Annotated in this window: 47 protein-coding genes, 1 tRNA gene and 3 rRNA genes (1 of these 51 running past the window's edge); 2 read left to right on the top strand and 49 right to left on the bottom strand. The window is 45.5% G+C overall.

What is annotated here, in order from left to right; all coding sequences use genetic code 11:
- The 28 genes from WCT25_03800 to WCT25_03665 form a co-directional block, all read right to left on the bottom strand.
- On the bottom strand, nucleotides 1-926 hold the 5' portion of the coding sequence (locus WCT25_03800) for a lysylphosphatidylglycerol synthase transmembrane domain-containing protein (GenBank protein ID MFA6536520.1). Its footprint begins 70 nt before the window's first position; 926 of the gene's 996 nt are visible here — the first part of the coding sequence; the start codon lies at nucleotides 924-926; the stop codon falls past the left edge of the window.
- Nucleotides 923-1,837, bottom strand: a complete 915-nt coding sequence (locus WCT25_03795) for a class I SAM-dependent methyltransferase (protein MFA6536519.1) — start codon at nucleotides 1,835-1,837, stop codon at nucleotides 923-925. Before WCT25_03795 ends, WCT25_03800 begins: the two co-directional genes overlap by 4 nt.
- A complete protein-coding gene (locus tag WCT25_03790) occupies nucleotides 1,818-3,008 on the bottom strand; it encodes a glycosyltransferase (GenBank protein MFA6536518.1) in 1,191 nt (396 codons plus the stop codon). The genes WCT25_03795 and WCT25_03790 overlap by 20 nt, the downstream gene beginning before the upstream one ends.
- A 16-nt stretch (nucleotides 3,009-3,024) precedes the next feature.
- Nucleotides 3,025-3,966, bottom strand: a complete 942-nt coding sequence (locus tag WCT25_03785; GenBank protein MFA6536517.1) for a glycosyltransferase family 2 protein — start codon at nucleotides 3,964-3,966, stop codon at nucleotides 3,025-3,027.
- Entirely contained in the window at nucleotides 3,963-5,552 is a 1,590-nt protein-coding gene (locus tag WCT25_03780; GenBank protein MFA6536516.1) for a glycosyltransferase family 39 protein, read from the bottom strand. Before WCT25_03780 ends, WCT25_03785 begins: the two co-directional genes overlap by 4 nt.
- 11 nt (nucleotides 5,553-5,563) lie before the next feature.
- Nucleotides 5,564-6,199 (bottom strand): methyltransferase domain-containing protein, encoded by a 636-nt coding sequence (locus tag WCT25_03775; GenBank protein MFA6536515.1) that lies wholly within the window; start codon nucleotides 6,197-6,199, stop codon nucleotides 5,564-5,566.
- Between the two features lie 146 nt (nucleotides 6,200-6,345).
- Nucleotides 6,346-7,752, bottom strand: a complete 1,407-nt coding sequence (locus tag WCT25_03770) for a CDP-glycerol glycerophosphotransferase family protein (GenBank protein MFA6536514.1) — start codon at nucleotides 7,750-7,752, stop codon at nucleotides 6,346-6,348.
- 5 nt (nucleotides 7,753-7,757) lie between these two features.
- The gene (locus WCT25_03765; protein MFA6536513.1) at nucleotides 7,758-9,173 is read right to left on the bottom strand and encodes a CDP-glycerol glycerophosphotransferase family protein; all 1,416 of its coding nucleotides are present in this window, start codon (nucleotides 9,171-9,173) and stop codon (nucleotides 7,758-7,760) included.
- Nucleotides 9,170-10,522 carry a hypothetical protein gene (locus WCT25_03760; GenBank protein ID MFA6536512.1) on the bottom strand — a complete coding sequence of 451 codons (1,353 nt, stop codon included), beginning with the start codon at nucleotides 10,520-10,522 and terminating at the stop codon, nucleotides 9,170-9,172. The genes WCT25_03765 and WCT25_03760 overlap by 4 nt, the downstream gene beginning before the upstream one ends.
- 19 nt (nucleotides 10,523-10,541) lie before the next feature.
- Nucleotides 10,542-11,732 (bottom strand): glycosyltransferase family 4 protein, encoded by a 1,191-nt coding sequence (locus WCT25_03755; GenBank protein MFA6536511.1) that lies wholly within the window; start codon nucleotides 11,730-11,732, stop codon nucleotides 10,542-10,544.
- Entirely contained in the window at nucleotides 11,729-12,280 is a 552-nt protein-coding gene (locus tag WCT25_03750) for a methyltransferase domain-containing protein (protein MFA6536510.1), read from the bottom strand. The genes WCT25_03755 and WCT25_03750 overlap by 4 nt, the downstream gene beginning before the upstream one ends.
- Complete coding sequence (locus tag WCT25_03745; protein MFA6536509.1) at nucleotides 12,264-13,361, bottom strand: glycosyltransferase family 4 protein; 1,098 nt, start codon at nucleotides 13,359-13,361, stop codon at nucleotides 12,264-12,266. Before WCT25_03745 ends, WCT25_03750 begins: the two co-directional genes overlap by 17 nt.
- Nucleotides 13,358-14,431 (bottom strand): glycosyltransferase family 1 protein, encoded by a 1,074-nt coding sequence (locus WCT25_03740; protein ID MFA6536508.1) that lies wholly within the window; start codon nucleotides 14,429-14,431, stop codon nucleotides 13,358-13,360. The genes WCT25_03745 and WCT25_03740 overlap by 4 nt, the downstream gene beginning before the upstream one ends.
- Nucleotides 14,428-15,573, bottom strand: a complete 1,146-nt coding sequence (locus WCT25_03735; GenBank protein ID MFA6536507.1) for a glycosyltransferase — start codon at nucleotides 15,571-15,573, stop codon at nucleotides 14,428-14,430. Before WCT25_03735 ends, WCT25_03740 begins: the two co-directional genes overlap by 4 nt.
- Nucleotides 15,566-16,597 carry a glycosyltransferase family 4 protein gene (locus WCT25_03730; protein ID MFA6536506.1) on the bottom strand — a complete coding sequence of 344 codons (1,032 nt, stop codon included), beginning with the start codon at nucleotides 16,595-16,597 and terminating at the stop codon, nucleotides 15,566-15,568. Before WCT25_03730 ends, WCT25_03735 begins: the two co-directional genes overlap by 8 nt.
- 34 nt (nucleotides 16,598-16,631) lie before the next feature.
- Nucleotides 16,632-17,780, bottom strand: coding sequence for a glycosyltransferase (locus WCT25_03725; GenBank protein ID MFA6536505.1), 1,149 nt, complete (start codon nucleotides 17,778-17,780; stop codon nucleotides 16,632-16,634).
- Nucleotides 17,777-18,784: a glycosyltransferase family 4 protein gene (locus WCT25_03720; protein ID MFA6536504.1), complete on the bottom strand. Its 1,008-nt coding sequence runs from the start codon at nucleotides 18,782-18,784 to the stop codon at nucleotides 17,777-17,779. The genes WCT25_03725 and WCT25_03720 overlap by 4 nt, the downstream gene beginning before the upstream one ends.
- A 91-nt stretch (nucleotides 18,785-18,875) precedes the next feature.
- Nucleotides 18,876-19,757: a hypothetical protein gene (locus WCT25_03715; GenBank protein MFA6536503.1), complete on the bottom strand. Its 882-nt coding sequence runs from the start codon at nucleotides 19,755-19,757 to the stop codon at nucleotides 18,876-18,878.
- An 82-nt stretch (nucleotides 19,758-19,839) separates the two neighbouring features.
- Nucleotides 19,840-20,988 carry a glycosyltransferase family 4 protein gene (locus tag WCT25_03710; protein MFA6536502.1) on the bottom strand — a complete coding sequence of 383 codons (1,149 nt, stop codon included), beginning with the start codon at nucleotides 20,986-20,988 and terminating at the stop codon, nucleotides 19,840-19,842.
- A gap of 33 nt (nucleotides 20,989-21,021) precedes the next feature.
- A complete protein-coding gene (locus WCT25_03705) occupies nucleotides 21,022-22,455 on the bottom strand; it encodes a lamin tail domain-containing protein (protein ID MFA6536501.1) in 1,434 nt (477 codons plus the stop codon).
- Nucleotides 22,452-24,548, bottom strand: a complete 2,097-nt coding sequence (locus WCT25_03700; GenBank protein ID MFA6536500.1) for a type IV secretion system DNA-binding domain-containing protein — start codon at nucleotides 24,546-24,548, stop codon at nucleotides 22,452-22,454. The genes WCT25_03705 and WCT25_03700 overlap by 4 nt, the downstream gene beginning before the upstream one ends.
- Nucleotides 24,549-24,634: 86 nt before the next feature.
- Complete coding sequence (locus tag WCT25_03695) at nucleotides 24,635-24,832, bottom strand: hypothetical protein (GenBank protein ID MFA6536499.1); 198 nt, start codon at nucleotides 24,830-24,832, stop codon at nucleotides 24,635-24,637.
- A gap of 212 nt (nucleotides 24,833-25,044) precedes the next feature.
- A complete protein-coding gene (locus tag WCT25_03690; protein ID MFA6536498.1) occupies nucleotides 25,045-26,283 on the bottom strand; it encodes a putative glycoside hydrolase in 1,239 nt (412 codons plus the stop codon).
- Nucleotides 26,284-26,285: 2 nt separating this feature from the next.
- On the bottom strand, nucleotides 26,286-26,519 hold the full coding sequence (locus WCT25_03685) for a hypothetical protein (protein ID MFA6536497.1): 234 nt from the start codon (nucleotides 26,517-26,519) through the stop codon (nucleotides 26,286-26,288).
- A gap of 239 nt (nucleotides 26,520-26,758) precedes the next feature.
- Nucleotides 26,759-27,127: a hypothetical protein gene (locus tag WCT25_03680; GenBank protein ID MFA6536496.1), complete on the bottom strand. Its 369-nt coding sequence runs from the start codon at nucleotides 27,125-27,127 to the stop codon at nucleotides 26,759-26,761.
- Between the two features lie 146 nt (nucleotides 27,128-27,273).
- The gene (locus WCT25_03675) at nucleotides 27,274-27,975 is read right to left on the bottom strand and encodes a hypothetical protein (protein ID MFA6536495.1); all 702 of its coding nucleotides are present in this window, start codon (nucleotides 27,973-27,975) and stop codon (nucleotides 27,274-27,276) included.
- A 183-nt stretch (nucleotides 27,976-28,158) separates the two neighbouring features.
- Nucleotides 28,159-28,833 (bottom strand): 16S rRNA (cytidine(1402)-2'-O)-methyltransferase, encoded by a 675-nt coding sequence (gene rsmI, locus WCT25_03670; GenBank protein ID MFA6536494.1) that lies wholly within the window; start codon nucleotides 28,831-28,833, stop codon nucleotides 28,159-28,161.
- A 381-nt stretch (nucleotides 28,834-29,214) separates the two neighbouring features.
- Nucleotides 29,215-30,543 carry a Mur ligase family protein gene (locus WCT25_03665; GenBank protein ID MFA6536493.1) on the bottom strand — a complete coding sequence of 443 codons (1,329 nt, stop codon included), beginning with the start codon at nucleotides 30,541-30,543 and terminating at the stop codon, nucleotides 29,215-29,217.
- Between the two features lie 103 nt (nucleotides 30,544-30,646).
- Between WCT25_03665 and WCT25_03660 the strand changes: the two genes are divergently transcribed.
- A complete protein-coding gene (locus WCT25_03660) occupies nucleotides 30,647-31,543 on the top strand; it encodes a hypothetical protein (protein ID MFA6536492.1) in 897 nt (298 codons plus the stop codon).
- Nucleotides 31,544-31,575: 32 nt separating this feature from the next.
- Here the strand turns inward: WCT25_03660 and murD are convergent, their stop codons facing one another.
- The 15 genes from murD to WCT25_03585 all read right to left on the bottom strand — a co-directional run bounded on the left by murD (nucleotide 31,576) and on the right by WCT25_03585 (nucleotide 48,656).
- Nucleotides 31,576-32,919 (bottom strand): UDP-N-acetylmuramoyl-L-alanine--D-glutamate ligase, encoded by a 1,344-nt coding sequence (gene murD / locus WCT25_03655; GenBank protein MFA6536491.1) that lies wholly within the window; start codon nucleotides 32,917-32,919, stop codon nucleotides 31,576-31,578.
- Nucleotides 32,920-33,030: 111 nt separating this feature from the next.
- The gene (locus tag WCT25_03650; protein MFA6536490.1) at nucleotides 33,031-33,657 is read right to left on the bottom strand and encodes a hypothetical protein; all 627 of its coding nucleotides are present in this window, start codon (nucleotides 33,655-33,657) and stop codon (nucleotides 33,031-33,033) included.
- Between the two features lie 214 nt (nucleotides 33,658-33,871).
- A complete protein-coding gene (locus tag WCT25_03645) occupies nucleotides 33,872-34,459 on the bottom strand; it encodes a hypothetical protein (GenBank protein MFA6536489.1) in 588 nt (195 codons plus the stop codon).
- A gap of 155 nt (nucleotides 34,460-34,614) precedes the next feature.
- Nucleotides 34,615-35,625 carry a hypothetical protein gene (locus WCT25_03640; protein MFA6536488.1) on the bottom strand — a complete coding sequence of 337 codons (1,011 nt, stop codon included), beginning with the start codon at nucleotides 35,623-35,625 and terminating at the stop codon, nucleotides 34,615-34,617.
- A 316-nt stretch (nucleotides 35,626-35,941) separates the two neighbouring features.
- Nucleotides 35,942-37,378, bottom strand: coding sequence for a hypothetical protein (locus WCT25_03635; protein ID MFA6536487.1), 1,437 nt, complete (start codon nucleotides 37,376-37,378; stop codon nucleotides 35,942-35,944).
- Nucleotides 37,379-37,626: 248 nt separating this feature from the next.
- Entirely contained in the window at nucleotides 37,627-39,054 is a 1,428-nt protein-coding gene (gene pyk, locus WCT25_03630; protein MFA6536486.1) for a pyruvate kinase, read from the bottom strand.
- Between the two features lie 140 nt (nucleotides 39,055-39,194).
- A tRNA-Ile gene (locus tag WCT25_03625) sits at nucleotides 39,195-39,268 on the bottom strand.
- A gap of 260 nt (nucleotides 39,269-39,528) precedes the next feature.
- Nucleotides 39,529-39,687, bottom strand: coding sequence for a hypothetical protein (locus WCT25_03620; protein ID MFA6536485.1), 159 nt, complete (start codon nucleotides 39,685-39,687; stop codon nucleotides 39,529-39,531).
- Between the two features lie 104 nt (nucleotides 39,688-39,791).
- Complete coding sequence (locus WCT25_03615; protein MFA6536484.1) at nucleotides 39,792-40,451, bottom strand: hypothetical protein; 660 nt, start codon at nucleotides 40,449-40,451, stop codon at nucleotides 39,792-39,794.
- 545 nt (nucleotides 40,452-40,996) lie between these two features.
- Nucleotides 40,997-41,575: an LAGLIDADG family homing endonuclease gene (locus WCT25_03610; GenBank protein ID MFA6536483.1), complete on the bottom strand. Its 579-nt coding sequence runs from the start codon at nucleotides 41,573-41,575 to the stop codon at nucleotides 40,997-40,999.
- 597 nt (nucleotides 41,576-42,172) lie between these two features.
- Nucleotides 42,173-44,400: ribosomal RNA gene (locus WCT25_03605) — 16S ribosomal RNA — on the bottom strand.
- Nucleotides 44,401-44,682: 282 nt separating this feature from the next.
- Nucleotides 44,683-45,588, bottom strand: coding sequence for a protein translocase subunit SecF (gene secF / locus WCT25_03600; protein MFA6536482.1), 906 nt, complete (start codon nucleotides 45,586-45,588; stop codon nucleotides 44,683-44,685).
- Nucleotides 45,589-45,606: 18 nt separating this feature from the next.
- Nucleotides 45,607-46,932, bottom strand: coding sequence for a protein translocase subunit SecD (gene secD / locus WCT25_03595; protein ID MFA6536481.1), 1,326 nt, complete (start codon nucleotides 46,930-46,932; stop codon nucleotides 45,607-45,609).
- 83 nt (nucleotides 46,933-47,015) lie between these two features.
- Nucleotides 47,016-47,228 (bottom strand): hypothetical protein, encoded by a 213-nt coding sequence (locus WCT25_03590; GenBank protein ID MFA6536480.1) that lies wholly within the window; start codon nucleotides 47,226-47,228, stop codon nucleotides 47,016-47,018.
- 78 nt (nucleotides 47,229-47,306) lie between these two features.
- Nucleotides 47,307-48,656: an exopolysaccharide biosynthesis polyprenyl glycosylphosphotransferase gene (locus WCT25_03585; GenBank protein MFA6536479.1), complete on the bottom strand. Its 1,350-nt coding sequence runs from the start codon at nucleotides 48,654-48,656 to the stop codon at nucleotides 47,307-47,309.
- Nucleotides 48,657-48,781: 125 nt separating this feature from the next.
- Between WCT25_03585 and WCT25_03580 the strand changes: the two genes are divergently transcribed.
- The gene (locus WCT25_03580; GenBank protein MFA6536478.1) at nucleotides 48,782-49,969 is read left to right on the top strand and encodes a glycosyltransferase; all 1,188 of its coding nucleotides are present in this window, start codon (nucleotides 48,782-48,784) and stop codon (nucleotides 49,967-49,969) included.
- An 8-nt stretch (nucleotides 49,970-49,977) separates the two neighbouring features.
- Here the strand turns inward: WCT25_03580 and rodA are convergent, their stop codons facing one another.
- From rodA to WCT25_03550, 6 genes are all read right to left on the bottom strand, one after another.
- Complete coding sequence (gene rodA / locus WCT25_03575; protein ID MFA6536477.1) at nucleotides 49,978-51,141, bottom strand: rod shape-determining protein RodA; 1,164 nt, start codon at nucleotides 51,139-51,141, stop codon at nucleotides 49,978-49,980.
- A gap of 5 nt (nucleotides 51,142-51,146) precedes the next feature.
- Nucleotides 51,147-51,905, bottom strand: coding sequence for a hypothetical protein (locus WCT25_03570; GenBank protein MFA6536476.1), 759 nt, complete (start codon nucleotides 51,903-51,905; stop codon nucleotides 51,147-51,149).
- A gap of 86 nt (nucleotides 51,906-51,991) precedes the next feature.
- Nucleotides 51,992-52,210 (bottom strand): hypothetical protein, encoded by a 219-nt coding sequence (locus tag WCT25_03565; protein MFA6536475.1) that lies wholly within the window; start codon nucleotides 52,208-52,210, stop codon nucleotides 51,992-51,994.
- 19 nt (nucleotides 52,211-52,229) lie between these two features.
- Nucleotides 52,230-52,460 (bottom strand): hypothetical protein, encoded by a 231-nt coding sequence (locus WCT25_03560; protein MFA6536474.1) that lies wholly within the window; start codon nucleotides 52,458-52,460, stop codon nucleotides 52,230-52,232.
- 211 nt (nucleotides 52,461-52,671) lie between these two features.
- Nucleotides 52,672-52,781, bottom strand: a 5S ribosomal RNA gene (gene rrf / locus WCT25_03555).
- A gap of 84 nt (nucleotides 52,782-52,865) precedes the next feature.
- A 23S ribosomal RNA gene (locus WCT25_03550) occupies nucleotides 52,866-57,028 on the bottom strand.
- Nucleotides 57,029-57,671 lie beyond the last annotated feature (643 nt).

Here is a 57,671-nt window from a genome sequence, read left to right as displayed (position 1 = left end):
CCAACTAACGCACCGGCCAAGATACTCACAAAAACACCAAGTGACAAGCTGACCGCGTGCGTCTCAGAAACACCGATAAGCCCTAGCAGATAGACGAAGCTGATTTCCCTTTGACCAAGCCCCATAATACTAATCGGGATAAACAAGATGACACTGACTAGAGCATAGACCCAAATAATATTAGTGAGACCAATCGGCAGGTTTAAAGCCAAGGAAACAAAATAAAGTGATAGAAAGTTTACAAATTGAAAGACAACGCCGACCATGATCGACTTCCCGATGAGCCTATAGTCGCCAAGATAAAGATTAAAACCACTGACCAAATTTTTGAAAATCCGGTCAGGCCAACCTTGAGCCGGAATCAAAAGCGAGCCGACCTTAACCATTAGGCTGAAAAATTTCTTGTTAAAAAGCAGGACTGAGACTACCGAGATCAAAAACAAGATAGCAAAAGACCATTCGATTGCGTTGGGTCGCGCTAAATTTGGACCGGCAACCAGAAATACCACCGCGCCAAGAATTGAGAGTGCGATAAAACCGGTGACTCGATCAAAGAAAACCGAAAAGACAATTTTGTATTTTTCCGATAACAAAGGCAAAACCCGGTAAGTCTTAACCACTTCCCCGGTCAATTGTCCACCCGGCAAGAAATTACCGTAAAATAGTCCAATGAGGTTGAGCTCGAATAATTTTATAACCGACACGGTGCTAATGATTGGCGTAAGCAAAATCCGCCATTTGTAGGCATTGATAAAGAGCGCCACAAATGAAATCAGGACCGCAACTGCAAAGTAACCCCATTTAAGTTCGCCAAGAACCGCCAGAACCGACTGGTAATCGATTTTGGTCAGTAGAAAATTGATCAACAAAATACTAGCAGCAAATTTTGCCAGAAAGATTAAATTTTGTTTTAGTTTTTGTTTCATCGGCTCTTTTTTTTAGCCAAAATAACCATGCGACCGGTTTTAGAAAATAGCCCAGACAAAAGTGCAATCGGCTGGAACAGGCAAAGCAGAAAGAGATTATTGATGTCAAAAAACTTGGTCAGTTTTAGTGGCCACTTTTTGAGTTGACCGAAATTTTTTATCGAGAGAATAATATCGTTGGGTGTTTTTTCAAACCAGACTTTTATCACCTCAAAGCCCTCCTTTTCCAAAAGTCGACTCAGGGTCTCGCGATTAAACAAGATCAGATGGCGTGGAAATTCATAAGCCAACCAAGCTCGGCCAAAAAAATGCCTTTCGGGAGTATCTTCATTTGGCGTTCTTAGCAACGCCAGACCGCCCGGCCTCAAGATTCTAAAAATTTCTCTGACTTCTTTTCTCGGGCTGGAAAGGTGTTCAATTACGTGATTCATCACCAAAATATCAAACGACTGATCGGGAAATTTTTGAGCCAGCAGTTCACCTGCTCGCAGATCCAATCCCCGGCGCTTCCCCTCGGCACACATGGCCGAATTAGGTTCAACTCCAACCACCTTAAAATTGAGGCGGTCGCGCATCGCCTTAATGTATTTGCCCCAAGAGGCTCCAACATCGAGCAAGTCTTTGGCCGACGGACAATATTTTAGAAGCATCTTCCCCTCTTTTTTGGTTCGCCAACCGACAAAAGCCTCGGCAATCGGATGGTAAGTGTTTTGATACGGCTCATAATCGTCTCGGTAATATCTCGCCATTTCAGAGGCCGGCGGTCGCACCGCCAGAAACATCACACCACAATTAAGACAGCGTCTGAAAGTAAAAACTTCCGGTCCAGAACCGCCGATTTCAGGCAAACTAATAACCTCCCGATAATTCACACTGTTGCAAAGCGGACAGTTAGATATTGTCTCCGTCATAAATCGATTCTAATTTTTTAATAATGCTTTCCCAAGCATAACAGGCCTTGATCTTTTTTTCTAATTGCCGAGCCGTTTCCTCGTGCGTCGATTTCGGCAAATCCAGATACTTTGATAACTTACTTGACCAGGCCTCATAGTCACCGTCCCCTCCCAGATAACAGGCCGAATCGCCAATTAAAGATCGATTGGACTGATGATCTAGAGCAATTATCGGCAACCTGGCCAAAGCATAACTTAGTAACTTGCCATTACTTTCGGTGGTGCGGAGTTTCAAAGTAATAGCAAAGTCACCCAAAGCCAAGTAGCTTTGTGAATCCAAATAAGGAATCACGTCACCTAAGTACACCCGGTCGGACAATTTTAGCGTTTGAACCAAATTTTGATAATGGGCCACATCGCCATTACCTCGCAAGACCCAAAAAATATCTTGTCGTTTACTTTTCATAACTTCCGCCAGTTTCAAAACCGCTTCAACATTTTGTACTTCGGTATAACTGCCGAGATAGACGATAACTTTTCGATCAGACGGGATTTTCATTTCCTTCCTTAAGGTTTCGGTCACTTTTGGATCTGTCTTGATATCGAAACTAATGGCGTCAGGCACCAGTCTTAATTTGGTCTCCGGAACCTTGAACAAATCACGCAACATCGCATAGTTACTCTCATTACTCGCCACGATAGTTGGCACGAGGCGGTAAATCGCTTTTTCGATCAATAGAAAAATGCCATAAAGGAGGGAACCTTTTTCAATCATCTTGAATCTCGACAATTCGTCAGTCAAACCGCCCTGGCTATCAAAAATCACTTTGGCTCCCAATAAAGGACCGACGAGAAGGCCGATTAGCGCGCCTTCATGCAGGTGACAATGCAGGACCGCCGGACGAAATTTGATCGCCACGACAAAGGTCTTAAGCAAAAGAAAAAAATCTAAATAAATTTTATGCCAAGTCGGCTGGTTAGCCTTAAGACCGACCCGACTCCAAAAAAACCAGTCGGGAATCCGCTCAACATCAAAACCTTCCGGATTGTCGCCAACCTGGTAAGTGACAATTTTGACCAAATAATGATCCTTTGATAACCACCTGGCCTCTTCAAAAATTCTCATGTGACAGCCCCGATTGGAATAAAACGGAGTTGGCGCAATCATTAGTATCTTTTTTTTAATCATACTTGGCCGAGACAACTTAAAAATTGATTCGATTTTTAACTTTGTACGGCGTCTTGTGTTGAGACTCGTAGTAAGTTCTCATGATCATTTCCGCCAAAATACCCATCACCAAAAGCTGAATTCCCACAATTACAAAGATTGCCGAGAAGATTGGCAAAGGCGTCGCAACCAGATTTCTGAGGCCCATAATTTTTAAAATTATCGCCGCCAAACCGGAAACAAGCCCCAGAAGCAAAGAGAACATGCCAATCCCGCCAAAAAATCTGATCGGCTTATTCATATAATTCATCATATACCTGATAAATAGAAGATCCAAAATAACTTTGGAAACCCTTCCCAAACCATACTTACTGACCCCAAATCGCCTCGGCCGATAATTAACCTCAACTTCGGCGATATTGGCGCCATTATATTTAACATAAGCCGGGATAAAACGGTGCATCTCACCATAAAGCGAGACATCTTTGATCACTTCACGCCGATACACTTTAAGCATGCAGCCATAGTCGTGGAGCTTGACCCCGCTAATGGCGGAAATCAACTTATTGGCGCAAAGTGAAGGCAATCTGCGGGTAAACAGTTGACCTTGCCAACGGTTCTTGCGCCAGCCGGAAACCAGATCAACTCCGCTTTCAATCATTCGGAGCATCTTAGGGATGTCGTTGGGGTCATTCTCGAGATCGCCGTCAATTGTGATAATGATGTCCCCCTTCGACGCCTCGATGCCGGCCGCAAAAGCGGAGGTTTGACCGAAGTTGCGGCTAAATTTTATAACCTTCAAATGCTTCTCGGTCTCCGCCAGCTTTTTTAACTCATTGTAAGTGCTGTCAGCTGAACCATCATCGACAATGATGATGTCAAAATCCTTTGTTTCTTTACCGACAACTGAAACCAGCTCTTTAACCAGAGGTCCGACATTATCCTTCTCGTTGTAGACCGGCACAATAACTGAGATCATTTGATTCTCTTATATAGTAAGAGGGTGCCACCATCGTTACCCTCGGTATACTTTCGAGGATACACATTTTTTTCGGTTCCGACAAGCGTGAATCGATCCTTCAGCAACTTTTCGATTTCCAGCCGACCATCCACTTTCACATTGTCCTTCCAGAAGGCTCGCCTAAACATTACCGGCCAACTTTCTTCATGAAGAACCAGGTAGTCACTATTTTTGATCCAATCAGTCAGCATGTCAAAATTGTACATCAATAACGATGAGGCGACTTCCTTAGATTCCCCTCCCAGATAATAAAAGTCGCGGTTAATCAATTGCGGGTAAGTCTTCCGTCCTGCCAGATAAACTTGAAAAATAGAGTTGTCAAACGCAACAACGGTATCAGTCGGTTGGGTGTTAGCTTTGACAAAAGCTGCCCCCCTTTCGACTCTGGTGAGATCGGACTCTGAATTTGGGCTGGAGACCACATCAGTCCTCAAAATATTAGCGCCAAAGTTCAGAATTATCCCGACAATTAAAACTAAAACCCAAGGTGACTTATCGTCCGTAAATTTGAAAGTCCCGATTATCGCCGACAACACCAAGATTGGGATAAAATAGTTAGCGTAGTACAAGTTGCCGGCAATCCGCCAATAAAAATAATGTGTCGCTATCAGGGCGACGCCCAAAACCGTCACGAAAACATAAATCTTTTCTTGAATTAAAAACTGCCGAATCGCCACTTCTTTAGAAAGTCCTTTGACGAAAGCAAAGGCCACAGCCAAAAATAAGGCCAGGTAGATAAGATACTCTTTGATAAATTCGGCCAAAACCAGAAGCATGCTACTTAGACCAGGACTCGAAACACCGTTAGTCGGCAAGGCCTTAAGGGGTCCTAAGACATGGAAAGGAGACAGGATGTAGCTAATCGCCAGAGTTGGATTACTGAGAACGATTGGCAGATAGCCGAGAATTACAACGGCCGCGAAAACCCCCACAAATAAGGATACCTGCTTCAGAGAAGTCTTCTGCCAGATCAGATAAGCCAGATAGACGATTACGACCGGCACCAAATTAATCCTGATCAGGATCAGCAGCGCCCCGCAAATGCCCGCAATTATTATTTTAGATCGAGACTTGATTGACAAGGTTTCCGTATAAACCATTACCAGCATTACAAGCAAACTCGGAGCGTAGAGAGAGACCGAAATATAATTGCCGATCAGTAGAACATTGCTGAGAAGAAAAATTACCGAACCGAGAGCCAACCATCGGCTACTGAGTTTTTCAGCTAATTTAAAAAACAATATTAGACAGATGACCAAAACAAGAACGGCGGTCAGCCTGCCGACATAGAAACCGGCACCAAAGATTAGCTGGGGCAATCCGTAAATCAAGATAAAAGCCGGCGGGTATTCAACCAAAATATCGCCAAAGGGAACAAAATCGCCCCTTAATATTACCAGGCTTTTGAAAAGATAAATTTGCTCATCAACCCAAGTCTCCCTGTACATTAAAAGCAAAGCGATCTCGGCAATCGCCAGCAAAATTGTTGTCACGAGTGAGACCCTAAACCAAGCTTCTTTATTTTTTATTAACTTAGCAAACATGAATCATCAAATTACTTCTCCAGCCAAAAATAGTGATTTTTGGGAGTATCGTAGTAAACCTTATCTTCAAGAATTTTGAAGCCAGCTTTTTCAATATCGGCTTTGACTCTTGAGACGGAAAAATCGCGTTTACCAATTTCCCAAAAATGACCGTCCATGATTTCATTTTGGCGAGTCGAAAGTTTGAGGATAAATTCAACCGCTTTCAAAAAAGGCAATTTCAGGTAAAGACCCGAAAAGGTCCTCCTGGTATCCGGGGCCGAGAAAAACACAGTTTTCTTGGTCACTCGGTAAAGCTCCTTGAGGGCAACCGGAAACTGTTCGTATGGCATATGCTCCAACACCTCACAGATCAAAATCATATCGAACGAATTATCTGGAAAAGGCATCTCGTAAACCGAACCCAGGACATCCGGACTATACTCTTTTTTATTATCAATCGTGGTGGTATCAACGCCAAATTTTTTCAAATAAGAGGTCACCTGGCCGTGCGATGGACCAACCTCGAGAACACGGAAAGACTTGAGATCTTTACCGCGAAATTTGATCTCATTCGCCACTGCCCTAATCTGGTTATAGTAATGGATCCACCTAGCTTTGTGGTCATAAAAATCCTTTGACCAGAAAGGTATATCGTAAACACTCATTGAATATTAATTAATGTGATCTGGTAATTATAGACAACCTGAAACTCAATCCCTCTCCTCCACTTTATTGAGGACTAGCCGGATAATTATATCATTCTAGCTTGTAAATTCGAGTCAAGAAATTTAAGCGAAACCGACTCGGCTTTTCACTTAGACAGAGCCCTAAAAACCCTTTCAGATGAATGACCATCAAGCGGGCCGCAGACGTTTTCTCTCAAAAGTCGGCGCTTATCGGAATCGGCTGCAGGGTCGCGCAAATATTTATCCAGATCGGCAAATAATTCTTTAAAGCTCTTCGGGGTTCTTAAGGCGCCGGTCTCAAGAACACTCTTAAAGTGATCGAATTTGGCAAAACGAGTAATCGAACGCCTGAAAGGACGAATTTGATAGCCGTCAAAAAGCGGGGCCACAATCGGGCGATCGAGCACGGCCGCCTCAAGCACGGCGGTGCTGTAAACCGAAATCACGGCATCGGCAGAATTGATGATGTTCAAAAAATGCTCGGTTTTTGGGATATCTCCCCAAAACTCTCGCCGGTAAAAATAAACCCTCGGATTATTCTCAAAACGATTAAACTTTTCTTCATCGAACTCTCGATCTTTGCTGCGACCGCCAAGGTAAGGGCGGATCACAAAACGCACATCAGTGCCAAATTTATTTTCGTCGGCCCACTTGATCATGGTCTCAATTATTTCCGGCTCATCAGGACAATAGGCACTGCCCGAGATATACAGAATAAACTTGGCGTTGGTCGGAAAATTAAGAGTTTCCAAAATTTTCTCCCTCGGCTGCAAAAATTCTCGCTTCCAAATAAAATCAAAGTGCGGATAGCCGACAATTTCAATCGACTCAGGATTATAACCTTGGTAATCGACGGCCATATCTTTAATTTGCTGACTCTGCACAACCAGTCGATCAACTTTGAGCGGCAAGAAATATTTATCCAAATGATCCCAACCGGCCGGCATGCCGACTGTCTTGATATTTCGCCGCTTCGCCTCAGAAATCAAAATCATGTCGAACCAACCATAAATGTGGGTGGCAAAAATTTTGACCGGTTGGTACTTATCGAAAACTGGGGCAAAAGATCGAATGTTTTTGAAAATAGACTGAAACAGAGCCGGTACCAGTTTTTGCTTCACATAAGCTGATTTCCCAAGACTCAAACTGATGAATCCTTTAATCGGCGAAAGGTATCCTCGCCCGCCAGCCGGCGGTTCATCCGGCCGGGTACCAATCGTGGCCATAATCATCGTGGTGCCGGTAAAGATCAGGTACGAGTAACAGAAATAGAAAAATCTTTGGAGAAATCCTCTAGGGGTCGGCACTTTAATGACTTCGATCGTCCAGTAATCTTTGACTTCAGCCAACGCCTGATTTAAAAATTCGCGATATTTAGCGTCATATTGCTTTGTCACAACGAAGACGACAGATAAATCACCCGACCGCATCGCTTGTTTCAAATAATCAAGGAAACTCCCTGGAAATAAAAACAGGTTTCGAAAGGCGGCTGAAGAAGCGATGCTAATTAAAATTGTTTCAGTTTTTTTCATTAAGGTTAAATATTAGCATGAATGGTTTTGTCGGTCTCCTGGCTTAACAATTTACTGATCGCGGAAGCCAGCCGCCAACTCGCTTTACCGTCGGTAAACTCGCATTGCATCTTAACAATACTTTCTCGACCCAACTGAAGTTGCCCCGGATTTTTAATGGCCAGGTTAAGTGACTCCTTCAATTCATTCTCGGTCCTCACCAAATCAATGCCATTGGTAGTTTTAATATCTCTTAAATGATCCCAATCAAAAAATCGTTTGGCCGAATTCCAATAATCACGCTTTAAGTCACCATCGAAAGCTATACCGATAAGCGGCTTGTCAAAAATCGCCCCCTCGATAAAGAAAGTTGAATACATGGTAATGACGATGTCAGTGCACTGGAGTTGCATTTCGAGCAAATTTAAAGATTGTTCATCAAACTCCCAATCATCTCGTTCGGCAAAATGGGCCACTGATGACTGGCCAACAAAGCCGAGTTCGGCTTGCAGTCTTTCCAGCTTTTCTACGGAAAAATCAACCTTGGGATACGGCCTAATCAAAACATTGGCTTTCCTTTCTAGTTGTCCGCTATCGATAATTTTTCTGATCAGTTTAAGAATAACAAAGTCTATATCAAGACCGGCCTTTCCCGACAAGGCGTACAAGATCATCGCTTCATCTTTTTTAAAGCCGACCGATTCTCGAAAAGCTTGGCAGTCGGTTTTAGTCTGATCCCGATTGAAATACCGATCATACTGCAAGACTCCGGTGACCAAGATATGCGAAGCCGGATAATCACCAAGACTCGCGGCTTGTTGTTTTAACACCTCGGTGTGCACAAAAAGTTGATCCGGATGAACACGCAACAATGATTTACTGTAAAGATTATCCCAGCTTAGGATTATGCCGGCAGTTTTAATCCCCCTCTGCTTGGCCTCTTTTAGAATCCGATAATCGTCATAAAGCATGGTCGGAGAGAAAACCAAATCCGGCTGATACTCATTGAGTATTTCGGCAAAAGTCCGGCTCGGGATTACTCCATAGCTCCACCTTATAAAAACTCGCCAGAACCTAAATTTACCTAAGGCGAAAAAACCAAGCCGAGTGAACAAGATCGACCATCTCACCAAGAAATTATGTTTGGCCTGGAGTCGGAAAAATTCCGACATCATCTGCATGTATCGAGTGTGAGTACTGATACTTGAAGTCTCAATAAACTTAAAAATCTTATCGGCCAGTCGATGACCATTATGTGGAAATTCAACCAACCGGATATTATCGAGTTCGGCGAAAATTTTTTCATAATCAGACCTCAAGCGTCCCGGTACCACAAGAACAATCTGCACTTCCGGCGTCTTAGCGATCTTGCTGATAAAGCCGGAATGAAGATAATTCCTGGTAAAAAAATTGGTGGTAACCGGAATAATTATCGTCTTCATGATTTGAGAGCTAATTCATCTATGACAACTTTGGCTAGCCTCTGGCCCGCCAGGCCGTCAGCTTTTGAAAACCATTTCTGCTTAATCTTAAGCCTTCCAGCTCGATCTTTGGCCGGATCTTTGAGATAAGCCGCAATCGCCTGAAAAAAATCTTCGACACTGTCACTGTAATGCACGCCGCCGGTTTCCAGAACTTTTTGAATGTGATCACACTTATATGAGTAAACTGTCTCAAAGAAATTTCTGGGTGTGGGATAAAAATTCACGGCGATTGTCGGCCGATCCATAAATGGCGCATCGACAGCGATACTCGTCGGTCCAGTAATCACCAGATCGGCATAAAATAGCTCGTTGATCAGACTCTCATCGTCGGCCGGCGTAATCTCTCGATCGCCTTGCTCCCTATCGTTAAAGGACTTGCCCGTCCGATGGAAAACCATATTGTCAGGTTTTACAAAGTTATCCAGACGTACACCTTTTTCCGCCGGAAACCGCACAATCACGGAAGCCTCGACTTTACCCAGTAAAGACATCACGTACTGATCGATATCGTTAAATTTTATCAGGGCGTCGCTCACCGGCGCATAAACAATTAATTTACGATCTGGTGATATTCCAAAAGACTTGAAGAAATCGCCTCTCGATTGTGTCGGGCCCACAAGATACCGATCGTAGTGAGGATTACCTATAACGCTGATTAGTTTGGCCGGATACTTATATAACTCCAAAATTTCAGAAAATAACTCCTGGGAGCCGACCACCAGCCGATCCGGCAAAATCCGAAAAATCCTTTGAGTTGGGTTGTCCCAAGACCTGACCATGCCGACAATCCTGACCTTCCGATGTTTAGCATCTTGCAACAAGCTAACATCATTCTCATTCTGCAAGTCGGTCGAGAAAACCAAATCCGGCTGATACTTCTCAAACAAGTCGAGAAAATAGCCTTGTGGACAAAAACTTAAGTCCAAGACGCGAACAATTGCCCTTACAAAAGCAAAACGGCCAATTGAGCCCAGGACCATTGAAGCCGAGTACAGGCCGTACTTTTTGTGATAAAGGTATTCATATCTTTTTCGATTCCGTGCCGTTCTTGTGTTAAAAAGCATCACCCCTAATTTCTTAAACAACAGACCGAGAAAAGTCCGCGAAGCTTGATAGGGGCCAACCCCTTCAATGATCACATTGGTCGAGCCAAACATTTGCTTAAAATATTCGGCCTTATATCTTGGAACCAGAATGACAATCCTTATATTTTTTTGAGCTTTCAGGTATGAAAAAAAATCAGTCGCCAAAATATTGCGTGAAATCATCGGATGGAAGCTGCTGATAAAAATTGTTTTGGGCCTCATATTAAAACATTATAACCATTTAACGCTTAAGCTCACTACGAAAAATCTCGAGCATTTTGGCCGTGTACTTTTCCCAAGAAATATTCTGTTCGACAAATTGCCGGCCATTAGACGCCAAGTCGTGATAAAGCTTCGGATCGCCGACTAAAAGCTCAATCGCCCCGGCAATCGCTTTTGGTGACTTTGGCGGCACGAAAAGCGCCCGCTTTTTATCGATCAAGACTTCAGCCGCCCCGGTAGTTTCGGAAACGATAATGGGCAAACCCGTAGCCATCGCTTCAAAAACCGCCAAACCCCAGCTTTGCATGTGACTCACAAAAGCAAACAGGTGGGCGCTCTGGTACAAGAACCTAAGCTCTTCATCACTGACTCGGCCCATAATTTCAACCTCGTGCTCAAGGCCGAGTTCCACGATTCGTCGTCTGGTAAAGTCAGCGTAAACTTTATCAGAATCAAAATCACCGACAATCTGAAATTTTAAATTAAAACCTTTAGACTTCAAAATCGAAATTGCCTCAATCGTGTCTTCAAAGCGACGATGAGGAAAAAAGATACTGGTCGTCAGAATTTTAATCTGTTCGCCACGAACGACCGTTCGAGCTTTGAAAATAAAGCCGCTAATATCCAAACCACTCCTCACCACTTCCGCCGTTTGGCCAAAAAATTGGCGGACCCAATCTCGATCGCGATTGTCGAGCACTACAATCCTATTCTGGGCTTTGATAAATTTGTGCGTATCATAATAGTCAAAAAGTTTGTAGGCCAGGTGTTTAAGTAAACCGATTTTCAAATTCGGATTTACCTCCCTCTCCCTAAGAAATGACGGCCACTTGGTCGGCATATCATTCATCATCCAGATTGAGGGAATATTTTTGACTTGCTTCTTAAAGTAATAGGCCACTTTATAACTCAACTGATCGTGCGGATTCAAAATTTCGGTATCTTGATCAATCAACTTGGCCAATTCTTTGGCCTTTTTCTGTTCCAAGCAGAGATTTTTTAAATAACCAGCCGGCTGACGGCTTTCAGTTTTAAGTTCAATCACCTTGAGATTGTGAAGAGCGCTCACAAAACAAATTTTCGGCTCATATTTAAAAGTGTACAGAGTCACTGAATTGCCGGAACTTTGCAGGCGCAGAGCCAACTCAATGGCCTGCCGTTGAGTGCCACCTCGCACATTTAATCGCCTGACAATAATCGCAATTTTCATTTTAGCAGTGTGACAATGATGTTTTGGGCCGGAAAAAGTCTGGAGAAGCCGGTAGCTTCATACCAGTCCTGAGCTTTCCGACTGTGATTGACCAAGAAACTTACCAAGTGATTGAAAGCAAACCACTTCAAGCTATGTTCGAAAATAATTTTAGCTTCGACAACTTTAGTAAAATGAAAATCGAAATAGTAGGCTCGATTTTTGAAAGAAGTTTTGGTAAAAAAATCAAAAGTTCTGATCGAAAACATTTTCTTGTGAGTCGGATCCATAAAATTGACCCGAGAAGTGAAGTGCGGAACTCGAATCTTAATTTGGCCGCCCACATCTAAAATCCGATGAATCTCCTTCAAGACCGGAATATACTCCAAATGCTCCAAAACATCCTGACAAAGGATCTCTTCAAATTGATTGTTTTTAAAAGGCAGTGGCAGTTGGTTTAAATCATGAACGATATCAACGCCTGGCAAATTTATCGAGTCAACGTTGATCCAACCCGATTTAATGTCGTGGCCACAACCAAGATTAAGTCTTTTAAATGATTGATTCATAAATCTTCAAATAGGCCTTAATTTTATCATCCCAACCTTGACTCTTTGCAAACTCGACCGACTTCTCTGACATCGCCCGCCTTAAATTCGGACTAGCGATTATCTTTCCAACCGCGAAGACAAACCCGTCGACATCTGTGGAGTCTACCAAATATCCATTCTGACCGCTAAGTGAGGCCTCCTCAACCCCGCAATCCTTACTGCCCACAATCGGCAAACCTAGCGCCGCCGCCTCCAAAAATACCATGCCAAAACCTTCAACATCGTGACCAATATTCTGAGAAAGCAGGCCGAACACCTCGGCTCCGGCATACAAAGCTTTGAGCACTTCCAAATCGTCGACATCGGTAAGCAATACTACCCTATTCTCCAGATTCAATTCTCGGATCAAATCGACGATCTTATTGTATTGCTTGTCGCTGTACTTCTTCCCGACTATCACATACTTCAAGGTCGGCAACTGCTTAGCCAACTTAGCGAAGCCCGAGATGGTGTACTTGTACCCCTTGCGCCAGCGTAATGATCCTACACCGATGAGATAGGGTGAATAGAGACCGGAAAATTTCGCCACCAGTTCCGGCTTAGGATTTTGAAATTTGGCAAAATCGATTCCCGGTGTAATCACGGAGACATCGAGTTTGGCGGGTAATTTTTTCAAAACTTCCTTGGCCACAAAACTGCTGATCGCCGTTAAGTGCCGAGCCTTTTTAATTACCAGCTGCGCCGGCCACTTTTGCCAAAAATTATAAAGCGGGATAATCGAGCCACTGCCAACCAAAGTCAGAACCATCTTCTTATGCAAACCCAGTGAGCAGAAAAAAGCGACAAAACCATATGGAAAGAGATCGAGTGCGTGAATCAGGTCACAATCCTCGAGCTCACATCGAATTTTTAAAAAATTTCTAAGCAGTTGGAAACGGTTCGGAGAAATCAGAGCCTTCTCGTAAGTTTTGCCGGAAGCAATCGAGGTTAAAACCACAACCTCAAAACCGGCTTTTTTAACCCCTTCGACAATGCGATTGGCAAAAACTCCGGCACCATTGTCATGACCTAAATTGTGAGCCAAAAAGCCAATTTTCATTTTAAATCATTAATAAGCTTGATAAATTGTTCCGCGCATTTTCGCCAAGAAAATTCTTGTGACCGCTTTTGGCCATTTTCAACCAGTAGCCGGCGAAAATCCTGATTGGAAGCAATTTTAACCATCGCCCCGCTAATTTCCTTCGAATTTTTAGGATCGACGAGGCAAGCCGAGCCCGCTTCCCCAATTTCTTTGGTCGAAGTTTGATTGGAAGTAATGACCGGCAGACCGCAAGCCATGGCCTCCAAAACCGGAAAACCGAAACCTTCAGCCAGACTGGGAAAGACCAGAGCCTCAGCTTTTTGATAAAGAGATGATAATTCCTGATCTGAGACATAGCCGACAAATTTAACTTGTTCAGAAATCCCGCTTTTTATGATCAGGCTTTTAACCCGGTCGTAATACCTCCCTTGTCCCTTCCCAACTATCAGCAGTTGATACTTCGGAAAGTCTTTCAAAAAAAGTGCAAAGGCCTCAACAACCCTCAAAAGATTTTTTCGGGCCTTGATCACACCGACATAAAGAAAATATTTTTCCGGCGTCGCTACCGCTTGGGACGGCAAATTACAGATTGGGTTAAAACCCGGATAAATGACCTCGATTTTATTCCGGTCAATTCCAAAACGAGTCATCACCTCTTGTTTGGTAGTTTCAGAAATCGCTATAATTTTGGTCGCCCGCCTCAGAGAGAAACGATGATACAGTTTTAAAGGCCACATCTTTGGCCACTGCCAAAACGAAGCAAAATCAAGATAAGCAAAGTCGAGAGCGATCACCAGAGACCGCTTCGGCCGGAAGAAAAAAGGCATAATCGGAGTATTAAAAATATAAAGATCGGCCTTCGGGGTTCCGGCTAAGCCTTCGAGCCAGAAATAACCGTCGCCAAGAACCACCGTTTGCCAATTATTGCTTCCAATATTCAATTTTTCCTTCGGCGTTTGTTTTAGATAAATAATAAATTGACTTTCCGGATCTCTCTCGATAATTTCCTTGGTCAGCTCAAAAATATACCGGCCAAGTCCGGCAGGCCTCTTCTCATCAAATGGATGGAGGACTATGCCAATTTTCATAACTTATTCTTCACAAAATTAAGCACCAGCAAAACTCGGCTTGACCAAGACAATTTACCGGCCAAATTTAAAGCCTCGGCCGATCTTAAACCGGCAGTTTTTTGATCACTGATAATTTTTCGAATCGACGAGACGAAACTTTCGGAATTATCAGCCTGATAGAAAAAGACTTCCTTTTCGCTCACCATATCTTTGATGGCCGGGGTATCGGCAACCAAAATCGGCACTCCGGTCGCCAAATACTCGAACAATTTCATTGGCGAAGTGTGATAGTAAGAATACTCATTCTTCTTGGTGCCGATAACAAGCAGAATGTCCGCACTCCTCATCCAATCAACCATCTCGGTATACGGCCGCTGACTGAAAAATAAAACGTTCGGCAAATCATATTTCTGGCCGGTCATCTTTTCAACCTCGCCTTTACTACAACCAACGAAACCAAAATTAATTTCCGGCAAAGCCTTCAGGGCCTGATCGAATATTTCCAAACCCTTCCAGTCATAACATTTGCCGACATAAAGTACGAATGGCCGATTAAGAAGAATACTCCACTTCCCCCGCCAAGCCGCCTTATCGGCCGGTTTGGAAAACATTTGGAGGTCGATACCGTTCGGTTGAACCAAAACCTTCTCAGACGACAGAGAAAAAGTTTTCACAATCTCGTTTTTAATCAAATTATTAATCGTCAAAATAGCGGTGGCTCTTTTAAACATTCGATTAAAAATCCAGCTGTATTTTTTGGCATCGTGGACCTCAACCACAAAAGGCGTGTGCAAAAAACTGACACCGATGAGCGAGAACTGATCCATGTCGATAGTGTAGAGCAAGAACTTTTCTCCGGCCTTTTGCCTTTCCTTAATAAATCGACGGTAGGCCAGAATAAATGACAGGCCACTTAACCGATAACCAAGTTTGCCGAAACGATAGAGATCACAAATTTTCAGATACTTAACCAAAATATCGGTCTGGAGACCGTAGAAATTCTTCGGGCTTTGCGAAATGGCATTCTCCCGATCCGGCACAATCAGCTCAACTTCAAAACCATTAAGGCTCATGGCTTCAATCATTTTCGCAACTTGGATCGCATGAGCCCTTTCAGACGGGAAACGGCAGTGGGCAATGTAATAAATTTTTTTATTCATAGAGTTTTGTAATGGCAGATACTAATTTATCCAAACCATGATTGGCAACAGCATATTTTCGTAAATCCACGGCGAGAGAATTTTTCTTATCCTGATCGAAAAATAAAACTCGTTTGAGTGTCTCAGCCAAGGAAACCGGATCCTTTTCTTTGAAAAAGAATTCCGTTGGCAGGGCATCTTTAAAAGCCGGCGAAGAAACCAGTGGCAGAGATCCGCAAGCCATGGTCTCCAATACCGTTTTATCATAATTGCCGGCGGGAGTCAGGTTGACCGAAACCTCATGACTAGAAAAAATTTCCGGGGTTTTGAAATTGGCAACAGAACCAAAAAAATCGATTTTGCCCGCTCGGATTAAACTCTCAAATTTTTGTTGTAGTTGCTTCAAATAGCCAAGATCCCCCACCAAGGCCTCGCCGTAAACATCCAAAACAAAAGGGAAACTGTTTTGATCCAAAATCTTCACAGCTTCAAGCAAAGTGCCGAGATCTTTAATTGGCGAGATCCGGCCCAAATATAAAATTGAGTTTTTCTTTTTATCTACACCAGTCGGCTGGAAAATTCCCGTATCAATCCCTGCCGGCATCCGAACTGATTTTTTAGTCTTGGCCGTAAAGGCGTAGGGTGAAGTGTGACAAAGAATATTGGCCAAAAACATGGCTAATTTGGCCCGCCAATCGCCGTAGGTGTGGTTGTACCACATAACCACCTTTTTACCCTTAAAACGCCAGAATAAGCCGCCCAGAATGACATACTCGGGGTTCATATGGACAAAAACAGCCTCATAATCGGCCTGGCGGCCGAAAGCTGTTCGATAAAAATTAGAGATGTACTTGAGCCGTGATCGGCCACTCTCCTTGCCCAGAGAGAAAATTTTTACGTTCGCCGGCAAATTGACTTCACCCCTCTCAAGACAAATCACTTGGAGCTCGGCAAACTGTTTCGACAAAGCCAAAAGCCAACCGTGGATAAACCCGAGCACGGCGTCATTCTTATCAACCTTTTGAGTTATAAATAAAATTTTCATTTTTCAAATCCGGGAAAACCGCGGATGATTTTAATTAACGTGCGCGAGCAATAATCTCGATAGCTTGCTGGTACTTGCGAAGATAATCGGCCTTGTCAGTGGTCATAATCTGGGAAAAATTGATATCACCGCTCCCCGGCTCAAACCGACCTTCGGCCAAAAAGTGCCAGAGTCGATGGACAAAACAATCGATGTCCGGATACTCGCAAACCGAACCATTCACACTGGTTAAGGCTTGCGAAGCGATGCCAACATTGGAAGAGACAACCGGCAAGCCGAGAGCAATTGCTTCGACAATGGTTAAGCCAAAGCCTTCGTAAAACGAAGTGCTCAGAAAAGTATCGGCAGTCTTGTAATAAGAGACCAAATTATCTTGCCAACCCTCAAACTTAACTCGGTCGGCGATTCCCCAACTCTTGGCCTTCTTTTCCAATTTCAATCTCTTTGGCCCATCACCGACAATCACCAAACCCGCCTCCGGTGTTTCTTTCAAAAGCCTTCTGAAAACCTTGAGAGCAAAAAACAAATTTTTTTCTTTGGTCAGACGAGAAGCGATTAAGACAATTTTGCCGAATTGTGGATACTTTTTGTGCAAATCTACCGAGACCGGCAGACTTCTGATTTTCTCCAAATCAATAAAAATCGGCAAAACCGAAATTTTCTCGGCCGGAATGGCAAAGCGATAATCATTGACCAAAGACCGCTTGATTCTCTCTGAAACCACCCTGAGACTGTCGGCCGATTTCAAAACTTGCCGAGCAACAATAAAACGGAGATTGTTCAGCGGATCGTGAGCAAAGTGAATATTTAAAAGGTCGGTATGAACCTGAATTTGTAATGGCAATTTAAAAACTCTTTTAAGCTTGCGGCCAACGAGACCAGTCTCAAAAGGATCTTGAGTGGTAATCACCCAAAAATTTAAATCGGTGGCAGAATCGAGAATTTGCATCCCAACTTTAAAAGCATCCTTGATGGCCGAGAGCCTACCGGCCGATTCGGTGGCGAAAACTCTGACTTTGGGTGAGAGGTGAACCGGCAACTGCCCAATCGCCTCACCCCTCTTGGTCAAAACCACAATATTTAATTCATCAAAAATCGAGCCATACTCAATCATCCTCTCGCGCACCAGAGAATTGTTATCAAATATTTTTCGGTCGGTTGAAATCATCAAGACTCTGGTCATTGGGCAAGATTTAAAAACTCCTCAGCAATTTCCTCCCAAGTATGAATAAAATCGAAAGCTTGGAGCCGAGAAATGGCCGCCTCGTAATTTACCTTTTGGGACAGAAAAATTATCTGCTCGGCAATTTCGTTTTCATTCTGCGGATTAACAAAAAGGCCGATATCCTTAATTTTATCATAAAGACCGGTTTCTTTCGTGCAGATAAAAGGCTTATTGAGACGAATCGCGTCCATAATCAAGTTGGGACCGATATCGCCCAAAGAGACCAGAATCACAGCGTACGAATGACGAATTTTGTCCTGGAAGGCATCATAATCGGCAGTCATAAGATCAAGCTCTAAATCCGGCAGGCGCGCTTTCGCCAGAGCAAAAGCGCGCCTCAAAACCGCCAGATTTTTCCATTTCAATTGCCTCGTACCACCAACCAAAACCTTCCGGGCCGGAAAATTTTCATAATTTGACTCCTCTTTTGGGCCATAAAAATTTTCGACAACCGTCGTCTTGTCCAAATCCAAACCATAAGGCGCGGCCCAAATGACTCTCTGCCAATAAGTATTGAAAGCGATTTTGTCGGCCTTGGCTAAAATATCTTTAGTAATTCTAAAAATCTGCCTTTCCTTAAAAGATAGCTTGCCCATTCGAGTTTGATAAAACTCACGGAGCAAAACCAAATCCCCTGTTCTTTCCACATAACCTTCCCAGAGAAAATCACCGCCGGTCCGGATAATAATTTTTTTATTCAAGTGCTTGGCGGCACAAACCGATGGCCAACCAACGCTAAAAGTATCGAGAGTAATAATCAAATCCACTCCGGCAAAACCAAATAGACACCTCAAATAAAACCAGAAGTGCCTAACCCCAGTCGGCAGATATTTTTCAAGCCGGTAAGTCAAAACCTTAACTGCATGACCTTTGGCACGAAAAGTCTCCGCCAAATTCTTGGCATATTGCGCCGGCCCTCCGATAGCTGGTGGATAGATTCCGGTGGTAATGACTATTTTCACAGCTTATTTATAACACATTTAGGCCTAAATATAGAACATAAAAAACCGGAGGCACACTTCTGTACCTCCGGCTGAACGAACATTGATCAATTCACTCAAGCAAAGCTTTTCTTAGATCCAGAGCCCGGGCATTGATCACTTCCTCTTCTCTGGCCGCATTTGCCTTCGCTGCCACCTTTATTCTTTCCCTCGCTTCATTGACAGCGGCGTTGAACTCATTGAATTGTTTAAGGTAACCGTAGTATGTTGCAACTTTTTCGTTTGCTGAGGCATGTGGCAAGACAACCAAAACCCTGGAGCCCTCCAGTTGCCAGTAAATCGCATCACTCACAACAATAGGCGACTGATCATTGGGATCAAAATGAAATCCTAATTCATCATCCAGAATGGTATACTCTTCATCAAATGGCAAACCGTCTTTGAGCACCCTTTCACCCAGCCTAAGCCAAGCTCGACCGATTGGAGCAACATAATAGCCATCTTCCGAAATGCGGGCGTAATAACCACCTCGAATCTGCCGTACCTCCGGACGCCCAAAGAAGACTTTCCATCCCTCCACCCGGACAATGATAGGCCTCAGATATCCAGGCAGTTCGTCTTTTTTCAGCTTAGCTCCGATTTCCGTACGACGATAAATTTCAGACGGCCGTCCGCGTTCTTCAGACAAAAGCAACATGGCCATGACCTTTTCGGCAAACTCAGAACAGTTTTTGTATTGAGCTCTCAGTCTGGGATCATCCGCCCTACAGTACGACTTGATCACTATCCCAGTTTCCTCCATAAGCCAGACAAGCACCAGATCGCTTTGTACCAAACTATGCCGACTGTAACAGTTGACGTACAGCACAAAAACCTTGTCGATTGGCGGCATCTCCTCACTTCTGTGGACAAGGATGAACGGTATTTCGCCCAAAACTCCTCCGATCGGCTCTATAAATCCGAACCGATAATCGCGTGTCGATAGATCTCTCATTGGTTGCCTTTCTCATTTGAATGTAAAAGACTCATTTCTATCCAAGATCCTACTCTTAAATGATCGGAAGTCAAACCCTTGATTATTTAATTAAACGATTAAACACTTCTGATCGCATTTCTGTGGCAACAATATGCCAATCGTATTTATCTGTGACCATTTTTGAAGCATTCTCAATGATTTTATTCTTTAATGCCGGATCGTTAACGAGTCTCAATACTGCTTCAGAAATACTCTTCGAATCATTAACTTTGCAAAATAAGCCGGTCTCTCCATCTTTAAGAAAATCGACAATACCACCAACTGGCGTAGCGATCACTGGCAGGCCAGCGGCCATGGCTTCAATAAATGAATTGCCGAAGCCTTCGGAAAGAGAGGGGCGGATGAAAATGTCTGATGCCCACAAATATTCGCGAATTTTGTCTGGCACTACATGACCGACGAATTTAATGCGAGTTTGTAGTGAGTAGTGAGTAGTGAGTAGTTGAAGAGATTTAAAAAGAGGACCGGAACCCACAACAAGCAACTTCACATTCTCGGGCAAAAATCTGAGCGATTCAATAATATCCCCAACTGCATTTTTTTTAACTAGTCTGGAAGTCGTCACCAAGACCACATCTTCCTCTTTAAATCCGAGCTCATGTCTTTTTTCTGCAACTTGAAACTTGAAACTTGAAACTTGAAACTTCTTCACCTCGACACCGTTGGACACAACGGCGACAGGTGAAGTCGCCCCCATCTCTCTTGCCCAGTTCGCTAAATAGTTTGAAATCGCGGTAATTTTATCAGCTTTTCTGAAAAGTGATTTAAAAAGCGGGTAAAGCAAGAGCATTCGCTTTTTGACGTGTGGCAAAGGGTCGCCTTCCTGCAAAGTCAGGACGAGAGGAATCTTAGGGAATTTATATTTAAAAAATAGTCCCGCCAAGCCGGCGTAGTTAGCCATAATCGCCCAGGTCGCATCGTAAGAATTCTTTTTTTGCAAAGACCAAGCTTTTAAAAAGCCGCTAATTGGAAAAGTGTATTTGCAGATTTTACTGATTCCAACTCGATGAACATTTACCCGGCCGATTGTTTCCAACTTTTTTTGTCGACCATCCAAATTGACCGTGACCAAATCGAAATAACAATCGGTCAGCCGATCCGTAAGTTCTTTAACCGCTACTTCCGCCCCGCCAACAAAAGGCAAATAAGCGACAGAAAATATTAAAATTCTTTTTTTCTCTTTCTCCATACTTATATCTATACTTATACTTTATACTGCCCCTCATTCTTCAATTAAATCAAATTCACCCGGCGCAACTCCGCCGGTATCAATGCCAGCCGAGTCACTATTCGCTCTATTAACATACCACACTCCCGAAACCGCCAAAACGGCTAAACCCAAGACTCCCCAGAGCCACGGCCAAGAAAATTTATCTCCCCGGTTTTGGCCCAAATCTTTGGTGACTAAACCAACTGCAGCGGCCTGTTCAAAACCCTGAGTTTCAATTACCGGCTCGGCTATCTGCATTTTGGGAACAGTCACCGGAGGAGACTTTTTAGCCACCGACACGACCGGAGTGGGATTTATGACAGCCGACTTAGAAACACCGGCCTCATAACTAAAACGGCTGGCCAGTTCACCATTAGGATAAAACAAGGAAACTCCCTGATTAATGTCAGAGAGACTGGTTATCGAGACCGGAAAAGTGACCGTCGCTTTGGGCAAAACAATCGTATTTTTAGGAAAAACAAATTTGTTAGAACCGGAAACCAACTGCCACCATGATAAATCCAGCTCATAGATGCTTTCGTTTTTAAGAGTGATACCGCCTTGCGGGCCACCGGAAACACTTAAAATCGAAAGCGTAGCCGGCACAACTGTCACCTTCACTCTTGCACTGGCTACATATGCACCCGAAGTGATTTCAAGCATAGCGAGATAAGTACCAGGCGAGGCATAAGCGTGAAAAATTTTTTTACCTTCAGCGAAAGAGCCATCACCAAAAGTCCAGAAATATCTTTCGGCCTCCAAGGGCTCATTTTTTAAACCCGAAGCAAGAGCGGTAAAAAGTCCAACCGAACCGGCGGCGACTGTGCGATCATCACCCGCATCTGCATAAATTGAGGGCTCAATTCGGTGCGAGCCAACTGAATTATTGGCCAGGGTGGCGACTGTCGTGCTCCCACTATTGTTATCTGCCAGTGGAGTCGGGGCGGACAGGGCCGAAGCTAAGCCGGGAGTCGGTAGCGCAGCTGACCAATCGTCATTAGTCCTCTGGAGTGATTTACCGTCGCCGGCTCCCCCATTATTATTCGTGTAGGAAACCGTATCAACATCGACCAAATCAGGCGACCTTAAGATTAAGGTCTCTCCGGTATTCGAAAGTGAAAAAGTGCTGTCAAAAAGTGTCCCGGAAAAATTTGGCCAATCCGCCAAAAATTTTTGCGGATCGTCAGCCACGATTGCATAACCACCAGCAGGAACGCTCTCACTGCCCCGCACAAAAGTCAGCTTGTGATTGGTACTGGCTTCAAAAAGTTTCCAGTCCGACAAATTGATGGCGGTGCTACTGTTGTTTGATACCTCCATCCATTCCCTGCCGGTATCGGTACCTTCAACATCATACATAATTTCCGAAATGACTGGCGCCGCCAAAACAAAAGCCGGCCAACAAATGGCCATCGCGACTAAACAAATTAGAAACGGCTTTTTCATTGACCCGGCTTATCAACCTGGAGAACTTTTTTCAAAAGCTCGTCCGGCACGCCTTTTGGTTTGGGCGGAAAATTATTTGGCTGATTTTGATGAGCCGAGTGAGGTAGGGCGGCCGACTGCAACGGCCGAGCCGGCTGTATCGGTTTTGTTTGATTAGATTGGTGTGTTGGAGCAGTTTGAGGTGCCGGTTTAGGTGAATTTTGATAAGCCTTTTCATGAATTCGAGGACTGGAATTTTGAGCGGGCTTAATTTCTACTTTCGGCACGGGCACAACTTTTGGTTTTTCACTTTGGGTCGCGATCGGAACGGCCGAGGTCGGAGTTGGAGTTGCAGTCGGTCCAGCTGAAGTCTTAATCAGATCGGCCAAAGCCTTTTTCAAATCTGAGGCCTCTCCTTCTCCAAGTTTATGTTCGGTCTTTGGCAGTCCACTTACCGGCTCTTTTTTAAGCTGATTGAGGCTGATTGGTTTTGGGGTTTCGACAGGTTTAACCGATTCGGCCTGAATTTTAGCCAAATGCGGAGTGAGAGCTTCTTTGAAGCTTTTGGCGCCTTCAAGAGGCGGTCTTTCATTTTTCGGTTCAGCCGGTCGGCTTTCGAACGGACGGCTCTCGGCTCTAGCTTCCGGCGGTCTTGGCGCCGACTGACTTCTAAAATCACTTCTTGGAGCTGACGGAGTTGCTGACGCCGACGGGCCGGCTGGTCGAGAAAAATCTCGAGATGACTGACTTGGTACTCGTGGTGGATAGGCCGAAGGAGTGCTGGAAGAAGCGCTCGGGGCAGTGGCAATTTTCCCGCCCATACCACCAACATCTTGGACCTTGGCAATTTCCTCCTCCACCGTCACGCGGGGCTTAGCGAATTGCTCACGAGAAGACTTAATAATTTCATTGGTAAACTTAACTCCGGCCGGAGCAATTGGTGGCAAAGTTAGAGCCGAAAATGGCGAGGAGCTGACACCGTCAATCATCAGTTTCAGATAAATTTGCGCGAAGCCAAGGTTCACCATATCTTCCGCAGTAAACTGCGGCGCGTACTCCTTTTCCAAAAGCTCGGCATCGAAAGCGCCGACTCGGAAAGAAATCATGGTACCGACGTTGCCGAAAACCGCCGCCCGGACTTCTTCGGACATTTGTTCGACGTACTGGTGCGCAATTGTCAGGTTTAATTGATACTTTCTGGCCTCCGAGAGAATGTTGGCAAACGACTCGTTGGCAAAAGATTGAAATTCATCGACATAGAGATAAAAGTTCGGCAAAGTTTTCAAAACTTTTTCCGGCACATCGGCACGACTCATGGCGCCAAGATAAATCTTGGTAATCATCATACTACCCAACAAGTTGGCATTGGTCTCGCCAACCTTGCCTTTGGAGAGGTTGATAATCAGAATTTTTTTGGTATCCATCATTTGCCGGATATCAAAAGTCGATTTCGGCTGACCGATGATGTTACGAATCAGTGGGTTCGAAGTAAACTGACCAACTTTGTTTTGAATCGCCGGTGTCGCTTCGGCCGCAAACTTGTCGGTGTATTTGGCAAATTCGTCAACCCAAAATGATTTGACCGAGACATCTTTAATATTCTCGACGACTTTCTTGCGAAAGTCTTTCTGCGCCAGCATTCGGTTCACATCGAGCAGGGTCGCACCCGGATATTCCAAAAGTGCCAAAATTGTATTATTCAAAATGTATTCCATTCTCGCCGACCAAGCATCCACCCAAATCTTTTTGAAGGTACTCATGAGACCAGACGCCACCAAGTGTCGCTTATCTGCCCCGACATCTTCCATCACGTTAAAAGCCACTGGGTAATCCATATCGAAGGGCGCAAAATATAAAACGTCTTTAATCCGATTCTCCGGCACATAATCAAGCAGAAGTTCCGCCGTTTTGCCGTGTGGGTCAATAAAAGCAAAACCTTCGCCATTCTTGATATCCTGAATGGCCATGTTTTCGAGAAGTGTGGACTTGCCCATACCAGTCTTACCGATCACATAGACATGGCGGGTTCGATCTTTGGCTTTGATGCCAAAAGGTGTGCGTTTATTGCGATAATCAGTCTGCGCAAAATATGTGACTTGTTCAGGAGTAGCCATTACCGAATAATTATAGTTTAAAAAACGGGCAAACGAAAGCCCCGCGGAGAAAAATCTCCGCGGGGTGTTGATTTGAGCAAAACTGATTACCTGGCGGCAACCGGAACACCGAGCATTTCCATGCTCACCGCCACTCCCAAACGACTGGTCATCCGAACCGCCGGTGGCTCCTTGGACAAGGGACGTCCGAGAATATCCGCCGATGTGGCGCGAGACCGACAGGTAGATGACTGACCGTTGGGTTTGCCAGACGCTACAGGAGCGCCATTCACTTGTTTTGCCATAACTTTACTTTCCACGACTGACTTTGTTCCTATGGTAAACGACGTTGGTACGCACGGGGCGTCCTCACACCCCACGTCTACCGTTTAACTATCCATTTTCAAGTCTACGCCTCGTTTTTTCGGCTGTCAATGAGTTATACACAGTTAGGAGCCTTGAGGCAATAACCAATAATCAAGAAACAATAACCGAGGCACATGAATATAAGATGAGGTCAGTCTTTCGGAGTGGTTGAAGCGATTGGCCCAAGTGCTTTGATTGTGTAGCGATTAGACGGCGACCACAAAAGCCACGAGTCAAGACCGGAATCGTAAGTCGCCGACATTTGAGCCTGAACTTCCGGCACGCCGTAAGTTCCGCCGTAATTAAAATCTTGAAGCCAAGGTCGCAAAACATCGACACTGGTCGAGGCCACCGTATCATTGAAAAGTTTTACCCGCACCACCGCTTTGTCCATCGAATATTTAACCACACCATAAGGATGCTTGTTCGGATCAAGCCAGCCATTAAAATCCTTCGGGTAATGCGACGGGTAAACCATCGGGCTCACATAATCGAAATACGGCAAAGTATACTCCAGCAGTTGGCCGATATTTAAATCATCCGGATTGGTAGTCGTCATGCCAAAAAGGTCGGCAGAAATTTTGGCTTTGGTTTTGGACCGAACTTCACCCGAAAGAAAAGCAAAAAAAGATTTTAGCACCTTGGCCATCCCGAGTTCCGGATCTGCTTTGACAGTTTCCTCGCTGAAAGGATAATAAATATCTTTCATGTTACCGTCCGAGGGAAAGCGGATATAGTCGTAGTTCAACTCATCAAAACCAATTTTGTATGATTCAACCGAAAGCTCGGCAATATAACTCCAAAAATCTTTGGCTCCGGCCTCGATAAAACTTAAACCCTTAAAATCTTTCCAAACCGCTTCATGGTCACTGGATTTTTTTATCGCCAAATCAGGCCGGATGGCCGTATAATAAGGATCTTGAAAAACCGTGATTCGGCCGATGACATAAATCCCTGCTTGATGCAATTCACCGACAAATTCCTTCATGTCGCGCGCCAGACATCGTTCCGAAATCGCTCCTTTCAATTTTGGGTTATCAGTCTCAAAAGAAATTTTTCCTGAAAAATCTTTGATGTCGATAACTATTGAATTGACATCGGTCTCATTGGCAATTTTTTTAAGACCTTCACGCAAAGATTTCGAGCCAACCACACAGGAGGTCATATAAATACCCTTGACCGGCACCGGGGTTGCCACGTGTGTCACCACAAATGGCGTGCTGGTGGCCAAAATCTTCAAAGCTTGGTTCACACTACCGCTTGAGTAAGTCTGCAACAAAAAGCTGGGAATCAGAAAATAGCCGACCGCCACAATTATTGCCACCAAAATACCGCCAAAAATAACGGCTCGGCCAGTGTTAGTTTTAATTGTGGACCGAAGCCAAGGCATAATCAATTATTTTGAATCGAGTGATTATTTTCCACAAAAGAACTGCTCACGGCTGGTGCTTGGAAATCTTTTGGCAAAGCCTTGGCGCGATTTTCTTTTCGACAGAGCGAACCGATAACCGCGATTAAAAATCCGGCCACTACATAGAAAACAGTTTTCCAAGCCGAAGGAAAAGCGGTGAATGGTGCGAGAAAAACTAGAACACCCAAAAAAATAATGTAGGAAATTTTTGACATGAAATTTAAAAATTAACTGCTTTAGCTATTGTACTCTAGATTGGAAGGAGTGTAAAAATTGTTGGGAACCCTTACGAATAGGGCACACGAATATAAAGGGTTTGGAACCGGCAAAAATAACCGATGGCCAAAAAACAATAACCAACGGTTCCTAATTGAATCCTTATTCGCATGCCCTATTCGTAAGGGTTCTCAACTTAAAAGGCCCAAGTTTTGCCGAGCAAAACTTGGGCCATCGTCTACTCTTCCGAAATCTGATCAGCTCCCCGAGAAGCTTCCTGCATATTAGCGACTGTTTGCTTGAGAAGCGCTTCGGCCTCCCCTCGTCTCTTGTTGGATATAGACATCATCGCAATCACCTCCTCGGCCTTGGTAAGTTCGCCCAACTCGAGAAACTTGGCAGCCAGCGCGTGCAAATTAGTTTCCACCCACTCTTTCCAATTGCCAGTCCGCTCGTAGGTTTTGACTTTGGCCAAGACCTTAAGCAACTGGGCAACTCTTTCGGGTTTAGGAAAACCATCAATTGCCTTCAGGGCCTTGTGGATCTCTCCATTTTTCAAGTGCCCATCGATTTCCAGATGAGCACGGAACGTCGTCGGTGTGCTCATAGGAATCCTTTCTGGCGCGACTATACCACAAAAGAGACACGAGTGGAACAGGGAGATAGTGTAGGTATGAAGTATAGGTATAAGTATAAGAACAGAAGAAAAGCATAAAAAGAGGCCGGAAACGCAAAGCGTTTCCGGCCGGATAACTAACCTGCTAAACCAAGAGCCCAATTACTAGCGACAAAATCACGACCACTAATCAGGCTATGGTTCCAGATCCACAAACCACTGAATTTGCGGCGGAGGAGGAGGACGCCGCGACTGCCATACGGATAATTGCGCAGAACTGTGCCCATAAACTCCAACCAGGTAACACCGAAGGTGTCGTAGAGGTGGCGGAGGGTTTTTTGACCCTCCTCCCGGTAGAGCACCTCGGCAATCTTGGCATCGGCTTGGATCATTTGGGTGGTGAGCCGAACCAATTTGACCTCACCGGTGATTACCGTCTCACCAGGGTAAAAACCGGTTTGGAAGTTGGCGGCGGTGATCTTGGACGCATCAAATACCGTAAGAGCGAGAGAGCGTTTGTCCTGCTCTTCCTCGCCGATGAGACCGTCACCATCTTTGGGCCCACGCCAGATGGTCGAACCCTGGCCAATAAAAGCTACAGGGTTGAATGGAGTGGTGCGGTCGATGATAAGAGGGGCTGGTATTTTTGGGAGTGCGGGTTGGGATTTCGGCTTAGGGACGATTTCGGCTTGATTGCGAATAACTCTTAGAACTTGCACCAAGGTATTCCCCGCCGACAATTTCTTCACATCCTCCGAGGTCCAACCGTTTCTCCCGAACGCATGGTCCAACTCGGCCGCCTGCCGAGTCGTCATGATTGCAGACTTGTTATCACACATAACTTGTCCTTCTCTGGCCGAGCACTTGGTGCTTTAGGCCCTTGTTTGAGACGTGTTCGCCAAAGACCAACTTGTCTCGTTTTAGCTCTTTTGGGTCTAAAACCCGTTTAACTCAAAGAACCTTCCACTTCTAACTATACATAAATTACAACTTCTGTCAATACATAGGTCTGGCCTATGTATTTAGTTTACAATTACAACAAACTCCCCTCTTACTTTGTCCTTATTTTTAGCAAAAAATTCTAGGGCTTCGGAAGCGGTGCCAGAAATGACTTCTTCGTGGATTTTGGTCAATTCTTTAACAATCGTAATTTTTTTCTCCGGAGAAAATTTCTGAAGTGATTCCAAGGTTTTCAAAATCCGATGTGGCGATTCGTAGAAAATGGCCGCTCTTTCCATGCCAGCGATTTCTTTGAACAAAGTCTCTCTCCCCTTCTTGTGCGGAAGAAATCCGAGAAAAACAAAATCATTGATCAAAAGACCTGAGATTGATAACGCCGAGGTAAGCGCGCTCGGTCCCGGCACCGACTCAATTTTTACTTCCGGCATTTTTTCCCTGACAGCTTTGACCAGCATTGAGCCAGGATCGGAAATTCCCGGTGTCCCGGCATCCGTCACCAAAGCCAGATTCATCCCCTCCTCAAGCCATGCAATCGCCTTCTCGGCCGAAATGCCACTCTTCTGGTCGTTGTAAGCCGAAAGCCTCTTGTCGATAATCTGATAATGCTTGAGCAAATTTTGAGTCGTGCGAGTATCCTCACACAAAATCACATCAACCTCTTTGAAAATTCTCAAAGCCCGTAAAGTGATATCCTCCAGATTACCAATTGGTGTCCCTATAACAAAAAGTGTCCCCATAATTTTTTATTATTCTAATGTTCTCAAGAACTTCAGAACATGGTTAGCACGCGAAGTCAGTTTGTGTCTAATCGAAACTGAATCCGATCTCTTCAATAATAGCCCGGCAATTGTCAGGCGTCGCAGGTGATCCGCGGTAGTTTTATAATTAATATTCAATTTTCTAGAAATTTCCTCAACAGATAGCTCCGGATTATTTTCTACAAGATTAAGCATTTCAATTCGTCGGTGATTAGAAAACCCGCGCACCAATCGCTCTAGAGCCCGATAAGTTTTATGATCCAATTTTGCCATTTACCCAAGTTAAAGAATCGACTGACTATTCTGATGTTCTCAAGAATATCAGAATATACTTTTAATTACCAGCGACTTAGTTAAAAGTCATTTCAGAATCTGTCGGGTTAGATTATTTATATCCCCTGCTCCAATAATCATGACAATATCACCTTTTTGGGAGTGAGTTTTTAAATAGTTTGCAGCAGAATTAAAATCATGGAAATTTCTTACTGTCTGCCCATTTGATTTTATTTTCTCACCCAGCATTTCAGAATTAATAGAAGCATCAAAGACCTCGCGGGCGGGATAGATCGGCAAAAGCAAAACTTCATTGGCATCCTCGAAACTCTGACCAAATTCTGAAAGTAGGGTTTTAGTCCGACTAAAAAGATGTGGCTGAAAGACAGCAAAAATTTTGGATTTTGGATACAACTCTCGTGCACCCTGAAGCGCCGCCCGTATTTTGTGCGGGTTATGGGCATAATCGTCATAAACCAAAGCCCCAGACTTGGTCTCCCCTTTGTATTCAAAACGGCGCCAAGTACCAGAGAAATTTTCGAGAGATTTTCGGGCCACTTTTTGATCAATTCCCAGAACTCCGGCGAGAGTTAGCGCCGCCTGTGCGTTCTCGCGATTGTGACGACCTGGCACTTTAAGTTTGAGCTCGGAAATATCAGTCGAGCTGTAGTCCAAAATCGCGCAGGCGGCGCAATCCAAAACCGGCGCCAAATTTGGCAAATTGGGATTACAAATCAAAATGCCATCTTTGGGCACTTTGGCGACCAACTCGACAAAAGCATTTTGAACATCTTCCAAATCTTTATAATAGTCCAAATGATCAGCATCAATATTGGTAATCACTAAAATCTTCGGGTAAAGATTGAGAAAGGCCCGCCGATATTCATCAGCCTCAATCACAAAGTAATCGCTTTTGCCGCTTACAAAATTCGTAGCAAAGGTCCGACCTTCTTCCCGATCCAAGGTCGGACCTTGAATCAAAGAGCCGACAATCAGGGTGGGATCACACTTTCCGTCCATCATAATTTTCCCGATCATCGCGGTCGTCGTGGTCTTACCGTGTGTCCCGGCAATCGCGATAGTAAATTTACCTTTCGAAATCAAAGACAAAGTTTCCGGATAAGACAAAACGGGAATGTTCAAAGATTTAACTTGCTTCAAAAAATCCGGAGCTGAAACCTCAAGGGCTTTGGTATATATGATCAGATCTGAATCCTTGGGAATCAAATTCAAATCTTGGCCAAAAATAATTTTTGCTCCAAGCCTAACCAGCTCTTTAGTTATCTCGCTTTCGCCGATATCGGAACCGGACACCTTGACACCTCGAGCCAAAAACATCCGGGCAATCGCCGAAATACCGATCCCACCAATGCCTAGAAAATAAACTTTCCGGACCTCATTCAAATTTAAAGCCATAGGGTCATCTTAGCAAAAAAATACCAAAACAAAAGCAATCAATTGACACTTTTGGCCAAGCGGGTAGAATCACCCAAGAATAGCTCATCAAAAGAAAGGACAAATGAAACCCGCCCCTTTATGGTCGAAAGCCCTGCATGATCGCTTGGTTGTCTCTGTCTTCGGCCGAAAAATCCAAGATCAGATAATTGATTGGAATCTGGAACAATTGAGAAAGCCGATTGCAAGCAATTTCCGTCCGATGATTGCCCGAGTCTGTTCAAGTTTTGCCGTCCGAACTTTCTATGCGCCCAACGCCTCAAAGTTCAACCGGCGAATCGCCCGCCTCAACGAATTCGACACCTGTTTTCATGTCGATTCCTCAAATATTCTGCGCGGGACGGAAGTCAGCGGCCCAGTCGAAAAAACACCCATGGTAAACGGCGAAGCTGACGGAATTGAGTTGCCGGCTTGGCACAGTTTCATGATCTCCTCGGCCGATTGCCCGACGGTAATCCTCTGGAGCACTGAAACCGACAAAACCGTTGTCTTTCACGCTGGCCGAGAATCAGTTATCGACCGTGTGGCCATCGGCCAAGGTTTTGGGACTCATTTGTACCAATCAGTGGTCCGAAATGCTCTCAAGAGTTTCCAAGGTGAGCGTCCGAAAAACTTACGCTTCTTCATCACCTGCGGAATTGCCGGCCGTAATTTCTGCCACAGTGTCCACGAGGTGACATACGGCGAACGTAACCGGTCAATGATTCGCTACCTGACCAAACATTTTGGTCATGAGGTATTTTTAGGAAGCCCCGACCTGGGCTGTCTCGACTTGGAGCTACTGATTGCAAGACAGTTCAGGTCCTTCGGTAAAGTCGAACCGACTGTCCCGTTTCATGACGGTCTCGACACCTTTGGCGACAAGGATTCAAGCGGTGACTTTGCTCTCTGGTCTTGCAGGCGGGCTGGCAACGGACCCGACAGCAAAAAACGGAATCTGGTCGTGGTAAACCGATTCTAGTTTCTGATTAAACTTCACCGATGACCGCAAGGTTATCGGTTTTTTAATTTCTCAACCAATTCCAAAAACTGATCATTGCGGTCATACTCATTTTTGAACAAACCGAATGAGGCAAAAGCAGGACTGAAAATAATAATGTCTCCTTTAGCGGCCAACCTGAGTGATGCGTCCAGTGCTTGGCCTAAATTTGCGACCTCTTTCATTTCCACTTTAGTTGGTAGTGAGTAGTGAGTAGTGAGTAGTGAAAGAGAACCAGAGCCGGAAAGCAAAACGATCGCTTTACAATGTTTAGGAATTTCCGTAACTAAGGCCGTCATATCTAAACCCTTGTCCGACCCGCCACAAATTAAAATTATATTTTTATTCAAAGCTTTTAGGGCGGCGACTGTCGCGTCGGGTGTAGTGGCATTATTGTCATTATAAATCCTCACCCCGTCGAAAATTCCGAGATCTTGCAGGCGTCCCTCGACTCCTTTAAACTCCTCGACCGCCTCCTTGATTGTTGCCAAGGGCACCCCGAGCACCTTCACCGCCTCAAAAGCGCAGGCGATATTTGAAAGATTGTGCTCGCCGGGAATTTGTATCTTCCAATCTTTTGGCACCTCTTCCTTCTTTGCTATTTTCATTCTTGAATCATGAATCCTGAATCTTGCATCTTCCGTGACCATCTCGCTAACCACCAAAACGTCGCCTTTTTTCTGGTATTTAAAAATATTGGCTTTGTCTTCAAAATACATATCTCTATCGCCTTTATAATAATTCAGATGGTCATCGAGAAAAGTCGTAAATACTGCCACTTGAGGTGAAAATTCGGCCTCGCCAAAACCTTGGAGTTGCCAGGAATCCAATTCCAAAACTGCAATATCTCCAGGCTTAGCCTCGTTAAGAAATGCCAGAGTCGAAACCCCTCGAATATTACCACCCAGAAAAACTTGCCGGCCGGCCTTTTTGAGAATTTCGTAAATTAAAACTGTGGTGGTTGATTTCCCGCGCGTGCCGGTCACTCCGACAATTTTTACTCCTTCGGCCAATTCCGCAAACCAGGAGGCACTCATCTTTATTGGAATCCAGCATTTTTTTGCTTCAGTAATATAAACTGAATCCAACGGAACACCGGCCGCTTTCAGAATAAAATCTCGATTTCTAAAATCTTCTAGACGGTGCTCGCCCAGGACAAAGTTTATTGGTTTTGAAGTTCTAAGATTTTGAAGTTGTTTCAAAGATGGACTAAGAACATCCTCAGATTTCAAATCAGTCACAATCAAATCAGCCCCGGCTTCGGCCAGAAATTTGATATCCCCCACCCCCCGACCCAAAAGACCCAGTCCCATTACCGTTATTTTTTTACCCTTGAAATAGCCATCTGGAATTTTCATGACGCCATCATAGCACGACCATAGCATTAAAAAACGGCTGAGAACCCCTACAAATAGGGCACACGAATATGAAAACCGCCCCAGAAAGGTTGGGGCGGCGGAAGTGAAAAATCAGTCCAAATGCCGATCGCGCTTATAGCCATAGCCAGCCACACACATAGGAAGACTGGCAGGGTCATCATAATATAAAACTTGATCGAAGAATACGGTCTGGATTCCGGCCGGATGAACATTCACGGCGTCGCCGAGATTCATAATCAAGAGCTCGTCGGTCCAGACACCACTGTTTAGATCATTGAAGACATTATGACCAAAACCGAGCGCGATCGGCTGTCGAGTAGGGTCTTTAAGAAAGCTCACTTTACCATCAGCGCTCGAACGATACCTGTTGAGCAACGACCTCGAGACAACCCTGACCAGAATTCTGGAGTCGTTATCACGAGGAGCTGATAAGATAAAGTGGTGCGAACGGTAAGCCGGCCGACGGTCCTTTTTCCTGGTAGAAACTGCCGTAATCGAGCACTCCAGGACCCGAGCGCAACTGGCATCAACAATCGGCGGTTGAGATCGATCGAACAGGATTTTTTCGTTGCCGTTGCGGCCAAGATGCCGACAACCTTCCTGTCCCAGCGACAAGCCGTGACAAGTCTTGTCGCGAAATTTGAAAACCTCGCGACCGATACCAATAGTCCAGACAGCCTTACCATTCGGACCGAATCGGAATTCAAAAGCTTTCATAAAAACCTTGGGAAGAACTTTCTGCTCAAGAATAGCAGGATAACTGGGAAAAGAAAACAGTTGAGAACCCTTACAAATAGGGCACACGAATATGAAGATAGTTAAGAACCCTCGAACAATAATCAATAACCAAGAAACAATAACCAAAAGAAGGAGTCGGAAAACTTTACACAAATAAGAAAAGCCCCTCGCGCGACGCGAGGGGCGGAAGATTTCACGGAGGCAGAGACAAATAGTCCTGCATCGTCAAATAATTGATTCCGGTGCCCGTGTAGCGGATAACGAAATCTTTGGGTGGATGGACCGCCGCCGGCCTAACCTGAATAACGCCACCCTGTTCCAAAAGAACCAAAACATCCTGGTAAAAAGCCCCTTGATGACTGCCAACCTTAGCAACCCCCCCAACCGCAAGAACAGTTGAAGCTGGTTCTGCCAAGACTCGAAAGAAACCGTCGATCTTGGAATCACCCGAACAAAACAACCGAACGCAAAGTAAAATCGGCACAGCTTTTTCGGTCACATGTCTCGGCGGGGTTGTTGCTGAAAGCGCAAGCACCTGCTCGCCATCTTCATCAATTAGATCACCGGAAAAGATGTGGCCATCACTCACCTCGGGTGGACGAGACTTGCTCAAAGGCAAGCCAACTCGATCACCAGGGACCTGCCCCAGAATGATCGCGTCATTCTCACCCTCAACCTTAATACCGTCAACCAGCTTTAGGTCACCCAATTTGAAGTCAGCATCCTTGAGATTATCAGGGAGCTCCTCGGGCCTTGGGAAATAGGCTGTATAACAACGCACTTTTTATCACCACCTTTCCTTTAGAACTGTATCACGGCATAGAAAATTTGTAAAGCATTCTGCTTATTCGTGTGCCCTATTCGTAAGGGTTCTTAACAAAAAGCCCCCGCAGACACTTGCGTGTTGCGGGGGTTGCGAGTCCGTGAGGACTCAAGCTACTTGCCAGCCGGAGCCGGGGCGATGGACAGGGCGTCGAGGCCCTTGACCGTCTGCACCGACTTCGCCTTCTTGGCCGGGGCGACCGACACGCCAGTGGGGGCGGTCTGGCCGGAACCCTTGACGGGTTGAGCCGGCTTGGCGGCCTTTTGGCGGGCCGGAGTCGGCACGCTCGGAGCGACCTTCGCGCGCGGGTCAGCGATCTCGGTCCAGGCGACTTCGCCATTGACCGTGCCGTCGACCTTCTCGACGGTGTAGCCAGCCCCGGTGAACTCCGTGGACTTGCTCAACTCGACGATGGGACCGGCCCAGACCTGCGTGCCGCCACCGGCACCGACCTTGAGCACCCGAACCATCAGAGGCGCTGGAGTCCCGGTCGGCTTCGCAATCGGCTGGAGCATGACCGCCGGAACCTTCGGCTCCGGAGCTTGCGCCCAACGCCGAGGATCGGTGCTTTGCACCTTCCAGCTCCCGTCGGCCTGGCGCCGATCCCAGCGAACCGCCGGAACCGTCACCACCGCCGTCTTATAGCCCTTCGCCAACGGATCGTTCGGCGTGCCGATCGGAAACTCCCGTTCCAGCTGGGCCAGTGTGCCTTCAGCGTACTGCACCTCGCGCGCGCCCGCGGTCATCTTCTGACCGTTGAAACGCGTGTCCAGATGCATGACCCGGAAGTACGGCCGCTTCGCGATTTCGCGCTCGGCGTCGACGTAATCCATGAGCCGTCCGACCCCATCGGTCGCCAGACTCCCCCTGCCGTCGAACGGCGCGAGAATCATGACCACGGTTCCCGGGAAGAGCTGCACACGGTTGTCGCGCAGGATCCTGGGATGGTTATCGCCAGCGATGATGTTGCCGATGTCGTCAATCGGGAACCAGACATCCTGGCCACCCACGCCTTCGACGCCGGTGACGAAACCGTATCCCTTGGTGCGGGACACAAACTTCACCACGCCGCGACGCGCCTTGATGGTTTGGTTGCCAGCTTCCAGCATTTTGTTTGTTTTCATATCGCTTCTTTCGTTTCTGCATCTCAACTTTGGTGGGACAGGTGCCCCTTATCCGGCGAAGTGCCGAGACCCAGTCGAGATCTTTCTTTCAGGTTTTCTGTGCATATTATAGCAAATTTGAAGTCGTTTGTCAAGCATTTTTGACAAATCATTGATATTTCCCAAAAAATGGCTTATTTTAGCCACCTCCACCGTTTACACAGGGGAGTCCTGTGTACATTGGAGCACAAGGCCGCTATTTGTAAATATTTGTAATAAAAAGGCCCGGAAACGCGCTGCGCGTTCCCGGGCCACTGTCCTGCTTGCAAGTCCCTGCCTACTTCCCTTCACCTTCGTCGACCACCGCAGCCTTCGCGAAGGCAGCCTCCACATCCGTCACCGGACCTTTCGGCTCACTCGATGCCACTACCGGCGCCTGGGGAGCTACCGCTTCCACTGCCGGCTGAGGCTTCGGGGTCGTCGCCTTCGGCACCACCACCTTCACCCGCTTCTCCATCCGGACCGCCCGACCCCGCATCCACTGCGCCACACCGTCCACAGTGAAGGCGTGTTGGATACAGTTCACCAACATGTCGAGCGCGACTCGCGTCGGCGGGACATTCGGGTGAGTGGTCGTTCCATTGTAGGCGTTCTCGACCGACGCCTCCTGCGAACCGCGATGGTAGTAGACCGTATCTACCCCTTCGTGATTCCCGGCGACACCCAACTGCTGCCAGGTGTAGGTCTCCTTATCCTGAACCGGCAACTCGAGCCACCGCCACATGCGGACAAAGTTGCCGAGATTCACCCCATGGCGTTCCCGAGCCGACTTCGCGGTGCAGACTTGCACCTGACCCTTGCCGTTCTTGATAATCACGATGTCGTACTTGAAGTACAACATCACCTGCAAGGCCGACTCGAGGTCGGTCTGGACCACACCGAGGCGGAGGTGCCGACCGTTTTGCATTACCACACGGTGTTCAACCGCGTTGGCTTTGCAGAAGTCCCTCGCTGTGCGAAAGGCCACTTGGTCGGCGTAGAGAATACCACTCACAAACCACACCCAGTCCGAGATGTCCTTGATCGGGTCATCCCGCCGGAACATCGCCTTCACGATGAAGGAGAGCTCGGTGACGAACTCTTCACCCGCGCGGTCGCTCTCGGCGTAGAGGCGCTTGATGTGCTCAATCGCCTTCTCGTCGGTGAAGTGCTCCGCCCGTTCCTTGAGCACCTCCTCAAAGAGTGAGGTCAGGGTCGGCTCGTTCGCTTTGGGGGCGAACTGGCACATCTCCGCCTTGATGATGGCCGCGACGACACACTGCGATTTCCTGAAGATGAAGGCCGGGTCATTCGGAAAAGCCCGATAGGCGGCTTTCATAATCTGCGGGAACCGAGTCGCTGAGACATTCCGCTCGTCGCACTCCAGGGTCTCTTTAAAGAGGCGTCGGAGATACGGGGCATCCGCCAACTCAATGTAATCCGCGACCAGGATGGTCGAGCACTTGCCCGGAATCCGGCCACTGCCACCGTTGCGGTGCTCATCGAAACGCCCGCCACACGCAATCCGAAGAATCTTCCGCTGGTCGAACATCGCGTCCGTCCCTTCAGTCGTGGCTCCGGCGAAGAAAAGCTTCGCCTTACTGATTCCGGGGAAAAACTTCTCCCCGTACCATATCAACAGTTTCCACGCCACCAACTCGTCCCAGTGGGCGCGAGCGTGAGTGAGAATCTCGTCAACGGGGATCGGAGTCTTCGCAACTGTTTCAGTTTTCACTGTCTTCCTTTCTTTCTGTGGGGCTATAACCCCGTGGTTTTACCCGACCGCAACAAGCGGTTTAGGGCGTGTCTTCTGCAGGATTTCCTTGCAATTACAAGGTACCGTTCTGTTATGAATTATAGCATATCTTGAGAAAAAAAGCAAGCCCGCCAAGGGGCCTCACCTTATAGGCAAAATCCGCCCTCTTCGGCGGATTTGGCCTTCCCATTCGTATCATTCGCGCTAATTCGTGTATTCGTGTCGTGTTAGATTGTCTCCACCAACATCATATTCGTCTCAATCACTTTGCCAAAAGGCATACCGCAAGCTACCACCACTTTGTCCCCTTTTTGCGCCAAATTGTTTTCCAGACAGAATTTTCTAATCACCACCAAGACTTCACTCAAAGTTTTGAATTGCTTGATTAAAACCGGGTAGGCGGCAAAATAAAGTAGAGCTTTGTTAAAAGTTTTCTGATGCGGAGTCATTACCAAAATTGGATGAGTCGGCTTGTGACGAGAAATCATTCGGGCGCTGTAACCGGAGTGCGTCAAGGAGACAATCAATCTAGCCTTGACTCTTTCCGCAGTTCGGACCGCCGAAGCGTTGATGGCTTCACCGACAGTGCGCGGTTCGACTGCATCACCAGTACCCAAAAGTTGTTTATGCAAGAAATCGGTCTCCACCCGATGCGCCACTCGACTCATCACGGAAACCGCTTCAACTGGGTATTTGCCCAAGGTGGTCTCTTCAGAAAGCATAATCGCATCAGTGCCGTCGATAATCGCATTCGCAATATCGGAAACTTCGGCGCGAGTCGGGATTGAAGTCTTGATCATTGATTCGAGCATTTGCGTGGCAGTAATCACCGGCTTGCCGGCCTCATTGCATTTTTTGATGATCGCTTTTTGAACCATCGGCACATGCTCGGCCGGGATTTCAATTGCCAAGTCACCTCGCGCCACCATGATGCCATCCGAAAGTTTGATGATTTCATCGATATTGGCCACCGCTTGCGGAGTCTCGATTTTGGCAATAATGCCGGCTTGAGATTTTTTCTTATCCAAAATTTTTCGGAGCTCGGTAATGTCGGACGGTTTGCGGACAAAAGATAGGGCAACATAATCAACATTGTGCTCAAAACCGAATGCCAAATCTTTTTTGTCTTTCGGTGTGAGCGAGCTGATGGAGATGTTGCTGTGAGGCAAATTGACTCCCCGCTTGCCCTTGATCTCTCCGCCAACCAAGACTTTGCAGGTAATATCGGCATCCTTGATTTTCAACACCTCCAGTTTTAATCGGCCATCGAAAAGAAAAATGTGGTGACCCTTTTCAACCTCTTTCGGTAAAAGCGGATAATTGACATGAACAATATTTTCGTCGCCGACAATCTCTCGGGTAGTCAAAGTAAAGGTCTGCCCTTCTTTAAGAGTGACGACTTCGGTCGTAAAGGTACCGATGCGAATTTTCGGCCCGCCCAGGTCTTGGAGGACGGCGGCTGGGATACCGGTCTCAATCATTGCGGCTCGTAGGTTATGGATTCTACGACCATGTTCCTCGAAATCGCCGTGAGAAAAGTTTAGTCGCATGACATTCATGCCGGCTTTTAAAAGCTTCTCCAGAGACTCCTGTGATTCAGTCGCCGGACCAACAGTACAAACAATCTTCGTCTTCTTTGGGGGTAAAGTGTGCATTTATGAAATAAATTTTAAAAATTAAAACTGGGCGCGTACCACGAGTTGAACGTGGGACCTCGTCATTATCAGGTAAAACCATCTGGGAGATGATTTTACCGCTCTACATTCAAGAAGCAAAATCCCTCATCCGGACAATGTGCGCGTACCACGAGTTGAACGTGGGACCTCGTCATTATCAGTGACGCGCTCTAACCACCTGAGCTATACGCGCACATTGTCAACATGATTGGTTTGTTTTTGAATGTACGCCCACCTGAGCCCCGACGTTCGCCCGGCGAAGTCGGGATCCCGACCTTACCAAGGCAGGCGTCGGGGCTATACGCGCACTCTGTTAACTATATCATTAATTTTTGGTGAACAGCCACCTGATCGATTCGGACTCCCTAAATACCTAGAGAATTTAGCAGAAAAAAGTCATTCTGGCAAACAATTAGCGCCGGCAACTCCTCGGAGGAGTTGCCGGCGCTGAAACTACGGGGCCTGGCTAAGAATCATACCGGCCAAGGTCCAAAGCCCGGTCGCAATGAACGGCGCGGCCAAGGCGAACATGACGATCTTTTTCCACCCGGCCCCAATGAGGACTTCTTGCATGGTCGGCGGGGCGATTCTGTAGAGGTTTTTCGCTCTCATGGTCTTTTTCCTTTATTCAGTTGACTTTTCTGTTCTGTGTTGTATTATACCAAACCCTAGAAAAAAGTCAACCCCCATACAAAGTACGGGGGTGATTGAAAGAACTACCAGTAGGCCAGCCAGATGACTGTTGTGACTAGCCAGGTTGACTCGTTGCCAGCCTCGCTGATGAACAGACCTTGGTTTTTCCGGCTCCAGCCATCCTGTCTAGCGGCCAAACAGATCTCGAAGATCCGGATGAGCACCGTGACATGGCCGATCAGGAGAGTCGTCCCAACCAATCCGGAATTGTTGCCGTCCCTCACGATGCAATACCCGATGTAGAGCTGCGGGACACTTTTAACGATCAGCGAAACAATTCCGCGAGTGATCGGCTCAGTGATGGTTGCAAACAACGATTCCCTCTTGCGAGCCAACAAGAGAATCGCGACGCCAATCACAATGATTATGCTAAGTAAGCTGTCGGTTGTAGTCCAGACTCCTTTGAGACTGGCGACGACAAACATGACCGACCAAAGCAGGAGCCAGTTGGCATAAACGAACACCACCTGCCCGGCCTTGCGACTTCGAGAATCTCGATAGGCGCCGAGCGCCAAAAAGAGATTGACTAGGACGAATAGCGCACAAAACATTGACCAAGTGATGGTCATACCCTTCGTGCTGTAGAACGACCGAATAACTTGGGGTACAGTGAAGACCCAAGCCATCGCAAACTGAAGCCAGAACAGGAAATCCCCGAACAGCTTCTTGTCTTCTTTTGACATAAGTCTCCTTTTTTGATTGTTCGGGAACTTTTTTAAATCTCGGGCTATTATATCATATTTTGATTAAAAAGTCAATCTAGATTAAGGCAAGCAAAAACCGCCCTTTTGGGCGGTTTTTGCTTTTGAAACATGCTTTATTTTGTTCCGTTCCTCGAGACACTTTCGTGTCGCGTCCAGTCTTTCCCGATGTCAGATTCACTTTTAGGATATCGAATCACTATCCCCTGAAATTAGCCCCTCAGGCGGACATCGTGTATCCATATGGAATACGCGATAACGACCGATTAAGTTGAGATGCATAAATAAATAGGCATTCAACGTTGTTCAATTTGAAATAATCCACGAGCAGCTTCCGCTACCCGTGCCTTGTTACGACTTACTCCCTGTCATTGAGCTCGCCTTAGGCCCACTTGCGTGAGATTTCGGGCGCTCCCAACTCCCTTGAGTTGACGGGCGGTATTTGATGTTGTATAATGTTGCCATTACACTTCTCTTCAACACGGGGCAAGCGGTTTTCCCGCACCCTCGCGTTTTTCAAAGGTTGCTTATTCGATTTTTTTCTCGAATTCACTTACCTTGCCATGATAAGTTTTAGCTTTCTTCCCTAGAGCGCGAAGCTCGTCGCGAAGTTTTACGATTTTGTTAAATCCCCTATCAGACAAATGTTTCTTAGCGCAAATCATCAAAACTATTTGCCTAAAAAGTAGATAGGATTTTTTCTTTTTCGCTTGTAATGGATTTTTATCGAGAAATGGAAATAAATATTCTTTCAGGTCCCAGATGCTCATAATTTTGTACTTCGCATGTGGATACCATCCGTATCGCTCGTATGAGCAATCGTAAATTTTTCCAATTCCGATAGTCACAAGTATTCGCTCCAAGATTTCTTGATCGTCCTTCCGTAATTCTATTTCAAATTCCGGACGAATTTCGAAACCTCTACGCAAAGTTTTGTGCTTTCCAATACTAATCGAAAAAGATCCTTCTCCATCAATAAATCCTGCAACATATTGAGGATGTAACTTTTTCCTTTGAATTTGTTCCTTCCCAAGAGGAAGTTCTAGCTTGGGGTTAAACCGAGCATCTTTCCTTTTGGTACTACGAACTCTGCTGACTTCTTGCATCTCATGATTGTATCATTACTAATACAATTTCTCGGTGTGTATAACACAACGAGGAAAATGCAAGACCTCCCACGGTGACCGAATACACTGTTTCTTCTCATCTCGATGCCACGATACGCATAACAGTTTTTAAAACACAGTAGGCTTCTCCATGTACTCGCAGGATAACCTCTGTTATGCGCCATAACTGGCATTCAAGCTAAGAAATGCTACTTTACTCCTTCATCCCGACCCCTCACGGCGTCGGGACTAGTATTTCGCTTCAAGACACTGTGAATTGTCTTGGTTGGATTTTCCAGTTGTAATTTTTGGGGTCAAGCCTTGCTTGACAATTCTATTAAAATTAGATACCATCGCGACAGAGAGGATTCTTATGAGGACTACGAAAACTGAAACCTTTTTCCTCGTTCTGACCATCATCTGTATCGCTGTTCCGGTGGCCGTGATATGTCTCATTTCCCTGCCAAACTATCTCTGCGAGAGCTTTCTTCAACCTGCCGTGAACAGACGGCTGGGATAATTTATTCCAAGCCCGTACACATCCCGCTTATCGGCGGGTTTTTTAACTTCCCAAAAATTACAACTGGAGCACCAACTAGCGTACTCGATCGCATGGCGACCCGAGTACAAGACTTGAGAACGTATTCACCACAGTATAGCTGACCTGTGATTACTAGCGATTCCAGCTTCATGAGGTCGAGTTGCAGACCTCAATCCGAACTTGGCCGATTTTTCTTAGGGTTGGCTCAGGGTTTCCCCGTCGCATCCCGTTGTAATCGGCATTGTATCACGTGTGTGGCCCAGGGTATCAAAGGGCCATGCTGACCTGGCGTCATCCTCGCCTTCCTCCCAGCACTTTGTTCGCAAACAAACAAAGTGAGTTTATAAAGTTATAAAGTTGAAAGTTCATAAAGCAGAGCTCTTTGCTTTACTTTACAGACTTTATAAACTTTTCACTTTCAACTCACTTTGCGCTTCCGCGCAAAGTGCTGGGCAGTCTCGCCTGACAAATATAACAGGCAACGAGGGTTGCGTTCGTTACCCCACTGAAGGGAACAGTTCAAACCACGAACTGACGACGGCCATGCAACACCTGTCTAACCGTCCTTGTGAGACGACTAACGTTTCTGCTAGCCTTCGATTAGATTTCTAACCCTGGTAAGGTTTTTCGTTTACCGTCGAATTGAACCACATGATCCACCGCTTGTGCAAGTCCCCGTCTATTCCTTTGAGTTTTAGCCTTGCGGCCGTACTACCCAGGCGCTTCTCTTAACGCGTTAGCTTCGTCTCTCAGAGGGTCGATACTCCGAAAAACCAGAGAAGATCGTTTAGGGCGTGGACTACTGGGGTCTTAATTGTTACGAAGTAACGATTAAAAATTAAAATGTAAATCTCAAAATGAAAAATTACAATTTAAAATTAAAAATTACTAGGACAAGTCATTTCTGCTTGTCTCTACATATCGCTATGCAGAACGGACTATATCTTCACCCTGAAATTCAGGGGTCTGGCGTTTAGTCTCTGAGGATCCTTAATATGTGCTGGGAAGGAGGTGTGACCAATCACACTGACTGGTCACACAGGGAGTGCGCTTTAACACGCTGTCCCAGAAGGTAAGAGCCTTGGGGTAGTGCGCAGTTTCTCTGTCCACATACAGAGGCTTACGCTGTTGCCTTCCCAAAGATTACAATCCGAATCCCCTTCTCAACACATACAAGTTTCCTGCTGATTGTCCGCACCGACAAATTTTTACCTTTCGGTATTGTCGGATACAACGGAGTTTCCAGCATATAGCCAAATTTGCTTTCTACTATCACTAGTAGATGAGACATTTGCTCTTTCTCTTCTCCTTTTCACAGGAGCGAGCCTTAGCTTTTTAAAAACAGCGCAGGCCGTGAGGCCGAGTATAGCAAAAGTCCACCAGGACTTTATGCGCGTTTTTAAAAAGCTAAGGCGAGCGTTTATCTAATCCCATTCGCTACCCACGCTTTCGTGTTTCAGCGTCAGGAGTGCTCCAGTCTCTTGCCTTCGCTTTTGGTGTTCCCCATGATATCAACGCATTTCACCGCTACACCATGAGTTCCAGAGACCCCTCGCATCCTCTAGCAGTGCCGTTTCCCGTGCGTACCCCGGTTAAGCCGAAGAATTTGACACAAGACTAACACTACCGCCTACACACCCTTTACGCCCAGTGATTCCGGATAACGCTTGGGGCACTCGTATTACCGCTGCTGCTGGCACGAGTTTAGCAACCCCTTATTCATGAGGTAACGTCAATAAACTTCCTCCCTCATAAAAGATCTTTACGTCCCGAAGGACTTCATCAATCACGCGGCGTCGCTCGATCAAGCTTTCGCCCATTGTCGAATATTCTCGGCTGCGGCCACCCGTAGGTGTATGGACCGTATCTCAGTTCCATCGGTGGGGAACAGGCTCTCACCCCCCCTAAGCGTCATTGCCTTGGTAGGCCATTACCCTACCAACTAGCTGATACTGAATAGGCCGATCATCGAGCGATAAATCTTTACCCCGAAGGGACTATCAAGGATTACCCCGTCTTTCGACGGACTATTCTTGACTCGAAGGTTCGTACCTATTTATTACTACCTCGTCTGCCGGTGATCCAGCACTTTGCTCATAAGCAAACAAAGTGAAATTCCAAATTCCAATAAACAATAACCAAACACTCTCTAGTTTGGAATTTGTCTCTTGGTTATTGGTCATTCGCTTTGCCACTTCCGCGCAAAGTGCCGGACCCCCTAGACTTGCATGCCTTATCCACGCCGCCAGCGTTCATCCTGAGCTAGGATCAAACTCTTAATAAAAATTAGAAAAACTCTCTTGCGAAAGTTTTGATTAATTTTTTTAAGTTTAGAACGGAACAAAACAAAGAATGTTTCTACTTAACCTGCTAAAAGTTAAATTGTTCATCTATCCTAGCAATCACTTTAAAATTACATTATGAGACTTGCATTAGCCCAAGACTTTACTTGGGCGATTCTCATATCTTCTTATTACTTCAAATTGTCAAAGACCCCCGCCCTACTTAGAGCGTGGGGTCTATTATACACGGGGACATTTTGGAGTCAAGGATTTAAATACTATCCCTATTTTCTGCGGTTTTTCAACCTTTCCAAGGTAACCAAGAGAGGCGAACCGATGAAAATTGAAGAATAGGTACCAACCACAACGCCGATAATTAGGGCCAAAGAGAACAGCTTGGTGGCTTCCCCACCGACAAAATAAAGGACAATTAGAGCCAAAAGAGTAGTAAGCGAGGTATTGATTGAGCGGGTAAAAGTTTGACTGACACTCTCCCCCACTACAGTTTCAAAATCTTTTCGGCCATTTGATTCTTTCAGTCGACGCAAATTTTCTCTAACTCGATCAAACACGACAATCGTGTCGTGAACCGAAAAGCCTAAGACCACCAAGATTGCTGTCACGAACAGAGTGTCAACTTCTACTCCCTTGAAATGTCCAAGGATGGCGAAAACTCCGGTCGGGATTAAAACATCGTGGACCAAGGCCAAGACCGCCACCAAGCCATACTTCCAAGATGAAACCGGCTCGGAAACTTTTCGAAAAGCGAAGGTGATGAACAAGACAATAGCCAACATCACCAAAATAATTGAGGTGACAGATTTGCTGGCCGCCTCTTTACCCAAAACCGGACCAATCGAGTCGAAACGCTCCTCGGTAATCTTCTGACCACCAATAGCGAGCGCGTTTAAGACTTGGACCTTTTCTGGTTGAGAAATCTCCCTAGCTCGTACAATGTAGCCGGTATCTCTGGTAGTTCGCACCGAGAAATCCCCAAGATTCAGATTTTTCAAGGCATCTTTGATAACGCCGATCTCTGGTCGAGTGCCGGTATAAGAAATCTCCAGAAGAGAACCCCCTTTGAAATCGATTCCTAAATTTAGGCCCCAGATTGAAATTGAAGCGATTGAGGCCAAAACCAGAATGCCGGAGATGATGTAGAATATTTTTCTGTATTTAACGATTTTCATAATAGATTTTAATCGAGATTAATTCAGGCCATTGCCAAAAAGGAAATGGGAAATTTTGCCTCCGACTTTAGGCATAATCGACAAAAGCAAAGTTCGAGAAACCGTAATCGCGGTAAACATACTGACAATCACCCCGATAAAGAATACCAGCGCAAAACCTTTGACCAGAGCCGTCGAGGCAAAGGAGTAAAGAATAACGGCAGTGATGATACTTGAAAGGTTGGAATCACGAATCGATAGCCAAGCTCTGGCGAAGCCCTCATAGACAGCATCGGAAAGGACTCGGCCACGCTTGAGTTCTTCCTTCATTCGTTCGAAAATCAAAATATTAGCATCCACCGCCATACCGATGGATAGAATGAAGCCGGCAATGCCCGCGGCCGTCAAAGTCACCGGGATTAATTTAAAAATCGCCAAGTTCAAAGCTACATAAACTGCAAGCGAGATGACGGCAATCAGGCCAGGCAAGCGGTACCAAATGATTAAGAAAAGCGCGACAATTATAAAAGCCAAGATGCCGGCCTTCACGCTCGCGTCAACAGCCGCCTCACCCAGAGTAGCGCCGATAGTTTGAGTCGAAACCAGTTTAATTGGGACCGGTAAAGCACCGAGATTTAAATTTCTCACCAAGTCCCGAGCTTCAGTAAGACCGGTCTGACCAGTAAAACCGCCGGAAATGGTAGCTTTACCACCGGCAATAACTTCACGGATAACTGGCGTCGATTTCAAATCACCATCGAGGAAAATCGCCAAACTGCGACCAACATTTTCTTTGGTAATTTTTTCAAACAAATCACCGCCCTCTTTATTGAAAGACAAGACGACAATTCCCTCACCGGTTTGCTGATCAAATTCCAGTTGCGAATGCTCCAAAAGTCGACCGGTGAGGCCTGTTGGAATAAAAACTTGATCCATCGGCTTGTCCTTGACTTCATTCAGATTTTTAACTCCCGCCGCGACGAGGCGAAATTCCAAAATTGGAGTTTGGCCGATTGCCGCCACAGCATCATTAACATTAGTAACGCCTGGCAATTCCACAATCAAGCGACTTTTAATCGAGCCGAAAACATTACCATTTTCAACCTGAACAATCGGCTCTGAAACACCAAAAACATTGACACGGCGCTCGATGACATCTCTTAAGGTATTCATTGAGCTGTCGACATCAGAAGCTGCCAGCGAGGAAACATCGGCTTCATAGACCAAATGGGTGCCACCCGAAAGATCCAGGCCTAATTTAAAAGGAAAGTTCGAGTCTGACTTAACTTGAGACGAATAGACAAAATAACCGATTAAAACGGCTGTGACTAATAGAATAACGGCCCAAATCCGATGTTTTAACATAGGGCGTATCTTAGCCGATTTGATTTAAAACTGCAAATCTTTTTACAATTTAAAAAGCTAGCCTCTCAGGCTAGCAAAGCGACCTATTTTACCTTCTGACAGATAACTTTAGTTCCCCTGATTGACGAGTACCAGCGACGACAATACAACCAGAGTCGATAGACTCCCGCAAAAGGTAGCACGAGAACCCAACACATGAGAGCAACAACCGAGACACCTAGCGTAATCATCACCCCGACAATTTCTGGCGCCACAAACAACAAAACAACAATGACCAGAGGTACTATTATTTCCATAAATCAGTCTTTCTATTCTATTGAAAGACTACACCCAAGAAAAATGTTGTCAATCTAATTACTTATTATCAGCTTGGTCTACAGCCCACTTCTTGAAAGCAGGTCAGCAATCGTTCTTAGGGCAATCTTGATATCCAGAAAGAGTGAACGATTCTTCAGGTAAAATAAGTCGTAGGACAATTTCACTTTGGTATCGTTAAAATTCAAATCCCGTTTTGGAGGATTTTGCTGATTCAATTGGGCCCAGCCAGAAAGGCCCGGCTTGATCAGATGTCTGGCCCGGTAATAAGAAATATCTTTGTCGTAAGCCGAAGCCAAAATTGGCAACTCCGGCCGTGGGCCAATTAATGACAGGTCGCCACGCAAAACATTCCAAAGTTGAGGCAATTCATCAATTCTTGTCCGCCTCAAGAAACCACCAACCCGAGTGGTCCGATTGGTTTGTTTGGCAACAGCATAGCCGGCATCATCTTTGGTCATAGTTCGGAATTTCAAAATCTTAAAAATTTTATTATTCTGACCGATTCGCTCCTGTGAAATAAAGACTGGGCCACCGTCATCAAGTTTAATCGCCAGATAGACGAATGGGTAAAAAACCAAAGAAACTAGACCCCCGATAACTCCCAAGATTAAGTCCATCAGGCGTTTTAGACTATCGTAAGTTTTCTTGGGTGAATTTGAAACATTCTGCAATAGCCAGCCATAGCGGATGAGCGATAGTGGCACCCGATCAAAGATTTCTTCGTAGAGCTTACCAGCATCAAGAAACTTGACCCGAGAAAACAACAATTTATAAAACTCCGGTAAAATTGGCTGAATTTTCTCATGGCTTAAGTCGGCAACAACCAAACTGATCCTGCCATCTTTGAGCTGGCGGTCGATGTTTGAGACGGCTTCTGCCCCGGAGATTTGACTCAAATCTAAAACCGAATCGAAGCCAACCGCATAACGATTGTTATGGTTGATTTCATCGGCCAACTCTTTCATCTCTTCCCCTTCCCCGATTAAAATTGCCGACTGTTTCTCTTTGGACTCCCGAAAACCTCCACCGTACAGACGCCAAATCAAAACCAAAAAGAAAGAAAGGGACAGCTGAATAAACAAGTTGGTTTTTGGTGTTATACCAAAAGACGGGACTAGATAGAAAAAAGCGATTGCCAAGAAACTGTTTACAATTTGGGCCTTTAAAATTCTACTCGGCAGGCGGTTTTTAAAGACCAGAGTTTGCTTACCATAGAGACCGGCAATATAAAATGCCAAAGTCCAAATCAAAAAAATTATGGAAAAAGCCTGAAAGTGGTCAGACAAACGTACCGCGTCCAAAGACGAGCCGTAACGCAAAAAAAGAGTAAACCAAAGAGCTAGCGCAAAAGCTACCAAGTCACCCAGAAATAAAATTAGCGGTTCGCGCTTATTAAAGATTCGCATATGATAATTAAATTATTATACAAATTTTCCCCCAAAAAGCAACAGGATTTTCACCGCCAATTCTTTGAAGCTTTGCGCACCATGCTTTATGCCCCGGGTTTTGGGTTCTGCGCTATAATTAATCAATGACTATGGTTAAAAAGAAAATTCTTTACTTCATTACCAAAAGCAATTGGGGTGGCGCCCAAAGGCATGTTTTCGATTTAGCCACCAATTTGCCTAAAACTAAATTCGAAGCTGTTGTGGCCGCCGGTGGCAGTGGCCCACTGCATGACAAACTGAAGGAAACCGGGATTCGCTCAATCTCTGTCGACTCACTTTCTCGAGACATAAGTACAACTCAAGACGCCCTATCATTTATAACATTCTGGCGACTGATCCACAGCGAGAAACCGGACATCATTCACTTGCACAGCCCAAAAGCCGGCGGTCTCGGCGCCCTCACAGCTCGTCTTTATAATTTATTTGTTCTCCTACATAACTCGCTACCCACTACCCACTACCCACTACCCACTTCTAAGATTCTCTACACCGCCCATGGCTGGCCTTTTAATGAAGACCGTCCGGCCATTCAAAAATATTTAATCCGGCTTTTCTCTTGGTTAACCATCGTTCTGGCCCATCAGACCATTGTCATCTCCGACCGAGAACGCCGACAAGTTAAAAATTTTCTTTTGGTTCAGAAAAAAATCGTCCGTATCTACAACGGCCTCGAGCCAGAGATTGCCTTCAAAAATCGGGCCGAAGCTAGGCAAATTATAAGCAACCAGTTGACCATCGACCAGGAGGCGCCTTGGATTGGCACTGTCGCAGAGCTTCACAAAAACAAAGGTCTAGACTTCGCCATTGAAGCCTGGCCCGAGGTTTTGACTGATAAGCAAAATGCCAAACTCGTAATAATCGGCGAAGGCGAAGAAAGAGCAAATTTGGAGAAAAAGATTGAATTGTTCGGCTTACAGTCATCAATCTTTTTGGCCGGCCGAAAGGCCGATGCCTCTAGCCTACTTAAAGCTTTCGACGTCTTTCTTTTATCTTCAATCAAAGAGGGTCTGCCTTATGTCATCCTCGAGGCCGGGGCCGCCGAGTTGCCGACCGTGGCAACCTCGGTCGGTGGGCTCACAGAAATTATTGACGATATGAAATCCGGAATCTTGATCCAAGCTAGGCACCCCAAAGAAATCGCCAAAGCAATAAATTATTTTTTCAACAAGCCGGAAAATGCCAAGAAAATGGCCCAAGCTCTGAAGACTAAAGTCACCAAAACTTTCACACTTAGAAAAATGCTTCGCGAAACCTATGCCTTATACAGCTAATTTACCCGTTAATTAGGGCCGATAAACTCATTTTTGATTTCATCTTTATGCGAAGCTCTTTGATAGCGTCTCATCCCAAAAAGAATTCCTAGGGCCGTAAACTCAATAACCAAGTGTGTCCCGCCATAGCTTAAAAATGGCATTGTAAGCCCCGTGACCGGCAAGAGGCCTATATTCATGCCGACATGAATGATAAAATGACTCGTAAAAAGAATCGCCACGCCAACACAATAAAGCACCTCAAAATTTGTCGCGCCTCGAATCGCGTTAGCTAAGACGCGCCAAATGACAATCCCGAATAAAATCAATAGCAACACAACCCCGACAAATCCCCACTCCTCCGCAAAAGCCGCGAAAATAAAGTCTGTCTGATATTCCGGTAAAAATTTTAATTTTGACTGCGTGCCATAGCCGATACCCTTCCCTAGCAGGCCACCCGAACCAACGGCAATTGTCGACTGATATGCGTTATAGCCCGCCCCTTGAATGTCAGTGAGAGGATGGATAAAAGTCAAAATCCGTTGCTTCTGATACTCCTTAAAAACCGAGGTCCAGAGACCGCCGAAGGCAATCGCTCCAATCACAAAAACTAGAGCTAAATGTTTTTTGGAAATCCCGGAGACCAAAACCATACCAAGCCAGATTAAGAAAATCACGATTGCCCCGCCAAAGTCCGGCTGAAACAGAACCAACAGGAACAAAACCATGGCGTAAAATCCGGAGACCAAAATATGCCTGATGTTAGCGATTTCGATATGTCGGCGCGAAAAGTACTTAGCCAGAAGTAAAATTAAAACTAGTTTGGCCAAATCAGACGGCTGAAAAGAAAAACCACCGATATCAAACCAGCTTTGCGCGCCTTTAAAAGTACTGCCGACCGCAAATAAGGCAAGAAGTAAAAAAACTATCCCGATAAATAAGGTGACAATAACCGAGGTTCGGCGTAAAAACCGAAAATCATTAAAGGCCAAAAAAAACATTACCAAAAAAGCCAGACCGATCCAGACCAGCTGGTGCTCGAAAAATTTACCCTCACCGGTAAATGAATTCATCGTTGTTAAGCCGGCTGCCAAAAGCGGAACAACCGCACCCAAAAGCCACCAATCGATGTTGGGTTTAGATATTATCCGCGAGAGACCGCCGCCGTAAATCAGAGATTCAAAAAACTTCATACAAGTCAGAGACCAACTGTCCTAACCAGAATCTCAACTTTTGAAACCGAGGCCGAGAATTTTTCCGGCCAGGTAAAGACGACCGGGGCCGAAGTACCTTTATCCAAAAAATCTACCTTTGTCCTCGAAAAAGCAACAATATTGTCAGAGGCATCATAGATTAAGGCCACCAACTCCAAATTCGAAATAGCCGCCAAAGAAGTATTCTCGGCCGTAGCCTCCACGCGTGGCAAACCAGATTTTTCAGTCAGTTGTTTGCCGGAAATCCGAATACCAGTTGCCAAATTGGTCGCTGGTTGCCAAACGAAGGGTGAGGTAAATTCAAAATTGACCCGAACCGGAGTGCGTTCACCGGTATCAATCCCGCCTTCAAAAATTGCAAAGGCTTTGTTTGGCGGAATCGAGGTGATACCACGACGCTCCGAGACCAAAATCCCATTGGCATCATACAGACGGAAGCTGTAAGAAATCTGTTGGACACCAACATCAAGATTGGTATTTTCAACATAAGCGACCGCGTTATAAATACCGGAAACGACCCGGTCAATACGCGACCAGAGCACGGCCGGTGTCGGGCGCTGAAAATCACAAAGTTGCCGGCAAGAACCGCCACAATCGATTCCGAGCTCATCACCATTTTGTTTACCATCGGTACAGCTAGCCGAATCATAGCTTGCAAAAAACACCGGCACGCCGACAATTATGGCAATCGCCAAAATTAAAACCGAAAGATAGGCCACTTGCCTCCTAGATGACCAAGACATGAGAAGATTATAACACCCCGTTAGAAATAGGTCATTAAATCAGCCTTCATGGATAATTGGTGCACCGCTTCTAACAAAATCTGATTTTACCTATATCCGATTTTGGCAAGCGACTCTTTCAAAACCTGCATTTGTCTGTTGGCAAATTCAATGAACAGAAAGGTGGGTACATTCTTAATATCGCCTTCTACCTTCTGACTTTTTAGGGTCATCGCTTCAAAAGAATCTATAAGCTTTTGTAATTCGACTATCGCAGCCTGTGCACTCTCAAAAGGATTTTCTTGATTTGGTTCTCTTTCTGACATAATTAGTTCAGTTCCTTGATTATTGTAATTTATCGTTTATTTTCAGGTTTTCCTTAACAGCTAAATACAAGGCAACATCTGGATGCCCCTGAATTTTCTCAAAATTCGAGCCGTATAGGGTCGTCTTAAGATTTGTTGCCACATCCATCACATTGAGTTTGTCGTCGGCATGTACTCTCGCTTCTGAGGATATCCCCTCAAACACTTTAAAGGCCTGAACCGCTGGCGACTGTTCCAGTTTTTCGAGCATCTCTTTTAGCTTAGAAAAATACTCTGCTTCCCAAGTAGGTGTCCTTTATTTTTTATACGCTTCAGCCGCCTCCATCTCGTCAAGTAAGCCCATAATTGATTAACTTCCCCGTCGATAATTTACGGGTACTAATAATTTATAATGCAGTCATTATAGCACACACGACCAAAAACCGCCCCAGTGGACGGTTTTTGAGATTTTGAAGGCTTTGTTCTGGCGACTACCTACTTTTGCCCAGTAAAGGACTATCATCGGCACTACAGCGCTTAACTGCTCTGTTCGGAATGGGAAGAGGTGTGACCGCTGCGTCAAGTCACCAAAACAAAGCCTTCAAAACGGGGTCTTTTAAAACAAGTAAAATAAGTTCTATCGTCAAAATCTGAAGATAGTAATATGGCATTCACATTTCCTAATAGGATCGGGCAATTAGTACACCTCGGCTCAAGCGATTACTCGCCGTACACCTAGTGCCTATCACCTGGTCATCTCCCAGGGCCCTCAAACGATTCCTAATCTTGGGGTTGGCTTCCCTCTTAGATGCTTTCAGAGGTTATCCATTCCGAACATAGCTACTCTGCGATGCCCTTGGCAGGACAGCAGACACACCAGAGGTTCGTTCATTTCGGTCCTCTCGTACTAAAAACAAATCCCCTCAAGAATCAACGCCTGCAGTAGATAGGAGACCAACCTGTCTCGCGCAATGGTAGCCAGAAGATTGATTCAGGATTCATGAATTATGATTCAAGAATAGACCTAAATACAAAATGCTTCTAACGCCGGAATTACTTCCGGGATCGGACTATAGCATTACCTAATAGAATCTGGATTCAGGATTCTTGATTCAGGAATAATTCTTGAATCTTAAATCTTAATCTCTTGAATCTACTTGGTAGTCGATGTTTAGTCTCTACGGGCGCCGAGATTTTTTTAGCGGTACTCCGCTCCAAAAAATCCAAGTGCAGTCGCTTCTTAGCGAGCTGCCGCACACATTAGGCTTCCCTCGGTATTCTCCATATTATTGGAATCCACCGATATAAATCGACTTCTTCTCGAGTAGAATCTTGATTCATGATTCATGATTCTTGATTCAGGAATAATTCTTGAATCTTAAATCTTATCTCTTGAATCTACCCGAGACCGCCACGATATGGTTGTTATTCTATCTTTTCAATCCGTTTCAGGCATCATAAAAATGCCCGACCAAAATTAATTGGATTTTTAAACGGAATTTTATAAACGAAAAATTTTAAATACTCTCAATAGGATTCAGACTGCACAATAGTCAAAAGTTCATCAAGTTATCAAGTCTATCAAGTAAATTCAAAATACTCTTGCATTCGGTCATACTTCAAAACTTTATAACCTTATAACTTTATAACTTCTGTACGGTCTGAACCCAGCTCGCGTAACTTTTTAAATGGCGAACAGCCATACCCTTGGGACCTTCTCCAGCCCCGGGATAAGTTGAGCCGACATCGAGGTGCCGAACTCCGCCGTCGATATGAACTCTTAGGCGGAACTAGCCTGTTATCCCCAGAGTAGCTTTTATCAGATAATCTCCGGCCGCATCTAACGCGGACCGTCGGTTCACTTTGCTCCACTTTCGTGCCTGTTTGACACTGACGTCTCACAGTCAAGCCAGCATTTGCCAATACACTATCGGTACGGTTTCCATTCGCACCTAGCTGACCTTAATAGGCTCCTCCGTTACTTTTTAGGAGGATAGCGCCCCACTAAAACTACCCACCAGATACTGTCTCCGTTCGTTTTTTCCGAACAGGTTAGAATATACACTTTTAAAGAATGGTGTTTCATCGACGGATCCACAACGCCCGAAAGCACTGCTTCAAATCCTACCATCTACGCTACGCATCAAAAACGTATAGCCAATACCAAGTTGTAGTAAAGCTTCTGGGGTCTTTTCGTCTAACTGCAGGTAACCGGCATCTTCACCGGTATTGTATTTTCACCGAGCAAGTCTCCGAGACAGTTCTCCAGTCATTACACTATTCAACGCGTCAGAACTTACCTGACAAGGAATTGCGCTACCTTAGGACCGTTATAGTTACGGCCGACATTCACCCGGGCTTACAACAGTCAGCAGGCACATCACGCTTCGCGCGATGTGAAATATCGACATATCGATATATCGAAATCTCACATCACACAGAGTGTGATGTGCCCACCGCCATTGTTTGACCTTCGGGCATTGGTCAAGTGTCACCCCCTATACATCCTCTTGCGAGTTCGCAGGGAGCTGTGTTTTTGATAAACAGTTGCCAGAGATACTTTAGCTGCGGCCCCCATCACGCGAAACGCGATGATGAAAATTCCAATAACCAAGAAACAAATTCCAAACAAATCACAAGCATCAATTTTTCAATCACCAACTTCGGCAAGCCGAGTTTGATTATTGAAATTTTGGTCATTGAGTATTGTTTGATTATTGTATCTTGGAGCTTGGTTATTCAACTTCACATTCCATGTGATGGGGGCAAGCCTTATTCCGAAGTTACGGCTGCTTTTTTGCCGAGTTCCTTGGAGACCTCTCACTCGTTCGCCTTGGGCTACTCGCCCTGATCACCTGTGTCGGTTTGCGGTACGGACCGTCTACTATTAATCTTAGAAGATTTTCTCGAGGGGCTCGTCATAAAAATTTTCCTCTGCCGAAGCAGAAAAATTTGTCCAACGCTCGAAGTTTGAATTTAATCAGCCCTCCGGATTTTCCTGGAAGACACCTCTAATCGCGAGACACGCTAATCCAATAAAGCGCTCTTATTAATTTCCCCCGTCCCTTCATCGAACAATAGACGGGTCACGGAATATTAACCGTGTGTCCATCGGGTTCGGCTTTCGCCATTCCCTTAGGCCCGACTAACCCTTGGCTGATTGTCATCGCCAAGGAAACCTTGATCTTTCGGCGTTCCGCGTTTTCAGCGGAATTGTGGTTACTTGTGCCAACATTCTTACTTCGCAACGCTCCAGTGTGGCTCGCGCCTTCACCTTCACAGCAGATGCGAAAACTCTCCTACCAATATTACTACCTAAGCAGTAATAGTTCCCAGTTTCGGTACTATGTTTAAGCCCCGGTAATCTGCGGCGCGAAATCTCTTAGTGAGTGAGCTGTTACGCTTTCTTTAAAGGATGGCTGCTTCTAAGCCAACCTCCTCACTGTCAGAGAAATTTCACCACCTTAAGTGCACTGAACATAGATTTTGGGACCTTAAATGGGGATCCGGGCTGTTTCCCTTTTGACCAATGGAGCTTAGCCCCCACGGTCTAACTGCCGCATTTTTGACTCACGGTATTCGGAGTTTGGTTGGTCTCGCGATCTTTCGACCTGTCGAGACCATCCAGTGCTCTACCCCCGTGAGGAACACGCGACGCTAACCCTAAAGCTATTTCGGAGAGAACCAGCTATTACCAAGTTCGATTAGCTTTTCACTTCTTACCACAAGTCATCCGAGAGTGTTGAACGGCTCACCGGTTCGGGCCTCCCGCCTCCTTTCGGAGGCGTTCACCCTGCTCATAGTAAGCTCACTTGGCTTCGGGTCTAATGTATTCGACGAACGCGCTGTTCGCACTCGGTTTCCCTATGGCTCCACCCTCTTCAGGCTTAGCCGGGCCGAATACATTAACTCGTTGGCTCATTCTTCAATAGGCACGCCGTGACGGACACATCACGCGAAACGCGATGATGCAGTAAAAAGTTCATCAAGTTATCAAGTCTATCAAGCAGAGAATTTTATTCTTTTACTTTAAAACTTTATAACTTTCAACTTTTAAACTCGCACTTCACATTCCATGTGATGTGCCCGCTCCGACTCCTTGTAAGCATATGGTTTCAGGTCTATTTCACCGCCCTCGCCGGGCTGCTTTTCACCTTTCCCTCACGGTACTAGTTCACTATCGATCTCTTAGAGTATTTAGCCTTACCGGTTAGTTCCGGCAGATTCCCTCAAGCTATTCGTGTCTTGAGGTACTCAAGAATGACAACAAAAAAGAGAGTTTATTTTCATGTACGGGACTATTACCCTCTAGGGTGTATCTTTCCAGATACCTCCATTAACAAACTCTTTTGTAACTTTTCTCGATATAAAACCGATGTTGTCACCTTACAACCCCCAGCCGCATCACGCCAAGCGCGATGCAGAAATCCCAATAACCAAGAGACAAGCTCCAAACAAATCCCAAATTCCAAATTTTTAACATTTGGACTTTGGTTATTGATTATTGTTTGGTTATTGTTTCTTGTGATTTGGTTATTCTGCATCACACCGAGTGTGATGAGGCCAGGTTTGGGCTCTTACGCTTTCGCTCGCCGCTACTCACGCAATAACTATTGTTCTCTTTTCCACCTGGTACTGAAATGTTTTACTTCCCAGGGTGCGCACCTAACCATCTAGTGATTAGGTACTGACTAAAAAGTCAGTGGGTTTCCCCATTCGGAAATCTCCGGATCAAAGGTTGCTAGGCACCTCCCCGAAGCTTATCGCAGCTACGCTACGTCCTTCATCGCCTCTTAAGAGTCAAGGCATCCACCATATGCTCTTACATTCCCATTAGGAAATGTAAAAACCACATATTATTACTTACAACGTTTTGCTTTACAAAACGTACTTACCTGTTTCTCCCATGCAATTAACATAACTTAAATTAAATGCATGTTTAGTTGGCCGAACCTGCTCGGCTCGACCAACACTGCCTGTAAATGCAATAAAGACCCCCGTCGCGCCATCGCGACGAGCATTACGGCAGGATTCGGTTGTCAAAGTGACTGTCGCTCTGAATGATTTTCTTTCCGGACCCGGCAAATTTTTTGATTCTTCAAAAAATTTGCCTGATCAAGAATTTCACTAAAAAATCCGCTTGGGGGCGGAGTTTATAAGACAACAGGATAACGACCGGTCTTATGATTTCCGCTTGGTTTTAAGTGAGTTAGCTGATGTATACATTTGTAGACAGTAGTATACACGAGGCTATTTGAGAGTCAAGCGGAATGTGCACTATCTAGAAGATAAGTCACGGAAGTGGATAAAAGGCAAAGATTTGGCCCCGGCCGAGGCCGCCTCGGCCGGGGCCTTTCTCCCGTTAACTAATCAAGACCTTCGCAACACCTCCAGAGGTGTTTGGTAACTGATTCCCATGTGGGTTCTCTCTGAATTGTAGTACGGTAAAAAAGTTTTGAGAGCTTTGCGAAAATGGTAAATT

The organism is Candidatus Paceibacterota bacterium, assembly GCA_041666545.1.
Classification (GTDB): domain Bacteria; phylum Patescibacteriota; class Minisyncoccia; order Phycocordibacterales; family JBAYGS01; genus JBAYGS01.
This window is presented reverse-complemented; position numbering and strand designations above follow the sequence as displayed.

Bases quoted from the DNA above. Each gene is read 5' to 3' on its own strand.
- WCT25_03795 (MFA6536519.1), bottom strand. From the start codon at position 1,837: ATGACGGAGACAATATCTAACTGTCCGCTTTGCAACAGTGTGAATTAT.
- WCT25_03790 (MFA6536518.1), bottom strand. From the start codon at position 3,008: ATGATTAAAAAAAAGATACTAATGATTGCGCCAACTCCGTTTTATTCC.
- WCT25_03785 (MFA6536517.1), bottom strand. From the start codon at position 3,966: ATGATCTCAGTTATTGTGCCGGTCTACAACGAGAAGGATAATGTCGGA.
- WCT25_03780 (MFA6536516.1), bottom strand. From the start codon at position 5,552: ATGTTTGCTAAGTTAATAAAAAATAAAGAAGCTTGGTTTAGGGTCTCA.
- WCT25_03775 (MFA6536515.1), bottom strand. From the start codon at position 6,199: ATGAGTGTTTACGATATACCTTTCTGGTCAAAGGATTTTTATGACCAC.
- WCT25_03770 (MFA6536514.1), bottom strand. From the start codon at position 7,752: ATGAAAAAAACTGAAACAATTTTAATTAGCATCGCTTCTTCAGCCGCC.
- WCT25_03765 (MFA6536513.1), bottom strand. From the start codon at position 9,173: ATGAAGACGATAATTATTCCGGTTACCACCAATTTTTTTACCAGGAAT.
- WCT25_03760 (MFA6536512.1), bottom strand. From the start codon at position 10,522: ATGAGGCCCAAAACAATTTTTATCAGCAGCTTCCATCCGATGATTTCA.
- WCT25_03755 (MFA6536511.1), bottom strand. From the start codon at position 11,732: ATGAAAATTGCGATTATTGTCAGGCGATTAAATGTGCGAGGTGGCACT.
- WCT25_03750 (MFA6536510.1), bottom strand. From the start codon at position 12,280: ATGAATCAATCATTTAAAAGACTTAATCTTGGTTGTGGCCACGACATT.
- WCT25_03745 (MFA6536509.1), bottom strand. From the start codon at position 13,361: ATGAAAATTGGCTTTTTGGCTCACAATTTAGGTCATGACAATGGTGCC.
- WCT25_03740 (MFA6536508.1), bottom strand. From the start codon at position 14,431: ATGAAAATTGGCATAGTCCTCCATCCATTTGATGAGAAGAGGCCTGCC.
- WCT25_03735 (MFA6536507.1), bottom strand. From the start codon at position 15,573: ATGAATAAAAAAATTTATTACATTGCCCACTGCCGTTTCCCGTCTGAA.
- WCT25_03730 (MFA6536506.1), bottom strand. From the start codon at position 16,597: ATGAAAATTTTATTTATAACTCAAAAGGTTGATAAGAATGACGCCGTG.
- WCT25_03725 (MFA6536505.1), bottom strand. From the start codon at position 17,780: ATGACCAGAGTCTTGATGATTTCAACCGACCGAAAAATATTTGATAAC.
- WCT25_03715 (MFA6536503.1), bottom strand. From the start codon at position 19,757: ATGAGAGATCTATCGACACGCGATTATCGGTTCGGATTTATAGAGCCG.
- WCT25_03710 (MFA6536502.1), bottom strand. From the start codon at position 20,988: ATGGAGAAAGAGAAAAAAAGAATTTTAATATTTTCTGTCGCTTATTTG.
- WCT25_03705 (MFA6536501.1), bottom strand. From the start codon at position 22,455: ATGAAAAAGCCGTTTCTAATTTGTTTAGTCGCGATGGCCATTTGTTGG.
- WCT25_03700 (MFA6536500.1), bottom strand. From the start codon at position 24,548: ATGGCTACTCCTGAACAAGTCACATATTTTGCGCAGACTGATTATCGC.
- WCT25_03695 (MFA6536499.1), bottom strand. From the start codon at position 24,832: ATGGCAAAACAAGTGAATGGCGCTCCTGTAGCGTCTGGCAAACCCAAC.
- WCT25_03690 (MFA6536498.1), bottom strand. From the start codon at position 26,283: ATGCCTTGGCTTCGGTCCACAATTAAAACTAACACTGGCCGAGCCGTT.
- WCT25_03685 (MFA6536497.1), bottom strand. From the start codon at position 26,519: ATGTCAAAAATTTCCTACATTATTTTTTTGGGTGTTCTAGTTTTTCTC.
- WCT25_03680 (MFA6536496.1), bottom strand. From the start codon at position 27,127: ATGAGCACACCGACGACGTTCCGTGCTCATCTGGAAATCGATGGGCAC.
- WCT25_03675 (MFA6536495.1), bottom strand. From the start codon at position 27,975: ATGTGTGATAACAAGTCTGCAATCATGACGACTCGGCAGGCGGCCGAG.
- rsmI (MFA6536494.1), bottom strand. From the start codon at position 28,833: ATGGGGACACTTTTTGTTATAGGGACACCAATTGGTAATCTGGAGGAT.
- WCT25_03665 (MFA6536493.1), bottom strand. From the start codon at position 30,543: ATGGCTTTAAATTTGAATGAGGTCCGGAAAGTTTATTTTCTAGGCATT.
- WCT25_03660 (MFA6536492.1), top strand. From the start codon at position 30,647: ATGAAACCCGCCCCTTTATGGTCGAAAGCCCTGCATGATCGCTTGGTT.
- murD (MFA6536491.1), bottom strand. From the start codon at position 32,919: ATGAAAATTCCAGATGGCTATTTCAAGGGTAAAAAAATAACGGTAATG.
- WCT25_03650 (MFA6536490.1), bottom strand. From the start codon at position 33,657: ATGAAAGCTTTTGAATTCCGATTCGGTCCGAATGGTAAGGCTGTCTGG.
- WCT25_03640 (MFA6536488.1), bottom strand. From the start codon at position 35,625: ATGAAAACAAACAAAATGCTGGAAGCTGGCAACCAAACCATCAAGGCG.
- pyk (MFA6536486.1), bottom strand. From the start codon at position 39,054: ATGCACACTTTACCCCCAAAGAAGACGAAGATTGTTTGTACTGTTGGT.
- WCT25_03620 (MFA6536485.1), bottom strand. From the start codon at position 39,687: ATGAGAGCGAAAAACCTCTACAGAATCGCCCCGCCGACCATGCAAGAA.
- WCT25_03615 (MFA6536484.1), bottom strand. From the start codon at position 40,451: ATGTCAAAAGAAGACAAGAAGCTGTTCGGGGATTTCCTGTTCTGGCTT.
- WCT25_03610 (MFA6536483.1), bottom strand. From the start codon at position 41,575: ATGCAAGAAGTCAGCAGAGTTCGTAGTACCAAAAGGAAAGATGCTCGG.
- secF (MFA6536482.1), bottom strand. From the start codon at position 45,588: ATGAAAATCGTTAAATACAGAAAAATATTCTACATCATCTCCGGCATT.
- secD (MFA6536481.1), bottom strand. From the start codon at position 46,932: ATGTTAAAACATCGGATTTGGGCCGTTATTCTATTAGTCACAGCCGTT.
- WCT25_03590 (MFA6536480.1), bottom strand. From the start codon at position 47,228: ATGGAAATAATAGTACCTCTGGTCATTGTTGTTTTGTTGTTTGTGGCG.
- WCT25_03585 (MFA6536479.1), bottom strand. From the start codon at position 48,656: ATGCGAATCTTTAATAAGCGCGAACCGCTAATTTTATTTCTGGGTGAC.
- WCT25_03580 (MFA6536478.1), top strand. From the start codon at position 48,782: ATGACTATGGTTAAAAAGAAAATTCTTTACTTCATTACCAAAAGCAAT.
- rodA (MFA6536477.1), bottom strand. From the start codon at position 51,141: ATGAAGTTTTTTGAATCTCTGATTTACGGCGGCGGTCTCTCGCGGATA.
- WCT25_03570 (MFA6536476.1), bottom strand. From the start codon at position 51,905: ATGTCTTGGTCATCTAGGAGGCAAGTGGCCTATCTTTCGGTTTTAATT.
- WCT25_03565 (MFA6536475.1), bottom strand. From the start codon at position 52,210: ATGTCAGAAAGAGAACCAAATCAAGAAAATCCTTTTGAGAGTGCACAG.
- WCT25_03560 (MFA6536474.1), bottom strand. From the start codon at position 52,460: ATGCTCGAAAAACTGGAACAGTCGCCAGCGGTTCAGGCCTTTAAAGTG.